The sequence below is a fragment of the Micromonospora sp. NPDC005163 genome (genome assembly GCF_053599835.1).
In genome coordinates, this window is sequence record NZ_JBSFYP010000042.1 from 1 (window position 1) to 57,512 (window position 57,512).

The 57,512-nt window shown below is 72.9% G+C and carries 49 protein-coding genes and 1 pseudogene (1 of these 50 running past the window's edge); 18 read left to right on the forward strand and 32 right to left on the reverse strand.

The window, feature by feature from the left end; all coding sequences use genetic code 11:
* A partial coding sequence (locus tag ACWD6N_RS25150; protein WP_450005192.1) for a hypothetical protein occupies positions 1-1,242 on the forward strand: 1,242 nt, incomplete at its 5' end.
* 34 nt (positions 1,243-1,276) lie between these two features.
* Positions 1,277-2,143 (forward strand): 3-methyladenine DNA glycosylase, encoded by an 867-nt coding sequence (locus ACWD6N_RS25155; protein ID WP_354966974.1) that lies wholly within the window; start codon positions 1,277-1,279, stop codon positions 2,141-2,143.
* A 26-nt stretch (positions 2,144-2,169) separates the two neighbouring features.
* Here ACWD6N_RS25155 and ACWD6N_RS25160 read toward each other — a convergent pair whose 3' ends face one another.
* The 9 genes from ACWD6N_RS25160 to ACWD6N_RS25200 form a co-directional block, all read right to left on the reverse strand.
* Positions 2,170-2,766, reverse strand: coding sequence for a TetR family transcriptional regulator (locus ACWD6N_RS25160; protein WP_354966975.1), 597 nt, complete (start codon positions 2,764-2,766; stop codon positions 2,170-2,172).
* A gap of 73 nt (positions 2,767-2,839) precedes the next feature.
* Positions 2,840-3,838, reverse strand: a complete 999-nt coding sequence (locus tag ACWD6N_RS25165) for an aldo/keto reductase (protein WP_449938733.1) — start codon at positions 3,836-3,838, stop codon at positions 2,840-2,842.
* 114 nt (positions 3,839-3,952) lie between these two features.
* Positions 3,953-4,378, reverse strand: coding sequence for an alternative ribosome rescue aminoacyl-tRNA hydrolase ArfB (gene arfB, locus ACWD6N_RS25170; RefSeq protein ID WP_121654221.1), 426 nt, complete (start codon positions 4,376-4,378; stop codon positions 3,953-3,955).
* Positions 4,379-4,412: 34 nt separating this feature from the next.
* Positions 4,413-4,709, reverse strand: coding sequence for a hypothetical protein (locus ACWD6N_RS25175; RefSeq protein ID WP_354966977.1), 297 nt, complete (start codon positions 4,707-4,709; stop codon positions 4,413-4,415).
* 110 nt (positions 4,710-4,819) lie between these two features.
* Positions 4,820-5,680, reverse strand: coding sequence for a S1C family serine protease (locus ACWD6N_RS25180; RefSeq protein ID WP_354966978.1), 861 nt, complete (start codon positions 5,678-5,680; stop codon positions 4,820-4,822).
* Between the two features lie 39 nt (positions 5,681-5,719).
* Positions 5,720-6,679: a VWA domain-containing protein gene (locus ACWD6N_RS25185; protein ID WP_354966979.1), complete on the reverse strand. Its 960-nt coding sequence runs from the start codon at positions 6,677-6,679 to the stop codon at positions 5,720-5,722.
* Positions 6,676-7,695, reverse strand: coding sequence for a DUF58 domain-containing protein (locus ACWD6N_RS25190; RefSeq protein ID WP_354966980.1), 1,020 nt, complete (start codon positions 7,693-7,695; stop codon positions 6,676-6,678). The genes ACWD6N_RS25185 and ACWD6N_RS25190 overlap by 4 nt, the downstream gene beginning before the upstream one ends.
* On the reverse strand, positions 7,692-8,741 hold the full coding sequence (locus ACWD6N_RS25195; protein ID WP_354966981.1) for an AAA family ATPase: 1,050 nt from the start codon (positions 8,739-8,741) through the stop codon (positions 7,692-7,694). Before ACWD6N_RS25195 ends, ACWD6N_RS25190 begins: the two co-directional genes overlap by 4 nt.
* A 234-nt stretch (positions 8,742-8,975) precedes the next feature.
* Positions 8,976-9,485 (reverse strand): hypothetical protein, encoded by a 510-nt coding sequence (locus ACWD6N_RS25200; protein ID WP_354966982.1) that lies wholly within the window; start codon positions 9,483-9,485, stop codon positions 8,976-8,978.
* Positions 9,486-9,824: 339 nt separating this feature from the next.
* Between ACWD6N_RS25200 and ACWD6N_RS25205 the strand changes: the two genes are divergently transcribed.
* Positions 9,825-10,820: an endonuclease/exonuclease/phosphatase family protein gene (locus tag ACWD6N_RS25205; protein ID WP_354966983.1), complete on the forward strand. Its 996-nt coding sequence runs from the start codon at positions 9,825-9,827 to the stop codon at positions 10,818-10,820.
* A 55-nt stretch (positions 10,821-10,875) separates the two neighbouring features.
* On the opposite strand, the gene cimA is transcribed toward ACWD6N_RS25205, so the two are convergent.
* Positions 10,876-12,459, reverse strand: coding sequence for a citramalate synthase (gene cimA / locus ACWD6N_RS25210; RefSeq protein ID WP_354966984.1), 1,584 nt, complete (start codon positions 12,457-12,459; stop codon positions 10,876-10,878).
* A gap of 339 nt (positions 12,460-12,798) precedes the next feature.
* On the opposite strand from cimA, the gene ACWD6N_RS25215 reads away from it, so the two are divergent.
* The 4 genes from ACWD6N_RS25215 to ACWD6N_RS25230 all read left to right on the forward strand — a co-directional run bounded on the left by ACWD6N_RS25215 (position 12,799) and on the right by ACWD6N_RS25230 (position 15,285).
* Positions 12,799-13,359, forward strand: a complete 561-nt coding sequence (locus ACWD6N_RS25215; RefSeq protein ID WP_089017338.1) for a peroxiredoxin — start codon at positions 12,799-12,801, stop codon at positions 13,357-13,359.
* A gap of 2 nt (positions 13,360-13,361) precedes the next feature.
* A complete protein-coding gene (locus ACWD6N_RS25220; protein WP_354966985.1) occupies positions 13,362-13,892 on the forward strand; it encodes a carboxymuconolactone decarboxylase family protein in 531 nt (176 codons plus the stop codon).
* A 137-nt stretch (positions 13,893-14,029) separates the two neighbouring features.
* Positions 14,030-14,488: a PRC-barrel domain containing protein gene (locus tag ACWD6N_RS25225; RefSeq protein WP_354966986.1), complete on the forward strand. Its 459-nt coding sequence runs from the start codon at positions 14,030-14,032 to the stop codon at positions 14,486-14,488.
* 56 nt (positions 14,489-14,544) lie between these two features.
* Positions 14,545-15,285, forward strand: coding sequence for a tyrosine-protein phosphatase (locus tag ACWD6N_RS25230; protein ID WP_354966987.1), 741 nt, complete (start codon positions 14,545-14,547; stop codon positions 15,283-15,285).
* 10 nt (positions 15,286-15,295) lie between these two features.
* Here the strand turns inward: ACWD6N_RS25230 and ACWD6N_RS25235 are convergent, their stop codons facing one another.
* Both ACWD6N_RS25235 and ACWD6N_RS25240 read right to left on the reverse strand, forming a co-directional pair.
* Positions 15,296-16,393, reverse strand: coding sequence for a branched-chain amino acid aminotransferase (locus ACWD6N_RS25235; RefSeq protein ID WP_354966988.1), 1,098 nt, complete (start codon positions 16,391-16,393; stop codon positions 15,296-15,298).
* A gap of 162 nt (positions 16,394-16,555) precedes the next feature.
* A complete protein-coding gene (locus tag ACWD6N_RS25240; protein ID WP_354966989.1) occupies positions 16,556-17,587 on the reverse strand; it encodes a 3-isopropylmalate dehydrogenase in 1,032 nt (343 codons plus the stop codon).
* A 227-nt stretch (positions 17,588-17,814) separates the two neighbouring features.
* Here ACWD6N_RS25240 and ACWD6N_RS25245 point away from each other — a divergent pair, with 227 nt between their 5' ends.
* Positions 17,815-18,657, forward strand: a complete 843-nt coding sequence (locus ACWD6N_RS25245; protein ID WP_354966990.1) for an FAD:protein FMN transferase — start codon at positions 17,815-17,817, stop codon at positions 18,655-18,657.
* A 368-nt stretch (positions 18,658-19,025) separates the two neighbouring features.
* Complete coding sequence (locus ACWD6N_RS25250; RefSeq protein ID WP_089017345.1) at positions 19,026-19,382, forward strand: hypothetical protein; 357 nt, start codon at positions 19,026-19,028, stop codon at positions 19,380-19,382.
* A gap of 84 nt (positions 19,383-19,466) precedes the next feature.
* On the opposite strand, the gene serA is transcribed toward ACWD6N_RS25250, so the two are convergent.
* From serA to ACWD6N_RS25275, 5 genes are all read right to left on the reverse strand, one after another.
* On the reverse strand, positions 19,467-21,065 hold the full coding sequence (gene serA, locus ACWD6N_RS25255; RefSeq protein WP_450005193.1) for a phosphoglycerate dehydrogenase: 1,599 nt from the start codon (positions 21,063-21,065) through the stop codon (positions 19,467-19,469).
* 375 nt (positions 21,066-21,440) lie between these two features.
* A complete protein-coding gene (gene ilvC / locus ACWD6N_RS25260; RefSeq protein WP_354966992.1) occupies positions 21,441-22,454 on the reverse strand; it encodes a ketol-acid reductoisomerase in 1,014 nt (337 codons plus the stop codon).
* Between the two features lie 56 nt (positions 22,455-22,510).
* Positions 22,511-23,026 (reverse strand): acetolactate synthase small subunit, encoded by a 516-nt coding sequence (gene ilvN / locus ACWD6N_RS25265; protein WP_089017348.1) that lies wholly within the window; start codon positions 23,024-23,026, stop codon positions 22,511-22,513.
* A gap of 81 nt (positions 23,027-23,107) precedes the next feature.
* A complete protein-coding gene (locus tag ACWD6N_RS25270; protein WP_354966993.1) occupies positions 23,108-24,991 on the reverse strand; it encodes an acetolactate synthase large subunit in 1,884 nt (627 codons plus the stop codon).
* Positions 24,992-25,174: 183 nt separating this feature from the next.
* Positions 25,175-27,529: a putative bifunctional diguanylate cyclase/phosphodiesterase gene (locus tag ACWD6N_RS25275; protein ID WP_450005200.1), complete on the reverse strand. Its 2,355-nt coding sequence runs from the start codon at positions 27,527-27,529 to the stop codon at positions 25,175-25,177.
* 128 nt (positions 27,530-27,657) lie between these two features.
* On the opposite strand from ACWD6N_RS25275, the gene ilvD reads away from it, so the two are divergent.
* Positions 27,658-29,505, forward strand: coding sequence for a dihydroxy-acid dehydratase (gene ilvD, locus ACWD6N_RS25280; RefSeq protein ID WP_354966995.1), 1,848 nt, complete (start codon positions 27,658-27,660; stop codon positions 29,503-29,505).
* A 36-nt stretch (positions 29,506-29,541) separates the two neighbouring features.
* Here ilvD and ACWD6N_RS25285 read toward each other — a convergent pair.
* A pseudogene (locus ACWD6N_RS25285) lies at positions 29,542-30,036 on the reverse strand (ROK family protein); the annotation flags it as partial.
* Here ACWD6N_RS25285 and ACWD6N_RS25290 point away from each other — a divergent pair.
* The 3 genes from ACWD6N_RS25290 to ACWD6N_RS25300 are packed head-to-tail and all read left to right on the forward strand — an operon-like array spanning position 30,018 to position 32,196.
* A complete protein-coding gene (locus tag ACWD6N_RS25290) occupies positions 30,018-30,422 on the forward strand; it encodes an ABC transporter permease subunit (protein WP_354967064.1) in 405 nt (134 codons plus the stop codon). The pseudogene ACWD6N_RS25285 and the gene ACWD6N_RS25290 overlap by 19 nt on opposite strands.
* The gene (locus ACWD6N_RS25295) at positions 30,419-31,456 is read left to right on the forward strand and encodes an asparaginase (protein ID WP_354966996.1); all 1,038 of its coding nucleotides are present in this window, start codon (positions 30,419-30,421) and stop codon (positions 31,454-31,456) included. Before ACWD6N_RS25290 ends, ACWD6N_RS25295 begins: the two co-directional genes overlap by 4 nt.
* The gene (locus ACWD6N_RS25300; RefSeq protein WP_354966997.1) at positions 31,453-32,196 is read left to right on the forward strand and encodes a copper homeostasis protein CutC; all 744 of its coding nucleotides are present in this window, start codon (positions 31,453-31,455) and stop codon (positions 32,194-32,196) included. Before ACWD6N_RS25295 ends, ACWD6N_RS25300 begins: the two co-directional genes overlap by 4 nt.
* An 86-nt stretch (positions 32,197-32,282) precedes the next feature.
* Here the strand turns inward: ACWD6N_RS25300 and ACWD6N_RS25305 are convergent, their stop codons facing one another.
* The 7 genes from ACWD6N_RS25305 to ACWD6N_RS25335 all read right to left on the reverse strand — a co-directional run bounded on the left by ACWD6N_RS25305 (position 32,283) and on the right by ACWD6N_RS25335 (position 40,864).
* Entirely contained in the window at positions 32,283-32,819 is a 537-nt protein-coding gene (locus tag ACWD6N_RS25305; protein ID WP_354966998.1) for a hypothetical protein, read from the reverse strand.
* Positions 32,820-32,967: 148 nt separating this feature from the next.
* Positions 32,968-34,653 carry a SulP family inorganic anion transporter gene (locus ACWD6N_RS25310; protein ID WP_354966999.1) on the reverse strand — a complete coding sequence of 562 codons (1,686 nt, stop codon included), beginning with the start codon at positions 34,651-34,653 and terminating at the stop codon, positions 32,968-32,970.
* Positions 34,650-34,988, reverse strand: a complete 339-nt coding sequence (locus ACWD6N_RS25315; RefSeq protein WP_074317640.1) for an ArsR/SmtB family transcription factor — start codon at positions 34,986-34,988, stop codon at positions 34,650-34,652. The genes ACWD6N_RS25310 and ACWD6N_RS25315 overlap by 4 nt, the downstream gene beginning before the upstream one ends.
* 142 nt (positions 34,989-35,130) lie before the next feature.
* The gene (locus ACWD6N_RS25320) at positions 35,131-37,572 is read right to left on the reverse strand and encodes a glycoside hydrolase family 2 protein (protein WP_450005194.1); all 2,442 of its coding nucleotides are present in this window, start codon (positions 37,570-37,572) and stop codon (positions 35,131-35,133) included.
* Complete coding sequence (locus ACWD6N_RS25325) at positions 37,569-38,411, reverse strand: carbohydrate ABC transporter permease (protein WP_450005201.1); 843 nt, start codon at positions 38,409-38,411, stop codon at positions 37,569-37,571. The genes ACWD6N_RS25320 and ACWD6N_RS25325 overlap by 4 nt, the downstream gene beginning before the upstream one ends.
* 65 nt (positions 38,412-38,476) lie before the next feature.
* Positions 38,477-39,496: a carbohydrate ABC transporter permease gene (locus tag ACWD6N_RS25330; RefSeq protein WP_450005195.1), complete on the reverse strand. Its 1,020-nt coding sequence runs from the start codon at positions 39,494-39,496 to the stop codon at positions 38,477-38,479.
* Positions 39,497-39,583: 87 nt separating this feature from the next.
* Positions 39,584-40,864 (reverse strand): ABC transporter substrate-binding protein, encoded by a 1,281-nt coding sequence (locus ACWD6N_RS25335; protein ID WP_450005196.1) that lies wholly within the window; start codon positions 40,862-40,864, stop codon positions 39,584-39,586.
* Between the two features lie 412 nt (positions 40,865-41,276).
* Between ACWD6N_RS25335 and ACWD6N_RS25340 the strand changes: the two genes are divergently transcribed.
* On the forward strand, positions 41,277-42,296 hold the full coding sequence (locus tag ACWD6N_RS25340) for a LacI family DNA-binding transcriptional regulator (protein ID WP_450005197.1): 1,020 nt from the start codon (positions 41,277-41,279) through the stop codon (positions 42,294-42,296).
* A 22-nt stretch (positions 42,297-42,318) separates the two neighbouring features.
* Here the strand turns inward: ACWD6N_RS25340 and ACWD6N_RS25345 are convergent, their stop codons facing one another.
* The gene (locus tag ACWD6N_RS25345; protein ID WP_450005198.1) at positions 42,319-44,871 is read right to left on the reverse strand and encodes an EAL domain-containing protein; all 2,553 of its coding nucleotides are present in this window, start codon (positions 44,869-44,871) and stop codon (positions 42,319-42,321) included.
* Positions 44,872-45,088: 217 nt separating this feature from the next.
* Here ACWD6N_RS25345 and ACWD6N_RS25350 point away from each other — a divergent pair, with 217 nt between their 5' ends.
* Positions 45,089-45,466 carry a PH domain-containing protein gene (locus ACWD6N_RS25350; RefSeq protein ID WP_354967005.1) on the forward strand — a complete coding sequence of 126 codons (378 nt, stop codon included), beginning with the start codon at positions 45,089-45,091 and terminating at the stop codon, positions 45,464-45,466.
* 9 nt (positions 45,467-45,475) lie between these two features.
* On the opposite strand, the gene ACWD6N_RS25355 is transcribed toward ACWD6N_RS25350, so the two are convergent.
* On the reverse strand, positions 45,476-46,402 hold the full coding sequence (locus ACWD6N_RS25355) for a 2-hydroxyacid dehydrogenase (RefSeq protein WP_387326942.1): 927 nt from the start codon (positions 46,400-46,402) through the stop codon (positions 45,476-45,478).
* A 174-nt stretch (positions 46,403-46,576) separates the two neighbouring features.
* Here ACWD6N_RS25355 and ACWD6N_RS25360 point away from each other — a divergent pair, with 174 nt between their 5' ends.
* The 3 genes from ACWD6N_RS25360 to ACWD6N_RS25370 all read left to right on the forward strand — a co-directional run bounded on the left by ACWD6N_RS25360 (position 46,577) and on the right by ACWD6N_RS25370 (position 51,278).
* Complete coding sequence (locus tag ACWD6N_RS25360; protein WP_354967007.1) at positions 46,577-48,412, forward strand: SpoIIE family protein phosphatase; 1,836 nt, start codon at positions 46,577-46,579, stop codon at positions 48,410-48,412.
* Between the two features lie 63 nt (positions 48,413-48,475).
* Positions 48,476-49,648 (forward strand): PQQ-dependent sugar dehydrogenase, encoded by a 1,173-nt coding sequence (locus tag ACWD6N_RS25365; protein WP_354967008.1) that lies wholly within the window; start codon positions 48,476-48,478, stop codon positions 49,646-49,648.
* Positions 49,649-49,709: 61 nt separating this feature from the next.
* Positions 49,710-51,278 carry a metallophosphoesterase gene (locus ACWD6N_RS25370; RefSeq protein ID WP_354967009.1) on the forward strand — a complete coding sequence of 523 codons (1,569 nt, stop codon included), beginning with the start codon at positions 49,710-49,712 and terminating at the stop codon, positions 51,276-51,278.
* Between the two features lie 27 nt (positions 51,279-51,305).
* Here the strand turns inward: ACWD6N_RS25370 and ACWD6N_RS25375 are convergent, their stop codons facing one another.
* From ACWD6N_RS25375 to ACWD6N_RS25395, 5 genes are all read right to left on the reverse strand, one after another.
* Complete coding sequence (locus tag ACWD6N_RS25375) at positions 51,306-53,663, reverse strand: transketolase-like TK C-terminal-containing protein (protein WP_450005199.1); 2,358 nt, start codon at positions 53,661-53,663, stop codon at positions 51,306-51,308.
* Between the two features lie 145 nt (positions 53,664-53,808).
* Positions 53,809-55,308: an Asp-tRNA(Asn)/Glu-tRNA(Gln) amidotransferase subunit GatB gene (gene gatB, locus ACWD6N_RS25380; protein WP_354967011.1), complete on the reverse strand. Its 1,500-nt coding sequence runs from the start codon at positions 55,306-55,308 to the stop codon at positions 53,809-53,811.
* Between the two features lie 13 nt (positions 55,309-55,321).
* Entirely contained in the window at positions 55,322-56,797 is a 1,476-nt protein-coding gene (gene gatA / locus ACWD6N_RS25385) for an Asp-tRNA(Asn)/Glu-tRNA(Gln) amidotransferase subunit GatA (protein ID WP_354967012.1), read from the reverse strand.
* A gap of 76 nt (positions 56,798-56,873) precedes the next feature.
* The gene (gene gatC / locus ACWD6N_RS25390; RefSeq protein ID WP_354967013.1) at positions 56,874-57,179 is read right to left on the reverse strand and encodes an Asp-tRNA(Asn)/Glu-tRNA(Gln) amidotransferase subunit GatC; all 306 of its coding nucleotides are present in this window, start codon (positions 57,177-57,179) and stop codon (positions 56,874-56,876) included.
* Positions 57,180-57,349: 170 nt separating this feature from the next.
* A protein-coding gene (locus ACWD6N_RS25395; RefSeq protein WP_354967014.1) for an EAL domain-containing protein crosses the window boundary here: on the reverse strand, positions 57,350-57,512 show its end. The gene runs 2,477 nt beyond the window's last position; 163 of the gene's 2,640 nt are visible here — the last part of the coding sequence; the start codon falls outside the window, past its right edge; its stop codon occupies positions 57,350-57,352.

The window sequence follows — 57,512 nt, forward strand, 5'->3', positions numbered from 1 at the left end:
GTGGCGGTGGCCGCGCGGGCACCCGCCGCGGCGACCGCGGAGCCCACGCCACCGTCGGCGCCGCCAGCGATGGCGCCACCCTCGCGGAAACCGGCGAAGGCGCTCCCGCCCCCGGTCACGGTGGCGGTCGCGCCGGAGAGCAGCCCCGCCCCGCGGTACCGGATACACGTCCGCAACGTGGGCAGCTCGCCGGTCGACACGACGGTGCGCCAGGAGCTGCCGCCCGGCGCCTCGGCCACCTCGATCAGTTCCGGCGGGCGAGCCACCCGCGCCGGCGGGTCCGCCACCGAGGTGACCTGGCGGTTGAGGCTGCCCGCGCACAGCAGCACCACGCTCGGCACGGCGCTCGCCGCGACCGCGCCGGGCCAACCGATGACCGCGCCGGCCTGCGCGTTCACCAGCGACGGCAGCCGGCCGTACGACTGCGCCACAGCCACCTGGCAGGCGGCGGCGACGCCGGCGGCGGCCGAGGTCACCGAGGCGCCGGCCTGGCGGCGGATCCCGGTGCTGCTGGCCGGGCTGGCCGTCCTGCTGCTGCTCTGCGCCGGTGCGTTCTGGGTGTGGCGTCGCCGCCGGCGTGGGCGGCGGATGACGGCCGCCGCCCTGGCCGCCGGCGGGGCGCCCGACGACGGACGCGGGACGGTCTATCCGCGTCCGTCGTCCCCGAGCCCGGCGCGGCGTCGGCGTACCCCGCCGGTCTGGTTGCTGGTCGGCGCGGCGGTGGTCGTGCTGGCCGGCGTACTCGGTGCTGCCGGCTGGACAGCGACCCGGCGGGTGGCGGCGATCGACACCCAGAAGCAGCCGACCAGCGGCGCGTGGATGGGCACCGCGGTGTCCGGCCCGGTCGGCATGCCGCTGCGCGAGTCGGCGTTCGAGTTCACCGTGTACCGGATGTCGTGCGGTGCGGCCGGCTCCGCCGGGCCGGCCGACGGCGGCGGTACGGCGCCGGCCGCGGGTCGGCGGTGCCAGGCCACGGTCGGTGTGCGCAACGTCACCGGCGATCAGCAGCCCTGGCACGGCCAGCTGCAACGGGCCTACCTGCCGGGCGGGCGCTGGGTGAGCACCGACGAGCCGGCCACCCAGGCGGCCAACCTGGGTCGGGACGTCTTCGCCGATCCGGTGGCCGCGGGCACCCGGGTGGTGCTCCCGCTGGTGTTCACCGTCGACGGGCGGGACCCGCCCCGGCAGCTGGAGCTGCGCAGCGGGGTGTTCTCCGCCGGCGTGCGGGTGGACATGCCCTGACCGGCGGGCGGGCGGCGGTCGTACCCTGGGGTCCGTGACCGCCGCCCTCGCCCCCGCCGTGCTCGACGTGGCGGCCTGGCAGGCCCGCCGCCGGGCCCACGAGGAGCGGGTGGACGGCTGGCTGACCCCGCACCTGGCCCGCCGGCGCCGCGGCGAGCGGCACCCGGTGGCCGATTTCCTCTTCACCTACTACTCGCACCGTCCGGCCCAGCTGCGTCGCTGGCACCCGGGCGCGGGGGTCGAGCTGCGTGGCGCGGATCCGGCCGATTTCGGCCGGGACTACCGCGCCACCACCGTCGGGGTCACCCTCGACACCGAGGCGGTACGGGCGCGACGCAGCGACTCGATCGGCTGGATCCGCTCGCTGCTGGCGGCCACCGCCGGGCGGACGCCGCACTTCGGCTGCTTCGGGATGCATGAGTGGGCGATGGTCTACCGGCAGACCCGTGAGGAGCTGCGGCACAACGCCTGGCCGTTGCGGCTGGACCCGGAGCGGACCGCCGCGATCGTCGAGGAGCGGGGCGTGCGGTGCAGCCACTTCGACGCGTTCCGGTTCTTCACGCCGCCGGCCCGGCCGTTGAACGTGCTCACCCCGACCCGGGAGACCCAGCACGCGCACGAGCAGCCGGGCTGCCTGCACGCGAACATGGACCTCTACAAGTGGGCGTACAAGCTGTCGCCGCTGCTGCCCTCGGAGCTCGTCGCGGACTGCTTCGAGCTGGCCCGGGAGATCCGCACCCTGGACATGCGGGCCTCCCCGTACGACCTGGCGGCGTTGGGTCATCCGCCGGTGCGGGTGGAGACGCCGGAGGGCCGGGCGGAGTACGCCGCCGCGCAGCGCGGCTTCGCCGACCGGGCCGCCGTGCTGCGCGACCGGTTGCTCGCCGCCGTGCCAGCCTGACCTGCTCGCCGCCGAGCCAGCCCGACTCAGCTCTCCGGGCGGGTACGCAGGCCGTCGATGAGCAGCGCGACCACCGCTGCCATGTCATCGTCGAGGCCCGGTTCGCTCCACTCGGTGCGGTGGGACGGGTGGTGGAAGCGGGCGGTGGCCTGCAACAGCGCCCGGCCGGCCACCGCCGGGTCGGGCACGCTGAACTCGCCGGCCGCCAGCCCGTCCGCGACGATCAGGGTGAGCTGGCCGGCGAGGACCTCAAGGTGCTTGGCGACCGCGCCCTCGGAGAGGGTGGCGAGCTGGTGGAAGTTGTCGAACAGCTCCGGGTCCTCGCGGGCGATCCGGCGCTTGGTGCCGCTCAGCTCGGCGAGCCACCGGCGCAGCCGCTGCGGGGCCGGACCGGGGCCGGTGGCCACCTCGATCAGCGGGGTGGAGACCCGCGCCAGCCAGCGGTCGGCGACCGCATCGCGCAGCGCGGCCTTGCTGGCGAAGTGCCGGTAGACGCTGCCGTGGCTGACGCCCAGCGCCCGGGCGACGTCCAGCACGGTGGCCTTGGCGGGCCCGTACCGGCGCAGCACCTCCTCGGCGGTGTCGAGGATGCGGTCGGCCGTCAGGGCGGTGGCGTCGCTCATCCCTCCAGCCTTCCTGACCGCGCGGACGGCCGTGGCGCGGCCCCCGGCCGGCGGTCGCGCCACGGCCCGGCGGTCATGCCCGCTCGCTGTCCAGGAGCGCCATCTGCGCCTCGTCGTAGCGGCTGCCGGAGGCCGCGCCGGCCGGGACGGCGGCCTCGATCGCGGCCAGGTCCGCCGCGGTCAGGGTGATCGCGGTCGCACCCAGCGCCTCGGTCAGCCGGTCCCGACGCCGGGCGCCGATCAGGGGCACGATGCTCTCGCCCCGGGCGAGCACCCAGGCGATGGCGATCTGCGCCACGGTGACGCCGCGAGCCTCGGCGATGGCGCGCAGGGCGTCCACCAGGGCGAGGTTGCGGTCCAGGTTGGCGCCTGCGAACCGGGGCAGGTGGCCTCGGAAGTCGGCGCCGGCGGTCTCCCGCTGCGCCGTCCAGTGGCCGCTGATCAGGCCCCGGGACAGCACTCCGTACGCGGTGATCCCGACGCCCAGCTCGCGCGCTGTCGGCAGGATCTCGGCCTCGGGGTCGCGGGAGATCAGCGAGTATTCGATCTGGAGGTCGGTGATCGGGTGCACGGCGTGCGCCCGGCGCAGCGTCTCTGCGCTCACCTCGGACAGGCCGATGTGCCGGACGTGACCGGCCTTGACCAGCTCGGCTAGGGTGCCCACCACCTCCTCCACGGGCACGTCCGGCGTGAGCCGGGCGGGGCGGTAGATGTCGACGTGGTCGGTGCCGAGACGGCGCAGGGTGTACGCCAGGAAGTTCTTGATCGCGGCGGGTCGGACGTCGACGCCGTTCCAGCCGCCCTCGGCGTCGCGCAGCGCGCCGAACTTGACGCTGATGACGGCGTCGTCCCGGTTGCGACCGCGCAGCGCGTCGCGCAGCAGCATCTCGTTCTGCCCCATGCCGTAGAAGTCACCGGTGTCCAGCAGGGTGACGCCGGCGTCGAGCGCGGCGTGGATGGTGGCGATGCTCTCGGCCTCGTCGGCGGCGCCGTAGAGGTCGGACATGCCCATCAGGCCGAGCCCGAGTGCGGAGACGGTGGGGCCGGTGGTGCCGAGGATGCGGGTGTTCATGGGTCTTCCTCTCCTGGGTGACCCGTTGAGCGTACATCCTTTGGCTGACAGATTCCAGATTCTGTCATCCAGTAGCTGCAAGGACCCGGAGCCTGCCCAGGGAATTGGGACGAACTACTCGCCGTCGACGCGGCGGTCGCGCTTGCGCTGGGACTGACGCTTCTTCTCGGCCAGCCGGCGCTCCTTGGCTCCCCGGGACGGGCGCGTTGCCCGGCGCGGCGGAGGTGGGGGCGCCGCGGCCTCGCGCAGCAGCGCGGCCATCCGCTCACGGGCCGCCTCCCGGTTGGCCAGCTGCGCCCGGTGCTCACTGGCGGCGATCGTCAGCACCCCGTCCACCAGGCGGTTGGCCAGCCGGGCCAGCGCCCGGGACCGGACCGACTCGGGCACGGCCGGCGAGTTCGCCAGGTCATAGCTCAGCTCGACCCGGGAGTCGGCGGTGTTCACGCCCTGCCCACCGGGCCCGGACGAGCGGGAGAAGCGCTCCCGCAGCTCCCCGGCGGGGACGACCCACCGGTCGGTCACCCGCAGTCCGTCGTCCACGCCCCGAGGCTAACCCGCACCGCCGCTCCCGAGGTCACCGGTGCGGTGGTTCACTCTGCGTCGTCGACGGGCTGGGCGCCGGGCCCGCGGTCTCGTCGTCGGAGCCGACCGCGGCGTACGCCGCCGCGCCGACCAGCAGCAGCGCGATCACCCCGGCCTTGGTGGCGACGGCCCGGATCAACAGCCACGCGCTGCGCCGGACACCCGGCACCGACTTCTTGACGATCTGATAGTCACTCCACCCACGCCGCGCCCGGGTGTACGCCGACCCCACTGCAATTCCGATGACCAGGCCCACCAGCAGGAGGACCACGAGAAGAGGACGCTCCACCTCAGCCAGTATCCATACCGAGCGTGATATTTCCATGGCCCGATGCTCTCCGGCCGGATATCCGACAGTGGCGGCGATCCCACGGGCCCCCGAAGGGCTGTCCGGGCAGCTCAGCCGCCCTTGCCGATGATCGTGTCGGCGGTCTGCTGCACCTGCTCGATCGGAATGGCGAAGCCGATGCCGATCGAGCCATTGCCGTCGATGGTGGCTATCGCGGTGTTCACCCCGACCACCTCCCCACGGGCGTTCACCAACGGTCCACCCGAGTTGCCGGGATTGATCGACGCGTCGGTCTGCACCGCGCTGTGCCGGTTGTTGCCCAACCGCACCTGACGGTCCAACGCGCTGACGATTCCCGCGGTTACCGTCCCGGACAGACCGAGCGGCGAGCCCACCGCGAGCACCGGCTCACCGACCCGCGTGGCACCCGGCTTGGCCAGCGGCAACGGGGCGAGCCCGGCCGACGCGGGCACCTTCAGCACCGCCAGGTCGCTGCGCGGCTCCCGGCCGACCACCTCGGCGGCGTACCGGCGGCCGTCGGGCAGCTCCACCGTCACCGGTCCGCCGCCACCCTTGGCCAGGATGTGGTCGTTGGTGATGAGGTGCTGCTCGTCGTCGACGGCGAAGCCCGAACCGGTCGCGGACGAGCCGTTCGCGCCGCCGGCGAGCACCGACACCACTCCGGGTACGGTCCGCTCGGCGGCGGTGACCAACTCCGCCGGCACCGGGGCGGCGGACGCCGCCGCCTCGCCGGGAGCGCCGTCCCGACCGGCCACCACGCCACCGGCCACGGCGCCCGAGACGGCGGAGAGCGCCACCACCGCCAGCGCGGCGAGCAGTCGGCCCGGCCGCCGTCCGCCGGGGTCCCGCCCGTTGCCGGGGGCGTCCCAGAACCCGCGGCCGTCCGGGTCGAGTTCCGGCGAGATGAACCAGGGACCGCGCGGTTCGCCCAGTCCGGTCTGCACTGCCATGCGTACTCCTCACGGTCGAAGTCCGTTGCGCGCGGCGGATCAGGGAAGTCGGGAGAACCAGCGCATCGAGCCGGCGGCGGCACCCATCGCGAAGACCAGCCCGAGGCCGATGAACCGGGCCGAGACGTCCTGCCGTTCGGTGCGGTAGCCGACCGAACTGCCGATGTCGTCGTAGACGGCGCGCAGTTCCTCGCTGGTGCTGGCCTCGTGGAACATCCCGCCGGTCTCGTCGGCGACCGCCTTGAGGGTCTGCCCGTCGACCGGCACCTGGATCGGCCGCCCGCCCCGGTCCACGAACCCGGACGGGGTGCCGAACGAGATGGCGTGCACTGGCACCTCCGCCGCCACCGCTTCCGCCGCCGCCTCCATCGGGTCCATCCCGGAGGTGTTCGCCCCGTCGGAGAGCAGGATGATCCGGGCCGGCGGGGTCTCCGTGGCAGCCTGGCTGTCCAGGCTCTTGACCGCGCCGAGCGAGGTGTTGATGGCCTCGCCGATCGCGGTGCCCTGCACCCCGGTCACCCCCTCGGCGAGCCGGCCGATCCCCTCCTCCAGAGCCTCCCGGTCGGTGCCGGGCGGCACCAGCACGGCCGCGCTGCCGGCGAACGCGACCAGACCGACGTTGAACTCGTCGGGCAGGCCGTCGACGAAGCGCCGCGCCGCCTGCTTCGCCGCGGTCAGCCGGTCCGGGTCGACGTCGGTGGCGAGCATGGAGGTGGACACGTCCACCGCCACCATCACCGTGGCGCGTTCCCGGGGCACCTGGACCTCTGCGGTGGGCCGGGCGAAGCCGACCACGAGCAGGGCCAGCATGGCCAGGAACAGCCCGGCGGGGACGTGGCGACGCCACGCCGGCCGATCCGGAGCCACCCGGTCCAGCAGCCGCAGGTTGGTGAAGCGGACCGCGTACCGGCTGCGTCGGCGCTGCATCACCAGGTACGCGACGACCAGGGCGAGCACGCCGAGCAGCAGCCAGAGTCGCAGCGGCGACTGCCAGATCACGCGGCACCTCCCCGGACGACTCCCGCCGGCGCGGCGGCCAACCGACGCTGGGCGTGCACGTGCCGGACGATGTCCGCGCTCCAGTCCCGGTCGGTGCGCAACGCCAGGTGGGTGGCCCCGCTGCGCCGCAGCGCCTGGTGGACCTGGTCACGCTGCGCGGCGGCGGCCGCGGCGTACCGCTCCCGCAGCCGACGGTCCGATGTGCACACCTCGCGTCGGCGGCCGGTCTCCGGGTCGACCAGCGTGATCAGGCCGACGTCCGGCAGCTCCAGCTCACGCGGGTCGGTCACCTCGATCCCCAGCACCTGGTGCCGGACGGCCAGCCGGCGCAGGGTCCGCTCCCAGGGCGGTGGCTCGTCGGGGTCGTCGGGCAGGCCGTCGAGGAAGTCGGAGACCACCACGACCAGACCGCGTCGGTTGGCGACCCGGTGCAGGGCGTCGAGCCCGTCCGCCAGCTCGGGCGACCCGACCGGCACCCCGACCGACGGCCCGGGCCGGTCGCCGGGTGCGGTGCCGCGGGGTACGGCCAGCAGCGCGCGGAGCAGGCCGAGCAGGTGGGTACGCCCACTGCGGGCCGGGAAACGCCGGACCCCGTCGGCGCGCAGCACCTGGGCCCCGAGCCGGTTGCCGACCCCGGCGGTCAGGAAGCCGATCGCGGCGACCGCGGCCACCGCCAGCTCCCGCTTGTCCAGGTCCGCGGTGCCGAACTCCATGCTGGCGCTGGCGTCGACCAGCAGCCAGGTGGTCAGTTCCCGGTCGGCGTCGACCTGCCGGACGTGCGGCACGGCGGTCCGGGCGGTCACCGCCCAGTCCATCCGGCGGACCTCGTCCTCGCCCGGCCGGTACTCGCGACTGCCGGCCGGTTCGCTGCCCGGCCCGGGCAGCAGGCCGCGGTACTGGCCGTGCAGCAGGCCGTTCAGTCGGCGTGTGACGGTCAGCTCCAGGCGGCGCAGCCGCTGGTCCGGAGCCAGCTCGGCGAGGCCGGGATCGGCCGGCGCGACGACCGCGCGCCTCATGCCGCCGCCAGGTCGGGGGCCTGCTGCGGGTGGCTGTCGGCCAGCCGGGGCGGTGGCACGGCCTCCACCAGCCGGCGGACCACGCCCTCGGCCGAGACCCCGTCGGCCACCGCGTCGAAGGAGAGCACCAGCCGGTGCGCGAGGACGTCCACCGCCAGCTCGCGGACGTCCTCGGGCAGCACGTACTCCCGCCCGCGCAGCAGCGCCCGGGCCCGGGCGGCCGCGACCAGGCCGAGGGTGGCCCGCGGGCTGGCCCCGTACGCCAGCAGTGACGCGATCTCCGGTAGCCCGAACCGGCCCGGGTCGCGGGTGGCGAGGATGAGCCGGACCACGTACTCGGCCAACGCGTGGTGGACGAAGACCCGCTCGGCGTGGGCCTGGAGGTCTTGCAGCCGTTGCGCGTCGAGCACCTGGCGCGGGCTCGGCCGGTCGGTGCTCATCCGGTAGAGGATCGCCAGCTCGTCGGCGTCGCTCGGGTAGTCCACGACCACCTTCATCATGAACCGGTCGCGCTGCGCCTCCGGGAGCTGGTAGACCCCCTCGGACTCGATCGGGTTCTGCGTCGCCAGCACCAGGAACGGCGTCGGCACCGGCCAGCTGCGGCCACCGATGGAGACCTGCCGCTCCGCCATCGCCTCCAGCAGCGCCGACTGGACCTTGGCGGGGGCCCGGTTGATCTCGTCGGCGAGCACGAGGTTGGCCATGATCGGGCCCAGCTCGATGTCGAAGGTCTCCTTGGAGGCCCGGTAGATCCGGGTGCCGACGATGTCGGAGGGGACCAGGTCCGGAGTGAACTGGATCCGCGAGAAGGTCCCGCCGACCACGGTGGCGAGGGTCTGCGCGGCCAGCGTCTTGGCCACGCCGGGGACCCCCTCGAGGAGGCAGTGCCCGTTGGCGACCAGGGCGGTCAGCAGGCGTTCGACGAGCCGATCCTGCCCGACGATCACGCGTTTGACCTCGAAGAGGGTCTGTTCCAGCTCGACGCCGGTCGGCTCGGCTTCGACCGGGCTGGGCACGCTGGCCAGGGTGTCCGAGATGTCCGTCACGGTGCTTGCTTCCCGGGGCGGCCGCCCGGCAAACGTCGGATTATCAGCGCGCAAGTGCCCGATGGCGCCCCGACCCGGGATGAACGGTCCGGTCGGGTGACAACCGCCCCGGGACGACACGAGCCACGCGTGCGGCAGCAGACCGGGTGCAGGGCGAAGCCGCCGGGGCGGGCCGGCGGCCTCATCGGGACAACCCCGGGTGCCGGCCCCTGTCCGGGGCCGGCACCCGGACCGTCAGGAAATGTGGACGACCAGGTGGAAGCCCAGGTCCGCCGCAGCCCCCGCCGAGTTGCGGGTCTGCACGAACACCCCGTTCGGCGTGCCGAGCCGGGGCGCGACCGAGACCTCGCCGGACGGCGGGACGCAGCAGGAGTCAGCGCGGCCGACGGTGGCCGCGAAGGTGCCGGTGGTGACGATGTGACCGAACTGGACCTCGTACTGGCCGACGCCGTACTTGATCACGGTGCCAACGCCGCGCGCCTTGGTGCCGTTGGCGTTGACGACCACGATGCTCGTGCTGGCGGCGAGTGTGGTTGCGGCGCCGGACTTCAGTGCGGCTTTCGCCTTGCGTGCGGACTCCGCCGTCACCGGCGGCTGGGCGTTCGTGCTGCGGGCCGCCGGCTGGACGGTCTCCTCCGGCGCCTTCGCGGTCGGCTGGGCGACGGCGATCCCGCCGCCGGCCAGGCTCAACCCCAGGACAGCGAACGTGATTGCCGCCGCCTTACGTCGGAAAGATGTGCTCATGACAGGTCCCCCTTGTGTGACCGTGCGAATTCGGCCGACCCGCAGGGCGGGACGGATGACTGCCTGTAATAGGTGGACGACGACAATGAGACCGGAGGAAGTTATCTCACGCGCACCTGGTGAGGTTGATTTCTCAACGATCCAGATCCGGTCTGAGCTGGGATTACTACTCAGAGTTGCGTCGTTTAGGCCAGATGGAACGTAGCATCGGAAAAAGCCGAACGTCAATAGTTGATCTCGCTTTATCGAGCTGTCGGTCAGCCGTCAGATAATTGTGAGATGTGAGCGCATCACCATTCATGAAAATGGGATCCGGGGGTTACCGCTAGGCTCACCGCCATGATCGTCGACGCCCCGTCCGCACCGGCCCGACGCCGCGCCGACCGGATCGGTACGGTGCTCTGCTGGCTGGCGGTCGTACCGACGGCCGCCTGGGCCGCCGCCCGGCTGGCCGGCCTGGACCGGGGGCCGCTGGTGCAGGCGCTCGCCTTCACCCCGTACGTCGCGGGCTGGAGCCTGCTGGCCCTGACCCTCACCCTCGCCCTACGGCGCTGGTGGCCGGCGGCGGTCGCGGCGCTGGTCGCGGCGGCGCTGCTCAGCGTGGTCGCACCCCGGGCCCTGGCCTCTCCGCAACCCGCGACAGGCGGGCCCACCGTGCGGCTGCTCACCGCAAACCTGCTCGCCGGCTCCGCCGACGCGCGGACGCTGGTCGAGCTGGTCCGGCGGCACCGGGTGGACGTGCTCACCGTGCAGGAGTTCACCCCGGACGCGCAAGCCGCCCTCGATCGGCTCGGTCTCGACCAACTGCTGCCCCACCGGCAGCTCAACGCGCAGGTCGGCACGCCCGGCTCGGGGCTCTACTCGCGCTGGCCGATCACCGACGCCGGTGTCCGGCACAACCGCCGCGGCTGGGGCTTCAGCCAGGCGTACGGCACGCTGGCCGTCCCCGGCGCGCCCCCGGTCCGCGTCGAGTCGGCCCACCCCTCGGCGCCATACGCGCTGGACCAGGTCGGCGCCTGGCGTGACGACCTGACCGCCCAGCCACCGGCCACTCCGGACGGTGGCCTGCGGATCCTCGCGGGGGACTTCAACGCCACCCTCGACCACGGCCCGCTACGGGCCCTGCTGCGAACCGGCTACGTCGACGCCGCCGACGCCACCGGAGCGGGGCTGACCGGCACCTGGGGCCCGTACGACGGCGACCTGATCCCGCCGGTCACCATCGACCACGTGCTGATCGATCGCCGGATAGCCGCCCGGACCGTGACCGTGCACGACCTACCCGGCACCGACCACCGTCCCGTGCTGGCCACCCTCCGCCTCCCGGCCACCTGACCCGCGGCTCCCACGCCCCGCCCTGCCCCGATCCGGGCGGGGGTGGAGATCCGGGTCAGACGGGGGCGGGGGCCAGTCCGTAGGTGAGGGCGTCGACCAGGGCGTGCCAGCTGGCTTCGACCACGTTGGGATGCACGCCCACGGTGGTCCAGTCCCGGCCGCCGCTGTCGGCGGTTTCCAGCAGCACCCGGGTGACGGCGCCGGTGCCGTGGCTGCCCTCCAGGATGCGCACCTTGTAGTCGGCCAGCTCGAAGTCGCGCAGCTGCGGGTAGTGCCGGGCCAGCCCCACCCGCAGCGCCTCGTCCAGCGCGTTGACCGGACCGTTGCCCTCGGCGGTGGCGATCACCCGCTCGCCGCGTACCCGGATCTTGACGGTTGCCTCGGAGACCACCGCGCCGTCCTCGCGGTGCTCGACCAGCACCCGGTACGACTCCAGCGTGAACGGCCGGGCCGGGCCGCCCTCCGGAAGCTCCGAACGGACCAGCAGCTCGAAGGAGGCGTCCGCGGCCTCGAAGGACCAGCCGCCGGCCTCCAGTTCCTTGACCCGGTTGGTGACCCGGGTCAGCGCCTCCGGTCGGCCGGCCAGGTCCAGGCCGAGCTCACGACTCTTGAGCTCGACGCTGGCCCGGCCGGCCATCTCGGTTATCAGGATCCGCATGTCGTTGCCCACCACCGACGGGTTCACGTGGTTGTAGAGCAACGGGTCGACCTTGATCGCACTCGCGTGCAGCCCCGCCTTGTGGGCGAAGGCCGCGGCCCCGACGTACGCCTGGTGGGTGTCGGGGGCGATGTTGGCGATCTCGGCGATGGCGTGCGAGACCCGCACCATCTGCGCGAGGCAGCCCTCCGGTAGGACGGGCATGCCCAGCTTGAGTTCGAGGTTCGCGACGACCGCGAAGATGTCGGCGTTGCCGGGCCGCTCGCCGTACCCGTTGGCGGTGCCCTGGACGTGGCGGACCCCCGCCTCGACCGCGGCGATCGTGTTGGCCACCGCGCAGGCGGTGTCGTTCTGCGCGTGCATGCCGAGCAGCCCCGCGTCGATCCCGAGCCGGTCGGTCAGGTCGGCGATCACGGCGGTCACCTGTGATGGCAGCATGCCGCCGTTGGTGTCGCAGAGCACCATCCGCTCGGCGCCGGCGGCCAGCGCGGTCTGCACCACGGCCGCGCCGTACGCCGGGTCGTGCCGGTAGCCGTCGAAGAAGTGTTCGCCGTCGACGAAGACCCGTCGGCCCTCGCCGACGAGGTGGCTGACGGTGTCGTGGATCATCGCCAGGTTCTCCGCGCCGGTGGTGCGCAGCGCGCGCTCGACGTGCCGGGTGTCGGCCTTGGCGACCAGTGCCACCGCCGGGGTGTGCGCGTCCAGCAGGCCGCGTACCTGGGGATCGTCGGCGACCGCCACACCGGCCTTGCGGGTGGCGCCGAACGCGACCAGCACGCCGTGCCGCAGATCCAGCTCCGTGCGTGCCCGGCGGAAGAACTCGGTGTCCTTGGGCACCGCGCCCGGCCAGCCGCCCTCGATGAAGCCGGCGCCGAACTCGTCGAGCAGCCGGGCCACCGCCAGCTTGTCGACCACCGAGTAGGTGAGCCCCTCGCGCTGGGCGCCGTCGCGCAACGTCGTGTCGTAGACCTGGAACGTCATCAGGATCCTTTCTCGGAGCAACAAAAAGACCCCCCGCGGCTGCGGGAGGTCTGCGCGCTCGGCGGAGGGAGGGCCGGCGCGCTAGGTCGCAATAATCAGGGCGGTGCTGGTCACGATCGCTACTCTGCCACCGCTCCCCTGATTTTGGGAGGAACAGTCCACATCGCGGGATGGTGACGCACCGTTGGCCGACCCGGACCCTCCTCCGGTCTCGGGCACAACCCCCCGCTCGTGATCGGCTTCACAAGTCACCTGCCCGCCCACCGGCGAAAACTCGCCTACGGAAGCATCTGGAACCGATCCAGTTATCGGGCCCTGTGCCGCTCCCAAGGAGGACCCTTGCTCACTGTCGGTGACCGCTTCCCCGAGTACGAACTCACCGCCTGTGTGTCGCTGGACGCCGACAAGGCGTTCGAGACGCTCAACCACAAGTCCCACGAGGGAAAGTGGCGGGTGGTCTTCTTCTGGCCGAAGGACTTCACCTTCATCTGCCCGACGGAGATCGCCGAGTTCGGCCGGCTCAACGGCGAGTTCGCCGACCGGGACGCGCAGGTCCTGGGGGCGTCGGTGGACAACGAGTACGTCCACTACGCGTGGCGCAAGGACCACCCGGACCTGCGGGAGCTGCCCTTCCCGATGCTCAGCGACATCAAGCGTGAGCTGGCCGCCGCCTGCGGCGTGCTCGGCGAGGACGGCGTGGCCCAGCGGGCGACCTTCATCATCGACCCGAACAACGAGATCCAGTTCGCCATGGTGACCGCCGGCTCGGTCGGCCGCAACGTCTCCGAGGTGCTGCGGGTGCTCGACGCGCTGCAGACCGACGAGCTGTGCCCGTGCAACTGGAACAAGGGCGGCGAGACCCTCGACGCCAGCGCGCTCCTCGCCGGCGCCGGAGCCTGACCATGGGTCTGGACGCGATCAAGGCGGCCCTGCCCGAGTACGCCAAGGACATCAAGCTCAACCTGGGCTCCACCGTCGGCACCTCGACGCTGACCCCGGTGCAGGCCTGGGGCACCGCGCTGGCCTGCGCGGTGGCCGCCCGCAACCCGATGGTGCTGCGCGAGATCGCCGCCGAGGCGCTCGGTCACCTCATGCCGGAGGGTGTCGAGGCGGCCAAGGGCGCCGCGGCCATCATGGCGATGAACAACGTCTACTACCGGGCCAAGCACCTCATCGGCGACGAGCAGTACGCCTCGATGCCGGCCCGGCTGCGGATGCAGATCATCGCCCGGCCGGGGGTGGACAAGGGCGACTTCGAGCTCTGGTGCCTCGCCGTGTCGGCGATCACCGGCTGCGGGGTGTGCCTCGAGTCGCACGAGAAGACGCTGCGCGGCAGCGGCTTCACCCGGGAGCAGGTGCACGAGGCGCTGCGAATCTCCGCCGTGGTGCACGCCGCGGCGGTCACCCTGGACGCCGAGGCCGCGCTGGCCTGAGCAGGTACGCCCCGACGGGCCGACGCCGCACCGCGGCGTCGGCCCGTCGCCGTTTCCGGCCCCCGGCGACCGGGTAGCTCCTGCGGGGACGCACTCACCTACGCCGTGCGCATCGGCGACAGTCAGGAGTGAACGGCATGGACAGGATCGACCCGCACGCGACGCACGCCGCGCCGGAGCCGCTGCGCGGAGGCGACCAGGGCACCGTGCCCGGGGGCGCCCCGGCCGGCGCCTTCGACCCCTGGCGCTACCGCGACCAGGCCGGGGTGGCCGACGCCGACCTGGTCGGCTACGCGGTCGAGGCCACCGACGGTGGGATCGGCAAGATCGACAGCGCCAGCCACGAGGTGGACGGCAGCTACCTGGTGGTGGACACCGGCCCGTGGATCTTCGGCAAGAAGGTGATGCTGCCGGCCGGCACGGTCAACCAGGTCGACCACGACCAGCGCACCGTCTCCGTGGACCGGACCCGCGACCAGATCAAGGCCGCCCCGGAGTACGACGAGACCAGCCACAGCGACCCGCACTACCGCAACCAGCTGGGTGGCTACTACGACGAGACATACGGCGCACTCCCGCCCGGCACCGGGCGGTAGCCGATCGGACCCGACGGCCGGTGGGGCCTTGTCCCACCGGCCGTTACCGTGTCAGCGTGGACGCCATCGAGGACAACCGAAACATCTCGCTGCCCGCGACCTTCAACTTCCGCGACGTCGGTGGCTACCCCGGTCACGACGGCCGCACCGTGCGCCGGGGACGGCTCTACCGCTCGGACTCACTGCACCGCCTCAACGAGAACGACCGGGACGCGTTCGCCGCGATCGGCATCCGCACCGTCATCGACCTGCGCCGCCCGCACGAGGTGGAACGGGACGGCCGGGTGCCGTCGTACCAGGGGCTGACCTACCGGAACATCCACCCGGAGCACGCGGAGTGGGGCGAGCAGCCGTACCGCGAGGGCGACAGCCTGGCGCGCTACCTCGCGGACCGGTACGCCGCCCTCGCACAGACCGGCACCGGCGGGTTGGCCGAGGCGATCGGGTTGATCGCCGACTCGGCCAACGCCCCGGTGGTGGTGCACTGCGTGGCCGGCAAGGACCGCACCGGCATCGTGTGCGCGCTGACCCTCGCCGTGCTGGGCGTCGACGACACCGACATCGTCGCGGACTACGCCCTCAGCACCGAGGCGTCCGCCCGGTTCAGTGCCTGGCTGGCCGCCAACAACGTGGTTGTGGGGGACGTGCCGGCACCGTTCCTGGCCTCGCCCGCCGAGACGATGGAGCTCTTCCTCGCCGAGCTGCGCGAGGGGTACGGCTCGGTGGAAGGCTACCTACGCCACGCCGGGGTGACCGACGCGCAACTCACCACCCTCCGCGACCACCTGCTCGACTAGGGCGGAGGCGTCAGAGGACCCGGTGCACCCAGCCCTGCGGGTCGGTGGCCTCGCCACGCTGGATGTCGACGAGCTGTTGGCGCAGCGCCATCGTGACCCGGCCCGGTTCGCCGCCGCCGATCAGGAACTCGCCGTCGGGGAAGCGGACCCCGCCGATCGGGGTGATCACGGCGGCGGTGCCGCAGGCGAAGACCTCGCGGAGCCGGCCGCTGGCCGCGTCGGCCTGCCAGTCGGCGAAGGTGACCGGCCGCTCCTCGACCCGGTGCCCGGCCGCGCCGGCCAGCGTGAGGACCGCGTCCCGGGTGATGCCCGGCAGGATCGTGCCGGTCAGCGGCGGGGTGACCACCGTGTCGTCGTCGTAGACGAAGAAGACGTTCATGCCGCCCAGCTCGTCGACGAAGCGGCGCTCCACCGCGTCCAGGAAGACCACCTGGTCGCAGCCGGCCTCGATGGCCTCGGCCTGGGCCGCCAGTGACGCGGCATAGTTGCCACCGCACTTGGCGGCACCGGTGCCACCGGGCGCGGCCCGGGTGTAGTCCGGCGAGACCCAGACGGTGACCGGCTTGACGCCGCCGCTGAAGTACGCCCCGACCGGCGAGGCGATCACCATGTAGAGGTATTCGTTGGCCGGGCGGACACCGAGGAAGACCTCGCTGGCGAACATGAACGGCCGCAGGTAGAGACTGCCGTCCGCGCCGGTCGGGATCCACTCCCGGTCGACCTCGATGAGCTTGTGCAGCGAGTCGATGAAGACCTCGGCCGGCAGCGTCGGCATCGCCATCCGCTGCGCCGAGGCGGCGAACCGGGCGGCGTTGGCGTCCGGCCGGAACATGGTCACGCCACCGTCGGCGGTCCGGTACGCCTTCAGCCCCTCGAAGATCTCCTGCGCGTAGTGCAGCACCGCGCTGGCCGGGTCCATCGGGATCGGCCCGCGCGCCTCCACCCGGGCGTCGTACCAGCCCTTGCCGTCGGCGTACCGGACGGTGACCATGTGGTCGGTGAAGACCCGGCCGAACCCGGGGTTGACCAGCAGGGCGGCCCGGTCGGTGGCGGATACCGGCGCGGGATTCGGACGGATCTCGAAGTCGAGCTTGTCACCACCGCTCATCGCGCTGACCTCCCTGCGGGACAACGGCATGCGGGATCGCACACCGACATGGCTGTGCCAGAAACTTACCCCGAACGGTCGTTCAGCGGGTAGCGCCGCCCGGGGCATGGACGACCCCGGATGGCTCCTCGCCGGACCGACCGGCGCGCGGCCGTGGGCGGCTCAGGCTACGGCGTGTGCGGCGAGCCGGTCGCCGACCTCGGCGGTACGCAGCGCCACACCCGGCGTCCGGCCGGCCAGCTCGGCGGCGACCGCCGCGTTGACCCGGGCCGCGGCCTCCGCGTGCCCGAGCTGCTCCAGCAGCAGCGCGGCGGAGAGCACCGCGGCGACCGGGTCGGCGATGCCCTGCCCGGCGATGTCCGGCGCCGAGCCGTGCACCGGCTCGAACATGGAGGGGTACGCCCCCTCGGGGTTGATGCAGCCGCTGGCGGCCAACCCGATCCCACCGGTGACCGCGGCGGCGATGTCGGTGAGGATGTCGCCGAACAGGTTGTCGGTGACCACCACGTCGTAGCGCTGCGGCTGGGTGACGAGGAACATCGCGGCCGCGTCGACGTGCTGGTACTCGGTGGCGATGTCCGGGTGCTCGGCGGCGACCGCGTCGAAGGCCCGCGCCCAGAGCGAACCGGCGTGGGTGAGCACGTTGGTCTTGTGCACCAGGGTGACCTTGCGCCGCTCCCGGCGGCCGGCCCGGGCGAACGCGTCGCGGATCACCCGCTCCACGCCGTGCCGGGTGTTCAGGCTCTCCTCGGTGGCGACCTCGGCGGGTGTGTCGCGGTGCAGCGAGCCGCCGGCTCCGGCGTAGAGCCCCTCGGTGCCCTCACGCACCACTACGAGGTCGACCTCACCCGGCTTGACGTTGCCCAGCGGGCCGGCGACCCCGGGCCAGAGCCGGGACGGGCGCAGGTTGACGTACTGGTCGAAGGCGAACCGGAGCTTGAGCAGCAGCCCCCGCTCCAGCACTCCCGGCGGGACGGTCGGGTCGCCGACCGCGCCGAGCAGGATCGCGTCGTGGCCGGCCAACTCCGTCAGCACCGAGTCGGGCAGCACCTCTCCGGTACGGTGCCAGCGGGCCGCGCCGAGGTCGTACTCGGTGGCCTGCACGCCGGGCAGCACGGCGTCGAGGACCTTGCGGGCCTGCGCGACCACCTCGGGCCCGATGCCGTCCCCGGCCACCACCGCGATCCGCGCCACGCCCGCACTCCTCTGTTCGACTGCACCGTCGCCGCAACGGTACGTCTCCGTCCCGCCTCCCGGTACGCAGCTTCCACGATGTGGGAAGGACGGATACACAGCACCCTCTCAGGCGGGACTCATGTGGCGGTCATCTCCGCTGCCTACCGTGGGGATCAGCGGGTCACGGGGGCCTGCGAACCGGGGGTCACCGACGACGCGACCCCAACTGCGAGGGGGCAGATGCCATGCGCATCGACGAGCAGCCGCGGACCCGCTGGCCGGACCCGTCGGCGTTCCGGAACCGCCGGCCGGACCTCCGGCTCGGCAGCCGGCGGCAGCGGATCGACCCGGCGGCCGCCAGCCAGGGCCGGATCGCGGTGCAGCACACCGTGCGCACCCCGACCGCCGAGTACACGCTGCTGCTCAACGCCCCCGAGCGGCTCGGCCGCCGGGGCGTCGGCGAGGCACTGCGGGACAGCGTCGCGGAGCTACGCGCCATCGACCTCACCTACGGCCCGAACCGGCCGGAGAGCCTGGTCTCCAGGCTGCGTCGTGGCGAGATCAGTCCCGACTCGTACCCCCCGCTGGCCGACCTGGTGGACCGCTGCACGGCGATGCGCGCCGCCACCGACGGGTGGTTCGACGCCTGGTCGGTGCCGGGCGGCTTCGACCCGGGCGGCCTGCTCGGCGGCTGGGCGGTGGAGCGCGCGGCCGCCCGCCTGCGCGCCGCGGGCATCCACGACTACGCCGTGCTCACCGGCGCCGACCTGGTGGTCCGCGGCCGGGCGCCGCACGGCGGGCCGTGGCGGGTGGCGGTGCACCACCCGACCGCGCCCGAACGCGCGCCGCTGCTGCTGGAGATGACCGCCGGCGCCGTCGGCACCTCCGGGGTGACCGGACGACAGGGGCACGTGGTGGACCCGCACACCGGCGAGCCGGCCAACCACCTCGTCGCCGCCACGGTTGTCGGCCCCGACCTGACCGTGGCCGACGCCTACGCCACCGCGCTCTACGCCGCCGGCCCCACCGGGCTGGCCTGGTTCCGCGGCGGCTCCGACTATCGCGCGCTCTTCGCCCACCGGCGCTGAGCGGGACGTCGTCGCACCGAGCCCGCCTCCCCGCGGTGCTCCGGCCCGGTTGGCACCTCGGCCGGTCGGGCTGCGATCGGCCCCCACAGCCTCGGCAACGGCCGTGGGGGCCGGTCAGCGACGAGTGCGCGTGGCTCGCACAATCGAGGGGTGCGGACCGGTCGGGGCCGGACGTCGACCGCGCCACCCGAAGACGGGCCGACGCCGCGAACTCGGCCAGTGACCGCAGTCGGTACGCTAGCGAATCGACGCAACTCGACGCAAGAGTCTCCACAGCGGACCGTCGCGGCCGGAGCGTGGCAGATCAGTGATTGGCCTGCGGCGAGGCAGTTTCGACATGGTGAACGACGGATGGCACGCTGTCCGCCGTGAGTTTCGATCTGAGCGTGTGGGCCCTGGAGGACGGGGCGACGCCCGAGGACGTGCGGGCCGCGGTCGAGGGTTGCCGGCAGGGGCGGCACGTGGACCGTTACCCGGACCCCCGAGTGGTGGCCTTCTACCGGGCGATCACCGCCTCGTACCCGGACCGGCACCCCGGCCCGGACAGCCCGTGGGCGGTGGCGCCACTGCACGCCGCCCACGACCATGTCGAGCTGAACCTGCATCCGACCTGCGCGGACCAGGTGCTGCTGGACATCGAACGGCTGGCCGGCGAGCACGGGCTGATGCTGTTCGACCCGCAGGACGGCTCGGTCTACCCGCCCCCGGCCCGGCTGCCCGGCTGACCCGGGCGGGCGGCAGGACCACCCGAGCCCGGGTACGACAAAGGGGCCCAGCGGATCGCCGGGCCCCCCGTGGTGCTGCCGTGACTACTCGTCGCGCAGGTCCGCCGCGCTGGCCGCCGTCGCGCCGATCGAGTCGGCCGCCGAGGTGAGCAGGTCCGCGCCGAGCGCCTGGTCGACGGTGAGCGTCATCAGCGTCTCGCCACCCGCCTCGCGCCGGGCCACCTGCATCGCGGCGATGTTGATGCCCGACTCGCCGAGCAGGGTGCCGACGGTGCCGACGACGCCGGGCCGGTCGGCGTAGCGCAGGAAGAGCAGGATGCCCTCCGCGCCGATCTCCACGTCGAAGCCGTCCACCTCGGTCAGCTTCAGGACGTCGCGAGCGCCGGAGTGGGTGACCGTGCCGGAGACGCTGACCGTCCGGCCGTCCGGCAGCGCGCCACGCACCGTGACCAGGGTGGGCTGCTCCGCCGTCTCGGCCAGGCTGGCCAGGGTGACCTCGACGCCACGCTCGGCGGCCAGGTGCGGGGCGTTGACGTAGGTGACCTGCTCCTCGACGACCGAGCTGAACATGCCCTTGGTGGCGGCGAGCTTGAGCACCGACACGTCGTGGCTGACGATCTCGCCGCGGACCTCGACCGTGACGCTGGCGGCGACGCCGCCGGCGACCGCGGTGAAGGCGCGGCCGAGCTTCTCGGCCAGCGGGAGCAGCGGCCGCACGTCCTCGGCGACCATGCCACCGGCCTGCACGTTGACCGCGTCCGGGACGAACTCGCCCTGCAACGCCAGCTTCACGCTCCGGGCCACCGCCAGGCCGGCCTTGTCCTGCGCCTCGTGCGTCGAGGCACCCAGGTGCGGGGTGGCCACCACGTTGTCGAAGGCGAACAGCGGGGAGGAGGTGCAGGGCTCCTTGCTGTAGACGTCGACGCCGGCGCCGGCGACCCGGCCCTCGGCGATGGCGTTCGCGAGCGCCTGCTCGTCGACCAGACCGCCGCGGGCGGCGTTGACGATGCGCACGCCCGGCTTGACGATCGCCAGTTCCTTCTCACCGATCAGGCCCACGGTCTCGGGGGTCTTCGGCAGGTGGATGGAGATGAAGTCGCTCTCCCGGAGCAACTCCTCCAGGCCCACCAGGCGTACGCCGAGCTGCGCCGCCCGGGCCGGCTGGATGTACGGGTCGTACGCGATCAGCCGGGTGCCGAACGCGGCGATGCGCTGCGCGAAGAGCACCCCGATGCGACCGAGCCCGACCACGCCGACGGTCTTGCCCTGCACCTCGACGCCGGTGTACTTCGACCGCTTCCACTCCCCCGCCTTGAGCGCGGCGCTGGCGCTGGCGGTGTTGCGGGCCACGGCGAGGAGCAGAGCGACGGCCTGCTCCGCGGCGGAGACGATGTTCGAGGTGGGCGCGTTGACGACCATGACGCCCCGCGCGGTCGCGGCCGGCACCTCGACGTTGTCCAGCCCGACGCCCGCCCGGGCGACCACCTTGAGTCGCGGTGCGGCGGCGATCGCCTCGGCGTCGATCTGGGTCGCGCTGCGCACGATGACGGCGTGGGCCTCGGAGAGCGCCGAGAGCAGGGCCGGACGGTCGGTGCCGTCGACGTGCCGGACGTCGAAGTCGTGGGCGAGCACCTCGATGGCGGCGGGGGCGAGTTCTTCGGCGATCAGTACGACAGGATTCATCGGTCCTCGTAGAGGTCGTGTTTACGATCGGCGCGGGCGGCGAGGCGCCGCACTGCGCCCTGCGCTGATCCGTGCCGTGGCCGTCAGGTGCCGGCTGCGCACCTACCCGCGATCGTAGGGGCCCCGCTGGTCGGCATGTTCGGGTCTTCGGGGTGAGGGCCCTCACACGCCGGGGCGGACGCCGGACATCGCCCGTTCACCCGACCGTCATCGCTGCCGGGCCCGGCGGGTCGCACGCTCAACGGACATGTCCCGGGCGGCCGACGCCACCGGCTCGGTGCTCAGCGTCACTCGGTCCAGCATGTGAGCATCGACAAGCTGGACGCGCGGGGCCGTCCGGCCGCGTCAGGACGACCGGACGGCCCCGCGGCGGCGTCAGGCGGTCTCGGTGATCGGGCGGTCGACCCAGCTCATCATGCCGCGCAGCTTCCGGCCGGTCTCCTCGATCGGGTGCGCCGCACCCTCGGCCTGCCACTTGGTGAAGTTGGGCCGGCCCGCCTCGTCCTCGGCAACCCACTCGCGGGCGAACTCGCCGGACTGGATCTCCCCGAGGATCTTGCGCATCTCGTCCTTGACCCGGGAGTCGATGATCCGCGGGCCACGGGAGAGGTCGCCGTACTCGGCGGTGTCGGAGATGCTGTACCGCATCTTCGCGATGCCGCCCTCGTACATGAGGTCGACGATCAGCTTCAGCTCGTGCAGGCACTCGAAGTAGGCCACCTCGGGGGCGTAGCCCGCCTCGGTGAGCACCTCGAACCCGGTCTGCACCAGCGCCGCCGCGCCGCCGCAGAGCACCGCCTGCTCGCCGAAGAGGTCGGTCTCGGTCTCCTCGGTGAAGGTGGTCCGGATCACGCCGGCGCGCGTGCCGCCGATCCCCTTGGCGTATGCGAGGGCGAGCGCGAGCGCGTTGCCGCTGGCGTCCTGCTCGACGGCGACCAGGCAGGGCACGCCCTTGCCGTCGGCGTACTGGCGGCGGACCAGGTGGCCGGGGCCCTTCGGGGCGACCATCGCCACGTCGACCTCGGCCGGCGGCTTGATCAGCCCGTACCGGATGTTGAAGCCGTGGCCGAAGAAGATCGCCTTGCCCGGGGCGAGGTGCGGGGCGATCGACTCGGTGTACAGGGCACGCTGGGCGGTGTCCGGCGCGAGCACCATGATCACATCGGCCTCGGCGGCGGCCTGCGCCGGCGTGACGACCCGCAGGCCCTGCTCCTCGGCCTTGGGACGGCTCTTCGAGCCCTCCGGCAGACCGATCACCACGTCGACGCCGGAGTCGCGCAGCGACAGCGCGTGGGCGTGGCCCTGGCTGCCGTAGCCGATCACCGCGACCTTCTTGGCCTGGATCAGGCCGAGGTCGGCATCGTCGTCGTAGTACACCTCAACGCTCATGAGACTTCCCTTTCGTACGACGGCCCGGACGGCCCGTCGTGGTCTGTGCGGATGGGTCAGGCGGCCCGCAGCGCGGGACCGGCGGTGATCGAACGCGAGCCGCGCCCGATCGCCACCAGCCCGGACTGGACCATTTCCTTGATGCCGAAGGGCTCGAGGTCGCGCAGCAGCGCGTCGAGCTTGTCCGGGGTGCCGGTGGCCTCGATGGTCAGCGTGTCCGGTGCCACGTCGACCACCCGGGCGCGGAACAGGTTGACGGTCTCCAGCACCTGGGTCCGCGCGGACCGGTCGGCGCGGACCTTCACCAGCAGCAACTCCCGGGCGACCGAGACCTGCGGGTCCAGCTCGACGATCTTGAGCACGTTCACCAGTTTGTTGAGCTGCTTGGTGACCTGTTCCAGAGGGGACGACTCCGCGTTGACCACGATGGTGATCCGGGAGACGTCCGGGTTCTCGGTCTCACCGACGGCGAGGCTGTCGATGTTGAATCCGCGCCGGGAGAACAGGCCGGAGACCCGGGCGAGCACGCCGGGCTTGTTCTCCACGAGCACGGACAGGGTGTGCATCGTCATGCCACGACCTCGCTTCGCCCGGTCGCGCCCTGACGACGCGCAGCACTGAGCCTGCTGATTCGTTCGCTTCGCTCACTCATGTCAGATGTCATCCTCGTCGAAGGCCGGGCGGACGCCGCGGGCGAACATGATCTCGTCGTTGCTGGTGCCGGCGGCGACCATCGGCCAGACCATGGCGTCCTTGCCGACCACGAAGTCGATCACCACCGGGGCGTCGTTGATCTCCATGGCGGCGGCGATGGTCTTGTCAACGTCGTCGGCGTTCTCGCAGCGCAGCCCGACGCAGCCCAACGCCTCGGCGAGCTTCACGAAGTCGGGGATGCGGTGCTTGTGGGTGCCGAGGTCGGTGTTGGAGTAACGCTCGTTGTAGAACAGCGTCTGCCACTGCCGGACCATACCGAGGTTGCCGTTGTTGATCACGGCGATCTTGACCGGGATGCCCTCCAACGCGCAGGTGGCCAGCTCCTGGTTGGTCATCTGGAAGCAGCCGTCGCCGTCCACCGCCCAGACCACCGCGTCCGGCTTGCCGACCTTGGCGCCCATCGCCGCCGGCACCGCGTAGCCCATCGTGCCGAGCCCGCCGGAATTCAACCAGGTCTGCGGCTTCTCGTAGGAGATGAACTGCGACGCCCACATCTGGTGCTGGCCCACCCCGGCCACGTAGATCGCGTCCGGGCCGACGATCTCGCCCAGCCGCTTGATCACGTACTGCGGGGAGAGCGTGCCGTCGGCCGGCTCGTCGTAGCCCAGCGGGTAGCGGTTGCGCAGGTCGTCGAGCTGGGTCCACCAGTCGCCCAGGTCGCTGTCGTGCCCGGCAGCACGTTCGACGGTCACCGCCGCGATCAGCTCGTCGATGACGTGCCGGGCGTCGCCGACGATCGGCACGTCCGCGTGCCGGTTCTTGCCGATCTCCGCGGGGTCGATGTCGGCGTGCACCACGGTCGCGTCCGGGGCGAACGAGTCCAGCTTGCCGGTGACCCGGTCGTCGAACCGCGCGCCCAGCGCGACGATCAGATCCGCCTTCTGCAGGCCGTAGACCGCGGCGACGGTGCCGTGCATGCCGGGCATCCCCAGGTGCTGGGGATGCGAGTCGGGGAACGCGCCGAGCGCCATCAGCGTGGTGACCACCGGGATGCCGGTCAGCTCGGCCAGCCGGCGCAGCCCGTCGGTGGCACCGGCCTTGAGCACCCCGCCACCGACGTAGAGCACCGGCCGGCGGGCGCCGGCCATCAGCCGGGCCGCCTCCCGGATCTGCTTGCCGTGCGGGTGCAGGGTGGGCCGGTAGCCGGGCAGGTCGAGGGTGGGCGGCCAGGCGAAGGTGGTCGGCGCCTGGAGCACGTCCTTGGGGATGTCGACCAGCACCGGGCCGGGCCGGCCGGTGCTGGCCAGGTGGAACGCCTCGGCCAGCACCTGCGGGATCTCCTCGGCGCTCTGCACGAGGAAGTTGTGCTTGGTGATCGGCAGGGTGATGCCCTGGATGTCCGCCTCCTGGAAGGCGTCGGTGCCGATCGACTGGCGGGCCACCTGACCGGTGATCGCCACCATCGCCACCGAGTCCATGTACGCGTCGGCGATCGGGGTGACCAGGTTGGTCGCGCCCGGGCCGGAGGTGGCGATGCAGACGCCCACCTTGCCGGTGGCCTGCGCGTACCCGGTGGCGGCATGACCGGCGCCCTGCTCGTGGCGGACCAGGATGTGCCGGACGGTGGAGTCGTAGAGCGGGTCGTACGCCGGCAGGATCGCGCCGCCCGGGATGCCGAAGACGACGTCCACGCCGAGCGCCTCAAGGGACCGCACGAGCGAGCCGGCGCCGGAGACCTGCGCCGGAGCGGGTGTCCGTACCGCCGGGACGGCCGGGGTGGCCGCGGCGCGCGCGGCGGTGGAGTCGACGTCGCCGCCCGGCTCGGCGGCGGCGCGGGCGCGCCGGGCGGTGTGGGCGAGGGTCTCTGGCGTGGGTCTCGTCATGGCGGTTCTGGCCTTCGGCTGGAATGGCTGGGGCTTGTCAAGCGAAGCGACGCGGGCGGGCCCGCCCCGACAGGTTCCGATGGCAATAAAAACGGCCCTCGTGCAGATGCACGGGGCCAGCGCACTCTCGATGAGGGAGAGTGCGCTCAGGTAAGTACTCGCGACCGGTACGACGACATGTGGCTAAGCCTGACGCATCTCACGCGATGAGTCAACTGATCCCACATGTTGGTTAACGGAGCGCGGCGAGTCGGGCGGCGACGCGCCCTCGGCGACCGGAGTGACCTGCCCCGACCCCCCGGAAACCCGGCGTGGCGTGGGCAGCGGGGTGGGCCTCGCACCTGGCGAGGTCGCCGCCTCCAGCATCGCCTCCAGGTGCTCGGCGGGCACGCCCCAGCCGAAGAGCGCGCCCTGGCCGAACCGGCAGCCGGCGGCCACCACCGCGGCCAGCTCGGTGGGGGTGGTCACCCCCTCGGCGATCACCTCCAGCCCCAGCTGGTGGCCCAGTCGCATGACGATGTCGACCATCGGCGCGAACGCCGGACCGTCCGCGCCGACCGGGCGGACCGGCTCGTGCTCGGCGACCAGACTGTGGTCGATCTTCAGGATGTCGATCGGCAGCCGGCGCAGCTGCCCCAGTGAGGAGTAGCCGGCGCCGAAGTCGTCCAGCGCGATCCGGACACCGGTCAGCCGCAACGCGGTCAGCCGCCGGATCAGCTCGTCCAGGTCGGTGGCGACCGCGTGCTCGGTGACCTCCAGCACCAGCCGCTGCGGCGGCACGTGGTGGGCGCGCAGCGCCTCGGCGACCTGGACCACGTACTCCGGGGCGTGCAGCTCGCGTGGGGAGACGTTCACCGAGACCCACACGTCGTGCCCGTCGGCCAGCCAGCGGGAGAGCTGGTAGCAGGCCTGGTGCAGCACCCAGGCGCCGAGGGTGGCAATCATGCCGCACTCCTCGGCCAGCGGGATGAACTCGTCCGGGCGGACGTTACCCAGCTCGGGGTGGTGCCAGCGGAGCAACGCCTCGGCGCCGACCGGCCGGACCGACGGCAGCGAGGCCACCGGCTGGAAGGCCAGCCGCAACTCGTCGCGTTCGATGGCGCCGCGCAACTCGTGCTCCAGCGTGGTGCGCCGACGCAGCAGCTGGTCGTACGTGGCGTCGTAGCGCTCGATCCGGTTCTTGCCGCGCTGCTTGGCGTAGCGCAGCGCCAGGTCGGCATGGCGCAGCAGCAACTCCACGTCCGGCTCGCCGGCCCACCCGGCCACCCCGATGCTCACCGAGAGGAAGACGGGCCCTTCGGGCTGGTCGTACGGCCGGTTGAGCACCCCGAGCAGCCGCTCGGCGACCCGGTTGGCGTCTGCGGGCCGGCCCGCCATGAGCACGGCGAACTCGTCGCCGCCGAGCCGGGCCGCCACGTCGCCGGGGCGCAGGTTGCCGCGCAGCCGCCGGCCCACCTCGGCCAGCACGGCGTCGCCCACGTCGTGGCCACGCATGTCGTTGACGTTCTTGAAGCCGTCCAGGTCCAGACCGAGCAGCACGCACGGGGTGCCCGCCGCGGCGCTGTCGTGCAGCGCGCGCAGCAGCCCCCGCCGGTTGGCCAGCGCGGTGAGCGGGTCGGTGTGCGCCAGCTCGCGGAAGTGCGCCTCCCGCTCGGCCAGCCGGCCGGCGTAGTCGCGGACGTCCTTGAGGGTGAGGTACTGCCGGGCCACCAGGGCGAAGCCCTCCACGCTGCCGGCGACGACGCCCGCCGCGGTGAACCGGCCGTCCTGGAGGAGGTGGTACATCGCCGAGGCGGCCATCGCCAGCATCGGGGCGATCGCGTACTCGCCGTCGCGACCGATCAGGTCCAGGTCGACCTGACCCGGCCGGTCGGCGCGGTGCACCGCGAGCGCGACGGTCAGCAGACCGGCGGCGAGCACCGCCGCGCCGGCCAGGGCCATGTTCGGTCCGGCCTGGCAGAGCCCGGCGGCGAGACCCAGCCCGCCGCAGGCCACCGCGCTGATGCCCACGCCGAGCGCGGCGAGCCGCCGACGCGGGGCGGCGGCCCGGAAGACGACGATCACGCTGAGCCCGGCGCCGAGCGCGGCGCTCACCGTGGCCAGCAGGATCGCCGGGCACGCCATCGGAGTGGCGGCGCCGAGCAGCCGGGTGGGCTCGGAGAAGAGCACCCAGCCGACGAACCACAGCGCGGCGGCCATGATCAACCCGTCCAGGGCGAGCCGGGCGGTCCCCGCCGCGGTGGCCGCCAGCCCGGGCAGTCGGAGCAGGCCGGCGGCGAAGGCCAGCCCGCTCACCGCCGTGCCGATCGCCACCGCCGTGGCCCACCCGGTGCGCTGCCCCTGCTCGTGCGCCCAGTGCTCGCTGCTGGCGAGCACGGTCGCCACCCCGACCAGGAGGCTGAGCAGGGCGACGCCGGCGGCAGCGGCGAGCAGCACGTGCGCCGGGCGGCGGGGCCCGGCGCGCCGCCGGGCGACCACGGTCAGCAGTGCGGCGGCGGCAACGGCGACGAGCCCGCTCAACGCCGCCACAGCGACCATGCCCGGGGGAAAGTGCACGCACTCAAGAGTGCCGGATGCGCGCTCGCCGTGGGGACCGGGTGTGCATCTGTTGGGACACGGCGCCCGCTCCGGACGGCCGGCGCCCCGGCGGTGTCATGCTGGTGAGCATGCCTGAGCTGCGGTCGAGGACCTCCACACACGGTCGGACGATGGCCGGCGCCCGGGCCCTGTGGCGGGCCACCGGGATGACCGACGACGATTTCGGCAAGCCGATCGTCGCCATCGCGAACAGTTTCACCCAGTTCGTGCCGGGTCACGTACACCTCAAGGACATGGGCGGCCTGGTCGCCGACGCGGTGGCCGAGGCCGGCGGGGTGGGGCGGGAGTTCAACACCATCGCGGTCGACGACGGCATCGCGATGGGCCACGGCGGCATGCTCTACTCGCTGCCCAGCCGCGAGCTGATCGCCGACGCGGTGGAATACATGGTCAACGCGCACTGCGCGGACGCCCTGGTCTGCATCTCGAACTGCGACAAGATCACGCCCGGCATGCTGCTGGCCGCGCTGCGGCTCAACATTCCGACCGTCTTCGTCTCCGGTGGCCCGATGGAGGCCGGCAAGACGATGGCGATCGAGGGCGTCGTGCACAGCAAGATCGACCTGATCGACGCGATGATCGCCTCCTCGAACGAGGCGGTCACCGACGACCAGCTCGGCGAGATCGAGCGCTCCGCCTGCCCCACCTGCGGCTCCTGCTCCGGCATGTTCACCGCCAACTCGATGAACTGCCTCACCGAGGCGATCGGGCTGGCGCTGCCCGGCAACGGCTCGACGCTCGCCACCCACGCCGCGCGCCGGTCGCTCTTCGTCGAGGCCGGCCGCACCGTCGTGGAGATCGCCAAGCGCTGGTACGACGGCGACGACGACTCAGTCCTGCCCCGCACGGTCGCCTCCAAGGCCGCGTTCGAGAACGCGGTCGCCCTGGACGTGGCGATGGGCGGCTCCACCAACACGGTGCTGCACCTGCTCGCCGCCGCCCGTGAGGCGGAGATGGACTTCGGTGTCGCCGACATCGACGCGATCTCCCGGCGGGTGCCCTGCCTGGCCAAGGTCGCGCCGAACTCGCCGATGTACCACATGGAGGACGTGCACCGGGCCGGCGGCATCCCCGCGATCCTCGGCGAACTGGACCGGGCCGGGCAGCTCAACCGGGACGTGCACGCCGTGCACTCCCCCTCGCTGGCGCAGTGGCTGACCGACTGGGACGTGCGCGGCGGTTCGCCGACACCGACCGCGGTCGAGCTGTTCCACGCCGCCCCCGGCGGGGTGCGCACCGTCGAGCCGTTCTCCACCACCAACCGGTGGTCGTCGCTGGACACCGACGCGGCCGGTGGCTGCATCCGGGACCGCGAGCACGCCTACTCCGCCGACGGCGGGCTGGCCATCCTGCACGGCAACCTGGCGCCGGAAGGCAGCGTGGTGAAGACCGCCGGCGTGCCGGACGACTGCCTGACCTTCCGCGGCCCGGCCAAGGTCTACGAGTCGCAGGACGACGCGGTGACCGCGATCCTCGCCAAGCAGGTGGTCGCGGGAGACGTCGTGGTGATCCGGTACGAGGGGCCCAAGGGCGGCCCCGGCATGCAGGAGATGCTCTACCCCACCTCGTTCCTCAAGGGACGTGGGCTGGGCCGATCCTGTGCGCTGCTCACCGACGGCCGGTTCTCCGGCGGCACCTCCGGGCTCTCCATCGGGCACGTCTCCCCCGAGGCCGCCTCCGGTGGGCTGATCGCCCTGGTCCGAGACGGCGACGAGGTCGTCATCGACATCCCGGGCCGGTCCATCGAGCTGAACGTGCCCGCCGAAGAACTGGAGGCGCGACGGGTGGCCGAGGAGAAGCGTGACAAGCCGTACACCCCGACCGACCGGCAGCGGCCGGTGTCGGCGGCGCTGCGCGCGTACGCGTCGATGGCCACCTCGGCCAGCGACGGCGCCTACCGCCGCGTCCCGGAGTAGGCCCGGGGCACGCCGTGTGATCAACACACGAGCGAGTCAGCTGGCCGCGACGACGTGGTCGATCACCAGGTGGGCGGCGCCGGTGATGCCGACGTCCTGGCCGGTGGTGACCCGCTCGATGAGCAGGGTCTGGGTGGCCAGTGGCAGGCACCGCTCGTAGAGGGTGGCCCGCATGCTGGCCAGCAGCGGTTCACAGTCGGCGAGTCGGCCGCCGATGGCCACCACCTGCGGGTTGAAGAAGTTGACCACGACGGCCAGGATCTCGCCGATGGCCCGGCCGGCCTGCCGGGCGAGCGCCGTGGCGTGGCGGTCGCCGTCGTCGATCAGGCGGATGACCCCGGTCAGGTCGGAGACCGGGACTCCCTGGTCGCGTAGCGCGGTGACCAGGGCGGCGCCGCTGGCCACCGCCTCCAGGCAGCCGGCATTGCCGCAGCTGCACGCCGGCGCGGGGTCAGCTACCACCCGGCAGTGACTGATGTCCCCGGCCGACCCCTGGGGCGGCGTTCGGAGAGATCTTCCGGTCCGGCATCCTGGCCCTGGACCGTGGACAGACCGAGGCCGGCCTCGCCGTCGGGCTGCGCCGCGGACAGGTGATGGCGCTGGTGGTCCTGCCCCAGGCGCTGCTCCAGCTCACCCCGTCCCTGGTCAGCCAACTGGTCGGGTTGCTCAAGGACACCTCGCTCGGCTTGGTGGTCAGCTACACCGAGCTGCTCTACAGCGGGCAGGTGCTCTCCTCGTACACCCACCTACTGATCCAGACGTTCCTGGTGGTGGCGCTGATCTATCTGGTGGTCAACGCCTCGCTGTCGAAGTTCGCCCGCGTCCTTCAGGCCCGCAACGGCCGCTTCGGCGGCCGACGTGGACGAGGCAACGCAGACCTGCCCCCACCACTCATCGAAGGGAGCAGCACCCGGTGACCGCTGCCCGATATGCCGAACTGGCCCGGGTCGTTCGCAACGGCTTTGTCGAGAGCAGGCACTACGGCAGCGTCGTCGTGCTCGCCCCGGACGGCGAGGTCGTCCTCGCCGCCGGCGTACCCGACGAACCGGTGCTCCGCCGCTCCACCCTGAAGCCGGCGCAGGCGTTGGCCTGCCGGGTCGCGGCGGCCCCCGGCCTTGACGGCGCCGACCCGCTGACCGGCCCGGCGCTGGCGCTCGCCGCCGGCAGCCACACCGGCGACGACCGGCACGTCGAGGTGGTCCGGGCGATGCTGGCCGGCGCTGGCCTGACCGAGGACGCCCTCGGCTGCCCGGTGGACTGGCCGGAGGACGAACTGACCCGGGACCGGCTGATTCGCGCTGGCGGGCAGCGCGACCGGATCCGGATGAACTGCTCCGGCAAGCACGCCGCGATGCTGGTCGCCTGCGTCGCCCGGTCCTGGAGCACACACGACTACCTCGACCCCGATCACCCGCTGCAGCGGGAGACCGCCGCGACCGTCGCCCGGCTGGCCGGCACGCCCATCGCGCACCACGCGGTCGACGGCTGCGGCGCGCCACTGTTCGGCCTGCCACTGACCGGCCTGGCCCGCACGTTCCAGGCGTTGGTCACGGCGCCCGCTGGGACCGACGAGGCGCTGGTCGCGCAGGCCATGCGCCAACACCCGGAGTACGTGGGTGGGTGGCGCGGGCACTCGAACACCGACCTGATGCGGGCGCTACCCGGCGTACTCGCCAAGGGCGGGGCCGAGGGCGTGCTCGCGCTGGCCACCCCGGACGGTCACGCCGTGGCGGTGAAGGCGATCGACGGGTCACCCCGCGCCACCACCGTCATCGCGCTCGCCGCGCTCGACGCCGTGGGCGTACCGGTGGATGGGGCCGACGCGCTGCGTCGGGTACCGGTGCTCGGCGGCGGCGAACCGGTCGGCGCCGTCACCGCCGCCATCGATTGGACCGCGGCATCGTCTCGTACCGAAGCGGCATCGTCTCGCACCGAAAAGGAAGAGTCATGAGCACATTCGAGATCTGCATCGACAGCGTCGAGGGGGCGGTAGCCGCCGAGGAGGCCGGCGCCGACCGGGTGGAGCTGTGCTCCGCGCTCTTCGACGGTGGACTGACCCCCAGCCTGGGCACCATCGAGACGGCCCTGCGCGCCGTCACCCGGATCCGGGTGCATGTGATCGTCCGGCCCCGGGCCGGCGACTTCATCTACTCGCCGTTCGAGATCGAGGCGATGGAGCGGGATGTGCGGGCCGCGGTCGCGGCCGGCGCGCACGGCATTGTGATCGGCGCGTTGACCGCCGAGGGTGACGTCGACGTGCCGACCACCCGTCGCCTGATCACCGCCGCCGGCGACGCCAGCATCACCTTCCACCGTGCGTTCGACATGACCCGCGACCCGCACGCGGCGCTGGAGCAGCTGATCGAGTTGGGCGTGCACCGGGTGCTCACGTCGGGTCAGGAGGTCAGCGTGCTGGAGGGTGCTCCGCTCATCGCCGACCTGGTCCGCCGGGCCGCCGGGCGGATCGTCATCATGCCGGGTGGCGGCATCACCCCGCGCAACATCGTCCGGATCGTCGAGGCGACCGGCGCCGACGAGTACCACTTCGCGGCCCTGGTCAGCTCGGACAGCCCGGCCGTGCATCGCAACCCGGCACCGCTGATGGGTGGCAGCCTGAGCCGGCCCGAGTACGAGCGGTCGGGCACGTCCGGCAGCCTGGTCGGCCAGGTGCTCGCCGCCGCCCGGGCCTGACCGGCAGCGGGTTTCGACGAGCGGCGGGCCTGGAGGAATTTCCTTCAGACCCGCCGCTCGCGCGTGTCAGCGGACGGCGACCGGCCTCAGTAGGCCAACAGGGCGATGAGCAGCGAGGACACCGCCGCTGCCAGGAGCACGCCGCCGGTGCCGAGCCCGACCACCGCGCTCACCGCCACGGCGCGTGCCCGGGCCACCGGGACGGCCGCGACCGCCACCACGGTGACGAGCGCGGCGACCAGGTGAATCAACGGGTAGTCGATCAGCGCCGCGACCGGGAAGAGGTGCACGCCCACGACGAGGGCGATCCAGGGGGCGGTCAGCTCACGACGCCGCAGCAGGGCGAGCAGCCCGGCACCGAGCGCGGCGGCGGCGAACTCGATGCCGACGACGATGCCGAAGGTGGGGCTGGTGTCGGCGTCGAACGCCGTACCGTCCGACCAGTGACGCCAGGCGAGCAGGGCCCCGGCGGCCGCCGTGAGCAGCGCGAGAACCGAACCGACGATGAGCACCGGCCGCCACCTCTTCGGGGGCGCCTCCTGCGCCCAGCCGAACCAGCTGGTGGCGAAGAAGCCGAAGACGAACGCCGTCGCCGCCGCGTCTCGGACATGTTCGGTGATCATTTGCGCTCCCCGGGGTACCGCCTGGGCGAGACGTCTGTCTTCGCCTCTTCGGTCGGCCGCGTTGTGAGGCGACGGCCACGGCGGTAGATCATGCCGTAGCGGGGCGGGCTGCCCTACCCGCACCGGCCCCGGTCGCACTTCTCAACCGTCACGTCCGGCCGGCCGGGCCGCCGGTCACGGGCAGCGCAGCCCCGCGGGCGTGCCGGATCGCCGCCGGGGTATCGGAGAAGACCAGCCCCTCGCGGCGCAGGTCGTCGGCCACTCCGAGGGTGGCGAGGACCTGGTCGTGGGCGGGGGTGATGCCGGAGAGCAGGACGGTGATCCCGCGTCCGCGTAGCCGTCGGATCGCGTCGCCGAGGACGTGCGCGCCGGTGGCGTCCATGGTGGTCACCCGGGACATCCGCAGGATGACGACACGGACGTCGGCGACCTCGGACAGTTCGAGAAGGAAGGTGTGGGCCGCGGCGAAGAAGAGCGGCCCGTCCAGCCGGTACGCGACGATGTGTTCGCTGAGCAGCGCGTACTCCTCGGCGCTGTGTTCCTCGGGGTCGAGGGGCACCTGTTCCAGCCGGGCGCTGCGGGCCACCGCGCGTAGGGCGAGCACCACGGCGACGCCGACGCCGACCGCGACGGCGGTGACGAGGTCCCAGATCACGGTGACGGCGAAGGTGAGCACCAGCACGACGGCGTCGCCCCGGGTGGCCCGCGCCAACGCCCACAGCGACCCGGCCTCCACCATGCGGACCGTGGTGGCCAGCAGCACCCCGGCCAGGGCGGCGAGCGGGATCCGGCCGACCAACGGCGCGGCGGCCAGCACGATCGCCGCGAGGGCGACGGCGTGGGTGAGGGCGGCCAGCTTCGAGGCCGCCCCGGCGCGGACGTTGACCGCCGTACGGGCGATGGCGGCGGTCGCCGGGATGCCGCCGAAGAGCGGGGCCGCGAGGTTGGCCAGCCCCTGACCGAACAGCTCCCGGTCCGGGTCGTGCCGTTCACCGACGGTCATGCCATCGGCGACCGTGGCGGAGAGCAGGCTCTCCAGGGCGGCGAGCGCGGCGACGGCGAGCGCGCTGGGCAGCAGCACGCCGAGCGCGCCGAGGTCGAGGAAGCCGAGCGAGGGGGCGGGCAGGCCCTGCGGCAGCGCGCCGATCCGGACCAGGTCGACCGGGACGATCTCGGCGAGGACGGTGGCCGCTGCCACGCCGAGCAGCGAGAACGGCAGGCCGGGTCGCCACCGGGCGCCCAGCAGCATCAGCGCCGCGACGGCGAGGGCCACCGCGAGCGCGACCGGCCGCGGGTGTACGACGAAACGGGCGACCGCGTCGGCGGCGACGGCCCAGACCTTCTCCCCGTGGGCGTCGGTGACGCCGAGCGCGGCGGGCACCTGTTGCAGGGCGATGACCACGGCGATGCCGGCGGTGAACCCCTCCAGCACCGGAGTGGGCAGGTAGCGGACGTACCGGCCCAGGCGGGCCACGGCGAGCGCGATCAGCACCAGGCCGGCCATCGCCCCGACCATGAGCACGCCGGTGGCTCCGAACTGCTGCACCACCGGCACCAGCACCACGGTCATCGCCCCGGTCGGCCCGGAGACCTGGAGGTTGGAGCCGCCGAAGACGGCGGCCACCGCGCCGGCGATCACGGCGGTGATCAGCCCGGCCTGGGCGCCCAGCCCGGAGGTGACGCCGAACGCCAGGGCCAGCGGCAGCGCCACCACCGCCACGGTGAGCCCGGCCAGGAGGTCCCGGCGCGGTGAGCGGTGGACGGCCGCCCAATCGGCCCGGCCGGGCAGCAGCCCGAGTAGCCGCTCGCGGACGACAGGAATGGCGCCGCTCACCTGTCCCCGCCGGTGGCGCGCAGCTCGTCGAGGAGGCCATCCCGGTCGGTGAGGACCGCGCCGAGGATCCGCCGCCCGGCGGCCAGCAGGTCGGCCACGTCCGGGGTGCTGAGCGCGTACATGACGAGGGGGCCGTCGCGGTGTGAGGTGACCATTCCGGCGCGGCGCAGCACGGCGAGCTGCTGGGAGAGGTTGGACGCCTCGACCTCGATCACGGCGAGCAGGTCACGGACCGGTTTCGGGCCGTCCTGGAGCAGTTCGAGGACCCGGATGCGCACCGGGTGCCCGAGGGTGCGGAAGAGTTCCGCCTTCGCCTGGTACAGCGGGACCGACATGAACACCCTCCCCGGATCGATGCGAAGACTTTAGCACTTGAAGAAGTCTTCAATCGCTGAGGTGCGAGCGTCCGACGGTCCGCCCCCGTTGTTAAGAAGGGACCCCTCCTCTACCGGAGGCGTTAAGAAGGGGCCCTTCCTTTCAGATGTCGTTGACGGTGCGGAGGACTGGGCGGGTGGTTAGCGCTTGCTCGTTGAGGGGGGCGTCGGCGCGCACCGTGAGGGTGACCGACTCGCCGGGCAGCAGGGTGACGAGCGCCCTGTCCACGGACGCCGACGGGTCCAGACGGTCCGGGAAGAGAGTCAGGTCACGCAGCACCGTGCGGGCCGTGACCCGGACCCGCTGCCCGCCGTCGACCGGCTCCACCGTCGCGTCCCAGGCCGCGGCCGGCCAGTCGACGTCCCGGTCCTCGGCGAAGAACCACAGCGCCCGTTCGGCGCTCTCCCCCGCCTCGGCGACCAGCAGCTCCCGCCGGGTCTCCTCCGCATCGGCCAGCTCCACCGGCAGCGCCAGCGTCACCGCCGAGTACGCGGGGACGTCCAGCTCCATCGTCGTCTTCGCCCGGGGCTCACCCGCGACGGTCAGCCGGGTCACCGACGCCGACGTCCGCCAGGGCGTGCCGCCGTCGTTCACCGCGACAAGCGCCAGGCCCCCGTCACGGGGCTGGACGGTGAGCAGCCGGTCCGCGTACGCGTGGCGTAGCGCGTACCACAGGGGTTTGCGCCGGCCGTCGCCGTCAACGGCCGACCAGGAGGTGACCGGCCAGCAGTCATTGAGCTGCCAGACGATGGTGCCGGCACAGACGTCCCGGTGCGAGCGGAAGTGCTCCACTCCGAGCTGGATCGCCCGGGCCTGGTTGAGCTGCGTCAGGTAGTGCCAGTCGTCGAAGTCCGCCGGGGCGGGCAGGTGCGCGTCCAGGCCCCGCTGGAGCTTCGCGTCCCCGTCGGCGGCCTTCTGGTGGTGTGCCATGCCCGGTGAGTCGTGGGCGAGGGGTTCGTCGCTCAGCGCCCGGCGCAGGGTGGCGTACGCCGGCGGGCCCTGGTAGCCGAACTCGGCGACGAAGCGCGGCACGTACTCCCGGTATTTGATGTAGTCGTCGGTGTTCCACACGTCCCAGATGTGTGTGGTGCCGTGCGCCGGGTCGTTGGGGTGGATCTCCTCGGTGCCCGACCAGGGGCTGCCCGGCCAGTACGGGCGGGTGGGGTCCAGCTCACCGACGATGCGGGGCAGGACGTCCAGGTAGTAGCCGCGCCCCCAGGTGCGCCCGGCGAGGGCCTCCTGCCAGTCCCAGTCGTGCCAGCCCCAGATGTTCTCGTTGTTGCCGGTCCAGAGCACCAGCGACGGGTGCGGCGCCAGCCGGGTGACCTGTTCGGCGGCCTCGGCGGCCACCTCGCTGCCGAACGGCTCCTCCTCCGGGTACGCGGCGCAGGCGAACAGGAAGTCCTGCTGGACCAGCAGCCCGCGCTCGTCGGCGAGGTCGTAGAAGTCCGCCGACTCGTACCGGCCACCGCCCCAGACCCGCAGCAGGTTGATGTTGGCCTCGGCGGCCTGGTCGAAGCGCCCGGCCAGCCGTTCCCGGGTGATCCGGGTGGGAAACGCGTCGTCCGGGATCCAGTTGACCCCCCGTACGAAGACCGGGACGTCGTTGACCGACAGCGCGAACGAGGTGCCGTGCTCGTCGGGGGTGGTGTCCAGCCGGACCGAGCGGAAGCCGATCCGCCGGGACCAGCTGTCCAGGGTGTCGCCGTCCGGCGCGTGCAGGCTGACCTCCAGCAGGTGGCGCGCCTGCTCGCCGTACCCCTGGGGCCACCACAGCGCGGGCTCGCGGACGGCGAGCGTCAGCACGGCCGTGCGCTGCCCGGCCGGGACGACCACCTCGGCGCGGGCGCCGGCGACGGTGGCGCGGACGGTCAGCGGGACGTCCGCGACCCGCTCCACCTCGACGTGCAGCTCGACCCGCCCGTCCCGGCCGGCCAGGGTGACCAACGGGCGGACGGTGGCCAGCCGGGCGGTGGACCAGGCATGCAGGCCGATCTCCTGCCAGATGCCGGCGGTGACCAGCGTCGGCCCCCAGTCCCAGCCGAAGTTGCAGGCCATCTTGCGGATGAAGTGGAACGGCTCCGGGTAGGCGTTGGGCCGGTCGCCGAGCCGCTCCTGCTGCGCCTCGGCGTAGCGGTAGGCGGAGTCGAACGCGACCACCAGGTCGTTGTCGCCGTCCCGCAGCAGCGAGCGGACGTCGAACCGGTAGCCACGGTGCATGTTCTCGGTGCGGCCGACCTCGACACCGTTGACGGTGAGGGTGGCGACGGTGTCCAGGCCGGCGCAGACCAGGTCGACCCGGTCGTGGTCGCCCGGTGGGCGGCGAAAACTCGTCCAGTAGCTCCAGTCGGTGCGCCCGATCCAGGCCAGCGCCACCTCGTTGTCGTCGAGGTAGGGGTCGGGGATCAGGCCGGCGTCGAGCAGGTCGGTGTGCACGCAGCCGGGCACGGTGGCCGGCACGGACCGGTCGGCGATCTCCGCCGGGACCTGTGCTCCGGGCGCCGCCCGCAGGGTCCAGCCGTCGTGGAGTGCCTGTCGGCTCAAGATTTCACCGCACCTTCCATGATTCCGCGGACGATCTGGCGTCCACCGATGAACAGCATGATCAGCAGGGGGATGGTAGCCACGAACGCGCCGGCGAGCACCCGCCGGTAGATGACGTAGTTGCCGCTGGCCAGGTCGGAGATGGCGACCATCGAGGTCGGGTAGTCGGTGCCGCCGAGGGTGATCAGCGGCCACTGGAAGTCGTTCCAGGTGGACACGAAGGTGAGCAGGCCGAGCACCGCGAGGGCCGGCCGGATCGCCGGGAGGACGATGTTCCAGTAGACCCGCATCGTCGTGGCACCGTCCATCCGGGCCGACTCGACCAGCTCGTCGGGGACCGTGTTGAGGATGAACTGCCGCATGTAGAAGACGCCGAACGCGGTGACGAGGCCGGGCACGATGACCGCCAGGAGGGTGCCGTTCCAGCCCAGCTTGCCCATCACGATGTAGAGCGCGACGACGCCGAGCTGGTTCGGCACGGTCAGGGTGAGCACCACGAACAGCATCAGCCACCGGCTGCCGGCGAAGCGCAGCTTGGCGAAGGCGAAACCGGCCAGCGAGCAGAAGAACAGCATCGCGGCGGTCACCACGGTCGAGACGATGACGCTGTTGATCAGCGAGGCGGCGAAGTACACGTCCTGGAGGGAGAAGACCTCGTCCAGGTTGACCAGGAACCGGTCGCCGGGGATCACCGCGGGCGGGATCTGGGCCAGTGCCTCGTCGTTGCTGGTGGCGATGACGAACATCCAGTACAGCGGGAACGCCGCGAACAGCATGGTGGTGGCCAGCAGCAGGTACGTCCCGATGCCGGCCGGGGTTTCCTGCGGCGCGCGACCCATCAGGGCGGCCCGCCTGCGGCGGTTCGTGGTGACCGCCGGCGGCGGCGGTGCGGTGTCGACGACGCTCACCTGGATCGCCCTCCGGAGATTCGATTGGTCAGCAGCGTGTTGATCCCCGCCACGACCAGGATGATCAGGAAGAGAGCCCAGCTCATCGCGGCGGCGTAGCCCAGGTTGAGGTCCTTCCAGCCGACCTTGTAGATCAGCTGGGCGATGGTCTGCCACTCGCCGTTGGGTCCGCCGGTGGCGGCCTGGGAGTTGAGGTCGAACAGCATCGGCTCGATGAAGAGCTGGAACCCGCCGATGGTGGAGAGGATGACGGTGAAGACGATCACCGGCTGGATCATCGGCACGGTGATCCGCCAGAGCTGCCGCCACGGGCCGGCCCCGTCGACCGCGGCGGCCTCGTAGACGTCGCGCGGGATGGACTGCATTTCGGCCAGGTAGAGCAGCGCGTTGTAGCCGATCCACTTCCAGTTGACCATCGTGGCGATGGCGATCCAGGCGTGCAGCTTGTCGGCCCGCCAGTTGATCGGTTCGTCGCCGCCGATGCCGAAGAGGCCGAGCACCCAGTTGGCCATCCCGAAGTCGCGGGAGAAGAAGACGCTGAACACCATCGTCGAGGCGACGATCGGGGTGACGTACGGCAGCAGCACGCCTACCCGCCACCAGGTCTGCGCCCGCAGCCGGCGGTTGAGCAGCGAGGCCACGATCAACGCGAGCAGCAGCTGCGGCACCGACGAGAGCAGGAAGATGCCGAAGGTGTTGTAGAGGGCGTTCCAGAAATCCTCGTCGCCGAAGAGCTGGCGGAAGTTGGCCAGGCCGGCCCAGCCGGTCAGCGTCGGGTCGTCCAGTCGATAGTTGCGCAGCGCGACGACGCCGTTGAACACGAGCGGGAACAGCCCGAAGACCAGGAAGATCAGGAAGAAGGGCGCGATCAACACGTACGGCATGTAGCGCATGTCGAAGCGGTACAACCGGTCCCGCCAGCTGAGTCGACGGTGGTCCGGGTCGGTGCCGTGGCCGTGCCGCCCGGCGGCGGTTCGGCGGCCCGACGACGCGGGCGCGGCGCGGGTGGTGGACATCGGGACACTCCAGGGCCGAAGAGACGGGGTACGCGCGCGGGCGGCGCGGGGGCGGCACGGTGCCCGGCGCGCCCCCGCGCCGACGGCTCAGGACTTGCTGGCCTTCTCGGCTTCCTTGATCGCCTCGGCCCAGGCGGCCTCCGGCTTGAGGGTCTTGTTCTGCACGCGGGTCAGCACGTTCTCCACCGCCACCCGGGTCGGCCCGTTCTTCTTGCCCAGGTACTGCGGCGTGAGGCCCTGCGCCATCTTCGGGAAGATCTGCCCGACCGGCGCGTTGCTGAAGAACGGGTTCGTGAAGTCGGCGATGGCCGGGTCGCTGTAGAGGGCCGGCTGCGAGGGCAGGTTGCCGACCTTCTTGAAGATCTCGATCTGCTGCTCCGGCTGCACCAGCCACTCCAGCAGCTTGTACGCCTCGTCGACGTGCTTGCTCTGCTTGGGGATGGTCAGGAACGAGCCGCCCCAGTTGCCGCCGCCACCGGGCACCGCGGCGATGTCCCACTTGCCCTCGGTGCCGGGGGCGGTGTCCTTGATGTGCCCGAGCATCCACGCCGGGCAGGCGAGCACGGCGAAGGAGCCGCTGGTGAAGCCCTTGTCCCAGTCGGCCTGGAAGCTGGCCAGGTTGGCGGAGAGGCCGGCCTGGATCGCCTTGATGGTGTAGTCGAAGGCGATCTTCGGACCCTGCTCCATCTGGAGCTGGTCCTGCTCGTTGTAGAAGCCGACCGGCTGCTGGCCGAGGATCGGGTTGAACAGGTTGCTGCCGGCGTCGATGAACTTCTTGTTGGTCTTGCCGGTGTACTCCTGGCCGACCTCGATGAATCTGTCCCAGGTGGGCCAGAGAGCGGAGACCTGGTCGCGCTCGGTGGGCAGCCCGGCGGCCTTGAACAGGTCGGTGCGGTAGCACATGGCCAGGCCGCCGGTGTCGGTGCCGAGGCCGATCTGGGTCTTGCCGTCGGCGGAGAGCGACTGCTTCCACTTCCAGGGCAGGTACTTGCTCTCGTAGGAGCCGGCACCCTTGTCCAGCAGGTTGACGAACTTGTCCGACTGGCTGCGGAACTGCACCATGAAGCCCTCGTCGATGGCCGCGATGTCGGCCGCGCCGGAGCCGGCGACCAGCTTCTTCTGCAGGTCCTCGTGCTGGGCGTTGTATTCGCCGGAGTTCAGCTGGATCTTGACGTTCGGGTTGGCCGCCTCGTACTTCGTCTTGAGGTCCTGGAGGCCGAAGTCGCCCCAGAAGTTGATTTTCAGGGTGACCTGGCCGTCCGTCGCGCCGGAATCCTGCCCGCTCTTGCCGCTGCACGCGGCGACCAGCGCGAGGCCGACCGTGCCCGCGGCGACGGCGCGGGCCCATCGGGTCCAGGACCGTTTCATGGCATCCTCCGAGCAAATGGGAACGCTCCCGGGATCGAGAGACGTTGACTGAACCGGATAAGTGAGGCCACCGTACGGGCCGGCTCCGGGGGTGTCAACGGCTTGTTACAACATGCTCGTCCGGCGCTCGAAAGGACCCGTGGGAGCGCGAACATGCGTGGTAGAGCGCCTTCCGCCGCAGCTCGGCGGGCCGGCCCCCACCCCGACATCGAGCAACCATCGGTACGCTGAACCGTGCAAGCACATCGCACCGAGCGACGACGTGGAACGTGGACGCCGGTCATCAACCACCGGCACCGGTTGCGCTAGGTTGATGCCGCCGACACGCCCCGCGCCCCGCTGGCCGGGCCGCGCGTGTGACGGCAGGCCAGAAGACCCGGCCCGTGGGGGCGGAGAGCAAAGGAGCACGCCGGTGAAGCGGCCGACCATCGCCGACGTCGCCCGACGCGCCGGGGTGTCCAAGGGCGCCGTGTCGTACGCGCTGAACGGGCAGCCCGGCGTCTCCGAGGCCACCCGGCAGCGCATCCTGGCCATCGCCGCCGAGATCGGGTTCAGCCCGAGCAGCGCCGCCCGGGCGCTCTCCGGCGCCACCGCCGAGGCGGTCGGCCTGGCCCTGTGCCGGCCGGCCCGGATACTGGGCATCGAGCCCTTCTTCATGGAGTTGATCAGCGGCGTCGAGGCGGAACTCTCCGCCCGCTCGTACGCGCTGACCCTGCAGGTGGTGGCCGACCAGGACGCCGAGATCGCGGTCTACCGACGCTGGTGGGGCGAACGCCGGGTGGACGGCGTACTCGTCTGCGACCTACGCACCGACGACCACCGCATCCCCGCTCTCGAACAGCTCCCGCTACCCGCGGTGGTGATCGGCGGGCCGGGCGGCACCGGCGACCTGGCCAGCGTCTGGTCCGACGACGCGGCCGCACTGACCGAGGCGGTGGAGTATCTGGTCGCGCTCGGGCATCGGCGCATCGCCCGGGTCGGCGGCCTGCCCGACCTGCGGCACACCGAGATCCGCACCGAGGCCTTCGCGGCGGTGTGCCGGCGACTCGGCCTGGTCGACGCGGTCACCGTCTGGTCCGACTACACCGGCGAGGAGGGCGGCCGAGCCACCCGCCGCCTGCTCAGCTCCGCACAACGGCCCACCGCGGTCATCTACGACAACGACGTGATGGCCATCGCCGGGCTCTCCGTGGCCCAGGAGATGGGGCTCACCGTGCCGGGCGATCTGTCCATCGTGGCCTGGGACGACTCCCCGCTCTGCCGGCTGGTGCACCCGTCACTGACCGCGTTGGGCCGCGACATCCCGGCGTACGGCGCGCACGCCGCCCGGCAACTTCTCGCCGTCATCGCCGGAGAGCCAGCCACCCGGGTCCAGGACGAGACGCCGCACCTCACCCCGCGCGGCAGCACCGCACCGCCCCGCGACAGGTGAACCGGTTCACCCCAGGGAGTCGTCAGCGGGACGCCGAGGGAAACTCCTCGAAGTACGCCTCGACCCGCTCCGCGGTCGCCGGGCGGGCCAGCGCGAAGCCCTGCCCGTACCGGCAGCCGGCCCGGTGCACCCCCTCGACCTGGCCCGGTGACTCCAACTCCTCGGCGACGATCTCGACCCCCAGCCGCTCGCCGACGTTGACCACCACGTCGATCAGCGGCGGCTGCCCGTCCGGTCGGGCGCCTACCAGCTCCGGGCCTACCTTGAGCAGGTCGATCGGCAGCCGGCGCAACTGGGCCAGCGAGGCGTGTTCGGCCCGGAAGTCGTCCAGCGCGGTGCGCACGCCCAGCGACCGCAGGCCGGCCAGCCGGGCCACAACGGTCGGCAGGTCGGCGGCGACCCTCGGCTCGGCCACCTCCACCACCAGCCGCTCCGGCGACACCCCGTACGCGGCCAGTACGGCCGCGGCACGCTGCACGAAGTCGGGTGTGGTCAACTCCCGGGTGGTGACGTTGACCGCCATCCACAGCTCGCGGGTGCCCGCCGACCAGTCGGCCAACTGGCGGCAGGCCCGGTCCAGCACCCACCACTCCAGCTCGCCGACCAGGTCCAGGTCCTCCGCGACCGGCAGCAGCTCGGCCGGGAGCACCGTGCCGAGCGCCGGGCTGCGCCAGCGCAGCAGCGCCTCGGCACCCACCGGCTGCCGGCTGGCCAGGTCGAGCACCGGCTGGTAGACCAGATCCAGCTCGCCGCGCGCCACCGCACCCGGCAGCTCACGTTCCAGGTCGAGCCGGCGGACGAGCTGCTCCTCGAGGAACGCGTCGTACCACTCGACCCGGTCCCGGCCCAGCTGCACGGCCCGCCGCCGGGCCAGCTCGGCCTGGCGGAGCACGTCCGCCGGCCCGGCGCCGCTCACCTCGGCCAGCCCGATGCTCGCCTGCACCCGCAGCACCGTCCCGGCCAGCCGGTAGGGCGGGGTGAGCGCGGTCAGCAGTCGGGTACCCAACGCGTACGCCACAACCGGGCCGGCGGCGGTGACCACCGCGAAGCCGGCACCCGCGCAGCCGGCGACCAGGTCACCGGGGGCGACGACCGCGCGGGCCCGGCGGACCGCCTCGGCCAGCAGGTCCTCCCTGGCCGCCGGGCCGATTCCGTCCGCGCCGTGCAGGTCGACCAGCAGCAGCGCGCCGGCCGGCGCCGGCACGTCGCCGATCGAGGCGAGGGCATCCAGCAGGGCAGCCCGGTTGCAGGGACCGTCGCCAGCCGACACGGACCGGGGGCTGAGCGCCGACCACGACACCTCGCCGTCGGGCGGCCAGGTCGAGCCGGCGCCGTTCGAGGTGGCCGGCCCGTCGTCCGGCCCGCCGAGCCAGCGGGTCGCGCGGCGGTGCCGGACGGCGCGGCCGGCACGCCGGCGGTGTGCGGCACGGCGGTCGGGGGTGGCCGCGTCACCGGAGCGCAGCAGCTCACGCAGCACCAGTGGCGGCACCGCGGCCACGGCCAGCAGCACGCTCATCCGGTCCGGTGAACGGCCGGCGCCCAGGTGCAGACCCGCCGCCAGCAGCAGCAACGCCGCCGGGAGCACCGACCGGGGCCAGGCGGACACGTGCTCACCCGCCGCCAGCTGCACACCGCCCGAATCCGTCGCGTCGCCCGCGCCGAGCGCGGTGAGCAGCATTCCGAGCACCAGCGGCGGTACGGCCAGCAGTGCCGCCCGACCGGCCGGCGCGGGCGGCAGGGTCGCCAGCAGCGCCAGCCCGGCCAGGGTGAGCAGAACGCCACCGCGGCAGATGGCGGCGCCCGAGCGCCGATGCGGGCCGGTGAACGCACTGAGCGCGGCCATGCCCAGCCCGCCGAGCCCCAGGGCGGCGACGAGCCGGCCGGGCAGCGGCAGGATGTCGCGGGGCAGCAGCAGCCAGGCGGCGAGGGCCAGCCCCACCGCCGGGCCGGTCGCCTCGATCAGGTGACGCAGCCGGACCCGGACCGGTGGCCGCGCCCGGCCGGGGAGCCGGCGCAGTCCGGCCGTGGACAGGACGGCCGAGACCAGCAATCCGGTCAGCGTGGCGGTCCGGTGCCCGGTGGCGGCCAGCGGCAGCACGGCGGCGGTGAGCCCGGCCGCCACCACCGCCGCGTCGAGCAGTACGCCCGCCGCACGCCGGGCCGCACGCCGCCTGGTGGCTCGCCCGGCCGCACGTGCCGCCGGCACCCCGCAGGACGCCCCCACGCCCTGCGGGGGCATCCCGGCAGCGGGATGGGCTGCGGTCGGCCCGCCAAGCGGTGGGTCGGCGCGCCAGGGTTCGGCGGTCGACGGGTCGGCGGGCGTCAGCTGGGCGGGCGACAGCTCGGTGGGCGACGCCGGGGTGGGCGACGCGTCGGCGGGGCGGCGGGTCGCCAGCCGGGAGAGCCGCACCCCGGCGAGCGTGGCACCCGCGCCACCGGCCAGCGCGATCACCACCGAGGTCGGGACCAGGTCAGCGGCACCGGCGAGGACGAGCAGCGCCACCGCCGCGGAGACGGCGGCCTCCGGCGCCGCCCGGCGGGGGACGAGGAGGCGGAACGGGTACGCGAGGAGCACGGCGGTCGCCTTCGTGAGGGGGCACGGGGGCGGTGCGGCGGTGTGGGCGACCGGACGTTGCGGTCCGCTGCCCAACAATCGAGAACGAACGGCGGCCAGATCGGTTATGGGTCGATCACCCGAAGGAGCCAGTGACCCGTGTCACTGTACGGCCTGACGGGCTGGCCGGGCACCGCCCGCCGCGAGCCGGACCGGCCGGTGGTGGGATCATCAGAGGGTGAGTACGCCCGACACCGTCCGCTTCCGGTACAACCAAGCCATCCTGGTGGCCTCGGTCATCGCCTTCATCGGCGCACTGCCGCTGGCCAACGCCCGGGCGTACCTGCTGCCGGTGCTGCTCGTCCCGCTCGCCGTCGCGGTGTGGGCCTGGCGGGCCGGCACCGACGCCGACGCCCGGGAGCTGCGCCTGCGGGCGCTGGCCGGGCAGCGCCGGATCGGCTGGGACCGGGTCGTCGAGCTGGCCACCGACCCGCGCGGGCGGGCGGTCGCCCGGCTCGACGACGGCCAGCAGGTCGTCCTGCCGGCGGTACGCGGCGCGGACCTGCCCCGCCTGGTCGCCGCCACCGGCCAGCCTCTGCCCGACGCGGCCGGCTGAGACCCCCCGTCAGTACCCGTCGACCACCGTGTTGATCAGCGGCTGGCCGGCGGCGAACCGCCGCACCTGATCGCCGACCAGCCGGTAGGCCCGCGGCAGCAGCCCCCGCACCGACCCGGCCACGTGCGGGGTGAGCAGCACGTTCGGCATCGTCCAGAGCGGAGAGTCGGCGGGCAGCGGTTCCGGGTCGCTGACGTCCAGCGCCGCCGAGATCCGGCCGGTGCCCAGCTCGGCGACGAGCGCGTCGGTACGGGCCACCGGCCCCCGGGCCGCGTTGACCAGCAGCGCCCCGTCCGGCATCGCGGCGAGAAACTCCTTGTCGATAAGGCCGCGGGTCTGGTCGGTGAGCGGCACCAGCACCACCACCACGTCGGCCTCGGGCAGCAGCCCGGGCAGCTCGTCGACGCCGTGCACCCCCTGCCCGGGCCGCGCGGTCCGCGCGACCAGGGTGAAGCTCACCTGGAACGGGGCGAGCCGGTCCCGTACCGCGGTGCCGATCGACCCGGCCCCGACGATGAGCACCCGCTTGCCGGTCAGCTCGTCGGTCGGGGCGGCCTCCTGGAACGCCCACCGCCGGTCGGCCTGCGCCCGGACGAAGACCGGGAACGCCCGCAACTGGGCCAGGATCGCGGTGACGACCCACTCGGCGGTGGACGGGTCGTGCACGCCCCGGGCGTCGCACAGCGTGACGCCGGGCGGCATCCGGCCGACCCAGGCGTCCGCCCCGGCGGAGAGCAGCTGCACGGCCGCCAGATCGGGCAGCTCGTGCAGCAGAGCCGTCGCGTCCGAACCGGCCAGGAACGGCGGCACCCAGAACCGCACGTCGGCCACCGCCGAGGGCAGCCGGTCGGCGTGCTCGACGACCTCCACCGTCACGTCCGGGGGCAGCTCGCCGATGAGGTTCAGGCCGACCTGGTGCGGGATCCATACCTTCACGTCCGCCGACGATAGCCGCCGCCGCGGCGGCGGGTGCGGGCACGGCGGCAAACGGGGGGGGTGGCGCCGGGGGGTTAGCGAGCCTCGGCACAGCGATGTTAGACCCGGGCGCGCGCGAGGTATAACGAAGGCTCGGAGCCCAGTTCGGCCTCCACCCCGGCAGACAGGTTCGCGATGACCGACGGCTCCCCCGCCCGCCCCCGGCGCGTGATCGCCCCACCCGCGGCGCTCAGCGACCCGGCACGGTTGCGAGCGCTCGCCGACACCGGGCTGAGCGCCACCCCGGACGAGGCGTTCGAACGGTTCGCCCGGCTGGTCAGCGACCTGTTGGACGTCCCGGTCGCGCTGGTCTCCCTGGTCACCGCCGACCGGCAGTTCTTCCCGGGCGCGGTCGGGTTGCCGGATCCGTGGGCGGAGCGCCGGCACACCCCGTTGAGCCACTCGTTCTGCCAGCACGTGGTGGACATCGAGGTGCCCATGGTGCTGCCGGACGCCCGGCTCTACCCCCGGGTACGGGACAACCTGGCAATCGACGACCTCGGCGTGGTCGCGTACGCGGGGATGCCGCTGACCGACCTCTCCGGCCGGGTGCTCGGCTCGCTCTGCGCCATCGACAGCAAACCGCGGGTGTGGACCGCCGGGCAGCTGCGGACGCTGGCCGACCTGGCCGCCGCCTGCTCGTCCGAACTGCGGCTGCGGATCGCCCTGGACGGCGCGAAGGAGGACCGCCGGCGGGTCGTGCAGGCGCACGAGCGGCTGGAACTGCTCGCCGGGGTGAGCGAGACGCTGGCCGGCACGCTGGACGTGGGCACCGCGTTGCGCCGGCTCGCCGCCACCATGGTGCCGCTGCTCGCCGACTGGTGCCTGCTCACCCTGGTCGGGCCGACCGGCCTGCCCCGCGAGGTGGTCGCGGTGCACCGCGATCCGGCCCGCGCGGCGGACATCGACCGCTTCGCCACGCTGCTGCGTACCGGGCTGAGCCCGGAGTCGATCATCCGGGCGGTGCTGCGGACCGGTCAGCCCCGACTCGGTGGCGTGGCGTCGCTGGCCGACGTGACGCGGGGGACCACGAACCCGGAGATGGCGTCGATCGCCGACCGCCTGGGCATCGCCTCCTACCTGACCGTGCCGGTGCGGGCCGCCGGCGGAACCGTGCTGGGCGCGATCACCCTCGTCAACGACCCCAGACGCCAGCAGTTCGACGACCGCGACCTGCTCACCGCGGTCGACATCGGCCGCCGGGCCGGGCAGGCGATCGGCAACAGCTCGATGTACGGCGAACAGCGGCACGTCGCCGAGGTCCTCCAGCACAGCATGCTGCCGCGGCTGCCGGTCGTACCGGAGCTGGAGCTGGCGGCCCGCTACCAGCCGGCGGCCGACCGGGTGGAGGTGGGCGGCGACTGGTACGACGCCTTCGTCCAGCCCGACGGGGATCTGATCGTCGCGATCGGGGACGTCGCCGGGCACGACATCGAGGCGGCGGCGACGATGGGTCAGCTGCGCAACCTGGTGCGCGGCAACGCGTTCGGCCGGCCGGACACGGTCGGCGAACTGATGACCCACCTGGACGGCACGATGCGCGGCCTGCGGCTGCCGATTCCGGCCACCGCGACGCTGGTCCGGATCTGCCCCGAGCACTCCGGCACCCGGGAGATGACGTGGTGCAACGCCGGGCACCCGCCGGCCCTGCTCGTCCGCGCCGGCGGGGCGGTGGAGATCCTCGAAGCGCCGCCGGAGCCGCTGCTCGGCCTGGCTCGCCCGTCGCGGCGAACCAGCCGGTCGACCAGCCTGGCCTCCGGCGACACCCTCCTGCTCTACACCGACGGGCTGATCGAACGGCGGGACCGGCCGATCGACGACGGGCTGGCCGAGCTGGTGACCCGGCTGACCGGCACCGACACGCTGCCCCTCGACGACCTGTGCGACCTGCTGCTCACCTCGATCCGGCACCGTGAGGACGACACCGCGCTGCTGGCCGCACGGGCACGCGGAGCGGGCCACCCGGGCTGACGGCACCGCCGGTCGGATCCCGTCGGGCCCGGCCGGGCCGGCCTTCGGGCTACCCTGGGCCGGGTGAGCGTCCGTCCCCCGTACTTCCGCACCCGCCGCTTCCGGGCGGCCCTCGCGGCGTCCTGCGCGGCACTGCTCCTCACCGCCGGTTGCAGTTTCGGCGAGCCGGAGCCGGACCCGGCCGGTGAGCCGCCCAACCTGCCGACCCCATCGACGTCGGCGAGCCCCGGCGCCGCCGGCCAGCAGGCGGTGGCGACCGTGCTCGCCAAGGGGCTGCGGGTGCCCTGGGCCATCGCCTTCCTCCCGGACGGCGGGGCGCTGGTCACCGAGCGGGACAGCGGTCGGATCCTCCAGGTCGGCCCCGAGTCCGGGCCGGACGGGCTGCGGGTCCGGGTCGTGCAGACCATCACCGACGTCGCGGCGGCCGGCGAGGGCGGCCTCCTGGGCATCGCCGTCTCCCCCGGCTACGAGCGGGACCGGACGGTGTTCGTCTACTACACCGCCGAGCAGGACAACCGGGTCGTCCGGTTGCGACTCGGCGGGCAGCCCACCTCGATCCTCACCGGCATCCCGAAGGCCAACGTGCACAACGGCGGCGGGCTCGGCTTCGGCCCAGACGGGCAGCTCTACGTCAGCACGGGCGACGCCGGGCAGCGCCCGAATTCGCAGGACGTGAAGAGCCTCGGCGGCAAGATCCTGCGGATCACCCCGGACGGCAAGCCCGCCGCGGGCAATCCGTACCCCGGCTCCCCGGTCTGGTCCCTCGGGCACCGAAACGTGCAGGGCTTCGCCTGGGACGCCGCCAAACGGATGTACGCCGTCGAGTTCGGCCAGAACACCTGGGACGAGATCAACCAGATCACCAAGGGTGGCAACTACGGCTGGCCGCAGGTCGAGGGGCGGGCCGGCGACAAGCGGTACACGGACCCGATCAGCCAGTGGGCGACCTCGGACGCGTCCTGCTCCGGTCTGGCCGCCACCGACCAACTACTGGTCACCGGCTGCCTGCGCGGCAAGCGACTCTGGGTGATGGAGCTGACCGACACCGGCACGCTGCTCGGTCAGCCCAGCGAGTTGCTCACCAACCGGTACGGCCGGCTGCGAGCGGTGGCCGCCGCGCCAGACGGGTCACTCTGGGTGAGCACCTCCAACCACGACGGGCGGGGCGACCCGGCGGCCGACGACGACCGTCTCCTGCGGGTGGTCTTCGCCGGCGGCGACGGCGGCCGCAGCTGATTCGCGTCACCATCCGGTCAGGTTCGCCAAGATCCTCCGACGGGCAGGTCAGACTCTCAGCATGGACGGGCAGCACGACGACCAGCACGACGGCACCGGCGACCGGGACGAGCCGGTGACCGACGCCGCGCCGCGCCGGTCGGTGGGTCGGTCGGCCAACCGGCCCGGCCCCGTACGCCGCACCGGTGTCATCCTCGCCGTGCTCGCCGTGGCCCTGGCCGGAGCGGTGCTCGGGGTGCTCGCCGGCGGTCGGGTGGACACCGACATCGGGCCGTTCCGGGCCAACCTCACCCTCACCCCCGCCAGCGCGGGCGGCACCACCGTCGACGTACCGCCGCTCGGCGCGCTGCTGCTCGACAGCCACGACGGGCCGACGCACCTCACCGTGCGACTGGGCGCACTGGACCAGGGGCGCACCGAGGCGCTGCTCGACGACCCGGCGAGCATCAGCCGGGCCAGCCAGAGCGCCGTCGAGGACGTCCGGTCCGGGGTGATGCGACTCGGCCTGCGGACCCTCGCCTCGGCGGTGCTGGTCACCCTGATCCTGGCCGGGCTGGCCTTCCGCGACGTACGACGCACCGCCTGGGCGGGCGGGCTGGCGCTGCTGGTCACCGCCGGCAGCCTCGGCACAGCGGCGGCCACCCTGCGCCCGCAGGCGATCGAGGAGCCGCGCTACGAGGGGCTGCTGGTCAACGCGCCGGCCATCGTCGGTGACGCCCGCCGCATCGCCAACGACTACACCAAGTACGCCGAGCAGCTGCAACGCATCGTCGGCAACGTCAGCCAGCTCTACACCACGGTGTCGGCGCTGCCGGTGTACGAGCCGGCCCCGGGCACCACCCGGGTGCTGCACGTCTCCGACATGCACCTCAACCCGACCGGCTGGCAGCTGATCCGGACGGTGGTGGAGCAGTTCGACATCGACGTGGTGATCGACACCGGGGACATCACCGACTGGGGCAGCGAGCCGGAGGCGTCCTTCGTCGGCTCGATCGGCCTGCTGAAGAAGCCGTACGTCTTCATCCGGGGCAACCACGACTCCGGCCGGACCGGCGCCGCGGTGGCCCGCCAACCGAACGCGATCGTGCTGAACAACACGACGACCACCGTCGCCGGGCTGACCATCGCCGGCATCGGCGACCCGCGCTTCACCCCGGACAAGAACACCTCCCCAGCCGGCAGCGGGCTCACCCAGCAGGTGGCCGACCAGGTGATCGGAGCCGGCGAGCAGCTCGCCACCACGGTGCGCCGCTCACCGCGGCCGGTGAACATCGCGCTGGTGCACGACCCGGCCTCGGCCGGTCCGCTCGCCGGCACCTGCCCGCTGGTGCTGGCCGGGCACACCCACGCCCGGCAGGTCTCCAAGCTGCCCCAGGCCCCCGGGCAGCAGCCCACCACGCTGATGGTGGAGGGCTCCACCGGCGGCGCCGGGCTACGCGGCCTGGAGGGTGAGAAGCCGACCCCGCTGTCGATGAGCGTGCTCTACTTCGATCAGCAGAAGATGCTCCAGGCGTACGACGACATCACCGTCGGCGGCACCGGGCAGGCCCAGGTCAACCTGGAACGGCACGTGGTGGACGGCCCGACCGCCGGGCCGTCCCCCTCGGTCACCCCCACCCCGACCCGCTGAGCACGGGCCGGAGCGTGACCTCGGGGTTCAGCGCAGGGCGATGGCGGCCAGGGCGGCGTTGACGATGCTGCCGGGCAGCAGGTCGTGCAACTCGTACAGCTCGGCCACGCTGCCGGACTGGCCGAACTCGTCCACCCCGAGCGGCACCGCCGGCGCGCCGAGCGCCGAGCCGAGCCACGCCATCGCGTGCGACGCGGCGTCGTGCACGGTCACCACCGGCACCCGGTCGGCGAACGCCGACCGCAGCGCGCCCGGGACGCTCGGCACCGTCGCCGTGCGCACGCCCTGGCGCAGCGTGCGCTGCCAGGCGCGGTAGAGCCGATCCAGCGAGGTCACGTCCACCACGTGCCCGGCGACGCCCTCCTCGGCCAGCTCCGCGGCGGCGGCCAGCACCTCGGGCAGCACCGCGCCGGAGGCGGCCAGCTGCACCACCGGGGCGTCGGCCAGGTGCGGGTACGCCTGGTGAGCGTCGACCAGCCGGTACGCCCCGGCCACCACCTGCCGGCGCAGCACCGCGTCGCCGAGCCGGGCCCGGGCCGCCTCGAACGGCGCCTGCTCCAGCGGCCGGGTGCTCAGCCGGAAGTAGTACGCCCCGTCCTCGGCCGGCGCGGCGGTCGCGGCCGGGGCCGACCCGCCGGCGATCTGCCCGAGCGCGTCGCAGAGCAGCCAGTCCAGGCTGGTCGCGTACGCCGGCTCCAGGAAGGTCACCCCGGGCAGCTCCAGCCCGACGGAGGCGGTGATGGTGGACTGGTGGGCGCCACCCTCCGGGGCCAGCGTGATGCCCGACGGGGTGCCGGCGACCACGAACCGGGAGCCGGAGTAGGTGCCGTACAGGAACGCGTCCAGGCCGCGCAGCACGAACGGGTCGTAGACCGTGCCCACCGGCAGCAGCGGCTGCCCGGACAGGTCCCACGACAGACCGAGCTGGCCGAGCAGCAGGAACAGGTTCATCTCCGAGATGCCCAGCTCGATGTGCTGCCCTGCGGGGCTCTCGGTCCAGCGCAGCATCCGGTCCTCGGTCCAGGAACGCTGCTCGGTGGGGGCGAACACCCCGGTCTTGTTGATGAACCCGGCGAGGTTGGTGGAGGTGGCCACGTCCGGTGCCGTCGTCACCAGGTAACGGCCGACCTCCCGGTCCCGGGCCAGGTCCACCAGCACCCGGCCGAAGACCTCCTGTGTGGAGATCGGCTTGTTGGCGCGTACTCCCGTGCTCTCCGGAACGGTGACCCCCAGCGCCCGCTCGCGGGGCGCGCGGGACAGCGCCTCCCGGCGAGCGCCGGCCCGGATGCCGGCGGGTGACGCCGGGTCGATGCGGTCCCACTCGGTCTCCCGGGTCAGGCCCTGCGCGGCGCGCAACGCGTCGACCTGCTCGGTGCTGAGCAGCGCCGAATGGTTGCGCGGGTTGCCGGCGAGGGGCAACCCCCACCCCTTGACCGTGTACGCGAAGACGACGCTGGGCCGGTCGGTGACTGCGTCACACTGGGCGTACGCGTCGAGCATCGCCTCCAGGTCGTGCCCGCCGAGGTCGGTGACGAGCGGGCCCATCTCCTCGTCGCCGATGCCCTCCACGATGGTGCCCACCTCAGCCGGCGCGCCGTCCAGGAACTGCTTGCGCAGTGCCGGGCCGGCCAGCCCGAACAGCGACTGGTACTGCTCGTTGGGCATCGCGTCGATCCAGTCGCGCAGCGCCTCGCCGCCCGGCCGGGCGTACGCCTCAGCGAGCCGGCGGCCGTACTTGACCTCCACGACGTGCCAACCGGCAGCCTCGAACTGGCCGCGCCACTGGTTGATCCGGATGCCGGGCACCACCCGGTCCAGCGACTGGCGGTTGAAGTCGACCAGCCACATGACGTTGCCCAGACCGGTGGTGGCGGGGTCGGCGACCGCCTCCCAGATGTTGCCCTCGTCCAGCTCCGCGTCACCGATCAGCGCGACGAACCGGGAGTGCGGGCGGGCGCCGAAGTGCGCGTCGACGTAGCGCCGGGTGGCGGCGGCGAAGAGCGGGGCCGCCGCGCCGAGGCCGACCGAGCCGGTGGAGAAGTCCACCTCGTCGGGGTCCTTGGTGCGCGACGGGTACGACTGGAGGCCGCCACGGGCCCGCAGCCGCGGCAGGTACGAGCGGTCCAGGTTGCCCAGCAGGTACTGGATGGCGTGGAACACCGGGGAGGCGTGCGGCTTGACCGCCACCCGGTCCTCGGCGTCCAGGTGCGCGAACCAGAGCGCGGTCATCGCGGTGACCAGTGACGCGCTGGACGCCTGGTGCCCGCCGACCTTCACCCCGTCGCCGGTTGCCCGGTCGTGGTTGGCGGCGTCCACGATCCGGGTGGCGAGCCAGAGCACCCGCCGCTGGATCACGTCGAGGACATCGAGGTCGTGCTGGTTCACGGTGACTCCATCCGGGCGTCGCCGTTGACGCCCTCGCGAGGGGTGTGCGGGGTTCACGCCGCCCGGCGCCCGGCGCGGGGTGAGATGTTAGGAAGGGCCCCTTCCTATGCACGAGGCGTTAAGAAGGTGCCCTTCCTTCCATCGTTCAGCTTTGGACGCCGAGGCGCTCCAGGACCAGCTCGCGGACGGTCTTCGCGTCGGCCTGACCGCGCGTGGTCTTCATGACCGCGCCGACCAGCGCGCCGGCCGCGGCGACCTTGCCGCTGCGGATCTTGTCGGCGATGCCGGGGTTGGCGGCGATCGCCTCGTCCACGGCGGCGGTGAGCGCGCCGGTGTCCGACACGACCTCCAGGCCGCGGTTGGTCATGATCTCGGTGGGCGAACCCTCGCCGTCGACCACGCCCTCCAGCACCGCGCGCGCCATCTTGTCGTTGAGCTTCCCGGCGTCTACCAGGCCCTGCAACTCGGCGACCTGGGCAGGGGTGGCGCCGATGTCGGCCAGCTCCCGGCCGCTCTCGTTGGCCCGGCGGGACAGCTCACCGAGCCACCACTTACGGGCGGCGGCCGGCGTGGTGCCGGCGGCGACGGTCGCCTCGATCAGCTCGACCGCGCCGGCGTTCAGCACCGACTGCATGTCCAGGTCGGACAGCCCCCACTGCTCCTGGAGTCGGCGCCGGTGCACCCGGGGCAGCTCCGGCAGGGCGGCCTTGAGCTCGGCGACCCAGGCCGGGTCCGGGGCGATCGGCACCAGGTCCGGCTCCGGGAAGTACCGGTAGTCGGTCGCGGTCTCCTTGGAACGCCCCGGCGTGGTGTCGCCGGTGTCCTCGTGGAAGTGCCGGGTCTCCTGCGTGATCCGGCCGCCGGCGTCCAGCACCGAGGCCTGCCGCAGCATCTCCGAGCGGACCGCCCGCTCCACCGACCGCAGCGAGTTGACGTTCTTGGTCTCGGTGCGGGTGCCCCACTCCTGCCCCGGCAGGTTGAGCGAGGTGTTCACGTCACAGCGCAGCGAACCCTCCTCCATCCGCACGTCCGAGACGCCGAGGGTGCGGATCACGTCCCGCAGCTCGGTGACGTACGCCCGGGCCACGTCGGGAGCGAGCGCGCCGGTGCCCGGAATGGGCTTGGTGACGATCTCGACCAGCGGAATGCCGGCCCGGTTGTAGTCGACCAGCGACTCGGTCGCGCCCTGGATGCGACCGGTGGCGCCGCCGACGTGCAGCGTCTTGCCGGTGTCCTCCTCCAGGTGCACCCGCTCGATCTCGATCCGCACCGTCTCGCCGTTGACCTCGACGTCCAGGTAGCCGTCGACGCAGATCGGCTCGTCGTACTGGCTGATCTGGAAGTTCTTCGGCATGTCCGGGTAGAAGTAGTTCTTCCGGGCGAACCGGCACCACTCCGCGATGGAGCAGTTCAGCGCCAGACCGATCCGGATGATCGCCTCGATGGCCGCCTTGTTGGCCACCGGCAGCGACCCGGGCAGGCCCAGGCAGACCGGGCAGACCCGGGTGTTCGGCTCGCCACCGAAGTCGGTCGGGCAGCCGCAGAACATCTTGGTGTTCGTGCCCAGCTCGACGTGGGTCTCCAGGCCGATCACCGGTTCGTAGCGCGCGACGACCTCGTCGTACGCGGGCAGCGTCGTCGTCATCTGGGCTCCTGCCTCACAGTGCCGGTGGGGTGAACGTGCCGACCGCGGACTCCAGCGCGGCGGCGACCCGGTACATCCGGTCGTCGGCCAACGTCGGGGCCATCACCTGCAGGCCGACGGGCAGCCCCTCGGAGAGGCCGCAGGGCACCGAGATGCCCGGCCCGCCGTACAGGTTGCTCGGGATGGTGAACAGGTCGGCCAGGTACATCTGGTACGGGTCGCCGGTGCGTGCGCCCATCGGGAACGCCACGGACGGGGTGGTCGGCGAGATCAGTGCGTCGACCTGCTCGAACGCGGCGGTGAAGTCCCGGGTGATCAGCGTCCGGACCTTCTGCGCCTGCCCGTAGTAGGCGTCGTAGTAACCCGACGACAGGGCGTACGTGCCGATCATGATGCGGCGCTTGACCTCCGGGCCGAAGCCGGCCTCCCGGGTCAGCGACATGACCTCCTCCAGCGACCGGTTGCCGTCGTCGCCGACCCGCAGGCCGAACCGGACGCCGTCGAACCGGGCCAGGTTGGAGGAGCACTCGCTCGGGGCGATCAGGTAGTACGCGGGCAGCGCGTAGGCGAACGTCGGGCAGGACACCTCGACGATCTCCGCACCCAGCTTCGCGAGGGCGTCCACCGCCTCGCGGAACGCGGCCATCACGCCCGGCGCGGGGCCCTCGCCGACGAACTCGCTGACGATGCCGAGCCGCACGCCGGTCAGGTCACCGGTCGCGCCGAGCTTCGCCGCGGCCACCACGTCCGGCACCGGCTGCGGGATCGAGGTGGAGTCGCGCGGGTCGTGCCCACCGATCACCTGGTGCAGCAGGGCCGCGTCGAGCACCGTACGGGCGCAGGGGCCGGGCGTGTCCAGCGACGAGGAGAAGGCGACCAGCCCGTAGCGGGACGTGCCGCCGTAGGTGGGCTTCACGCCGACGGTGCCGGTGACCGCGCCGGGCTGGCGGATCGAGCCGCCGGTGTCCGAGCCGATGGCCAGCGGCGCCTCGTACGCGGCCAGCGCGGCGGCGCTGCCGCCACCCGAGCCGCCCGGGATCCGGCTGAGGTCCCACGGGTTGTGCGTCGGGCCGTACGCCGAGTATTCGGTGGAGGAGCCCATCGCGAACTCGTCCATGTTCGTCTTGCCGAGCATCACCGTGCCGGCCTCGCGCAGCCGCTGCACGATCGTCGCGTCGTACGGCGGGCGCCAGCCCTCCAGGATCTTCGAGCCCACGGTGGTCGGCACGCCCCGGGTGGCGAGCACGTCCTTCACCGCGACCGGCACGCCGGCCAGCGGGCCCAACTCCTCGCCGGCCGCCCGACGCTCGTCCACGGCGCGGGCGGTGGCCAGCGCGCCGTCGGTGTCCACGTGCAGGAAGGCGTGCACCCGGTCGTCGACCGCGGCGATCCGGTCCAGGTGGGCCCGGGTCACCTCGACGGCGGAGGCCTCGCCGCCAGCGACCAGGGCGGCGATCTCCACCGCGGTCATTCTGGTCAGATCGCTCATGCCGTCACTCCGCTTCGCTCCGTGACGCCATGAGGCACCACCGCGCTGCACTGCTGATTCGCTCGCTGGCGCTCACTCATGAGGCCACATCCTCGCTCAGGATCCGCGGTACGCGGAACCGCTGGTCCTCGGCGTCGGGCGCGCCCGACAGCACCTCCTGCGGGGTCAGACACGGCGTGACGACGTCCTCGCGGAAGATGTTGGTCAGCGGCACCGAATGCGACGTCGGCGGGATGTCCGCCGCGGCGACCTCGCCGACCTGGGCGACCGCCTGGAGGATCACGTCGAGCTGGCCGGCGAAGATGTCCAGCTCCTCCTCGGTGACGGCGAGCCGCGACAGGCGCGCCAGGTGCGCGACCTCCTCGCGGGAGATGGCGGCCATCCGTGCCCCCTTCTGATGTCCTGCTGGTCGGGCGGTGTGCCGATCGCGCGACGGGTGGAGCGTGACGCGCGGTGACCGGAGCGAGTCTATTGTTCCGCTCCGGTGCCGCGTCCACGACTCCCCCTCCGCCAGCCTCTCGCGTCGGATCGGCGGGCGGGTCAGCGGGTGGGTCAGCGGGTGGGACGACGGCCGGCGTCCGGCTCCGGGCCGCCGCTCGGACGGACCGGCCGGTACCGGGCCAGCCAGGTGACCAGTTCCTCGGCGGGCATCGGTCGGGCGTAGAACCAGCCCTGCGCGGCGTCGCAGCCGGCGGCGTGCAGCATCCGCCAGGTC

Bases quoted from the DNA above. Each gene is read 5' to 3' on its own strand.
- ACWD6N_RS25160 (WP_354966975.1), bottom strand. From the start codon at position 2,766: ATGAGCGACGCCACCGCCCTGACGGCCGACCGCATCCTCGACACCGCC.
- ACWD6N_RS25165 (WP_449938733.1), bottom strand. From the start codon at position 3,838: ATGAACACCCGCATCCTCGGCACCACCGGCCCCACCGTCTCCGCACTC.
- ACWD6N_RS25220 (WP_354966985.1), top strand. From the start codon at position 13,362: ATGGGTCTGGACGCGATCAAGGCGGCCCTGCCCGAGTACGCCAAGGAC.
- ACWD6N_RS25335 (WP_450005196.1), bottom strand. From the start codon at position 40,864: ATGAAACGGTCCTGGACCCGATGGGCCCGCGCCGTCGCCGCGGGCACG.
- ACWD6N_RS25270 (WP_354966993.1), bottom strand. From the start codon at position 24,991: ATGACGAGACCCACGCCAGAGACCCTCGCCCACACCGCCCGGCGCGCC.
- gatA (WP_354967012.1), bottom strand. From the start codon at position 56,797: ATGAGCGATCTGACCAGAATGACCGCGGTGGAGATCGCCGCCCTGGTC.
- gatC (WP_354967013.1), bottom strand. From the start codon at position 57,179: ATGGCCGCCATCTCCCGCGAGGAGGTCGCGCACCTGGCGCGCCTGTCG.
- ACWD6N_RS25190 (WP_354966980.1), bottom strand. From the start codon at position 7,695: ATGAGGCGCGCGGTCGTCGCGCCGGCCGATCCCGGCCTCGCCGAGCTG.
- gatB (WP_354967011.1), bottom strand. From the start codon at position 55,308: ATGACGACGACGCTGCCCGCGTACGACGAGGTCGTCGCGCGCTACGAA.
- ilvC (WP_354966992.1), bottom strand. From the start codon at position 22,454: ATGAGCGTTGAGGTGTACTACGACGACGATGCCGACCTCGGCCTGATC.
- ACWD6N_RS25325 (WP_450005201.1), bottom strand. From the start codon at position 38,411: ATGGGTCGCGCGCCGCAGGAAACCCCGGCCGGCATCGGGACGTACCTG.
- cimA (WP_354966984.1), bottom strand. From the start codon at position 12,459: ATGACGTTCCAGGTCTACGACACGACGTTGCGCGACGGCGCCCAGCGC.
- ilvD (WP_354966995.1), top strand. From the start codon at position 27,658: ATGCCTGAGCTGCGGTCGAGGACCTCCACACACGGTCGGACGATGGCC.
- ACWD6N_RS25360 (WP_354967007.1), top strand. From the start codon at position 46,577: ATGACCGACGGCTCCCCCGCCCGCCCCCGGCGCGTGATCGCCCCACCC.
- ACWD6N_RS25205 (WP_354966983.1), top strand. From the start codon at position 9,825: ATGATCGTCGACGCCCCGTCCGCACCGGCCCGACGCCGCGCCGACCGG.
- ilvN (WP_089017348.1), bottom strand. From the start codon at position 23,026: ATGACGATGCACACCCTGTCCGTGCTCGTGGAGAACAAGCCCGGCGTG.
- ACWD6N_RS25330 (WP_450005195.1), bottom strand. From the start codon at position 39,496: ATGTCCACCACCCGCGCCGCGCCCGCGTCGTCGGGCCGCCGAACCGCC.
- ACWD6N_RS25300 (WP_354966997.1), top strand. From the start codon at position 31,453: ATGAGCACATTCGAGATCTGCATCGACAGCGTCGAGGGGGCGGTAGCC.
- ACWD6N_RS25245 (WP_354966990.1), top strand. From the start codon at position 17,815: ATGCGCATCGACGAGCAGCCGCGGACCCGCTGGCCGGACCCGTCGGCG.
- ACWD6N_RS25235 (WP_354966988.1), bottom strand. From the start codon at position 16,393: ATGAGCGGTGGTGACAAGCTCGACTTCGAGATCCGTCCGAATCCCGCG.
- ACWD6N_RS25180 (WP_354966978.1), bottom strand. From the start codon at position 5,680: ATGGCAGTGCAGACCGGACTGGGCGAACCGCGCGGTCCCTGGTTCATC.
- ACWD6N_RS25225 (WP_354966986.1), top strand. From the start codon at position 14,030: ATGGACAGGATCGACCCGCACGCGACGCACGCCGCGCCGGAGCCGCTG.
- ACWD6N_RS25200 (WP_354966982.1), bottom strand. From the start codon at position 9,485: ATGAGCACATCTTTCCGACGTAAGGCGGCGGCAATCACGTTCGCTGTC.
- serA (WP_450005193.1), bottom strand. From the start codon at position 21,065: ATGAATCCTGTCGTACTGATCGCCGAAGAACTCGCCCCCGCCGCCATC.
- ACWD6N_RS25315 (WP_074317640.1), bottom strand. From the start codon at position 34,988: ATGTCGGTCCCGCTGTACCAGGCGAAGGCGGAACTCTTCCGCACCCTC.
- ACWD6N_RS25370 (WP_354967009.1), top strand. From the start codon at position 49,710: ATGGACGGGCAGCACGACGACCAGCACGACGGCACCGGCGACCGGGAC.
- ACWD6N_RS25305 (WP_354966998.1), bottom strand. From the start codon at position 32,819: ATGATCACCGAACATGTCCGAGACGCGGCGGCGACGGCGTTCGTCTTC.
- ACWD6N_RS25275 (WP_450005200.1), bottom strand. From the start codon at position 27,529: ATGGTCGCTGTGGCGGCGTTGAGCGGGCTCGTCGCCGTTGCCGCCGCC.